The sequence below is a fragment of the Ferrovibrio xuzhouensis genome, assembly GCF_042648965.1.
In the GTDB taxonomy this organism is placed as follows: domain Bacteria; phylum Pseudomonadota; class Alphaproteobacteria; order Ferrovibrionales; family Ferrovibrionaceae; genus Ferrovibrio; species Ferrovibrio xuzhouensis.
The window spans coordinates 57,672-113,288 of the sequence record NZ_JBHRYJ010000007.1 but is presented as its reverse complement, the minus strand read 5'-3'; the positions used below and the strand labels follow the sequence as shown (position 1 = coordinate 113,288).

Annotated in this window: 54 protein-coding genes and 1 pseudogene (1 of these 55 cut by a window edge); 41 read left to right on the top strand and 14 right to left on the bottom strand. The window is 64.5% G+C overall.

Going from position 1 to position 55,617, the window contains the following annotated elements:
- Positions 1–39: 39 nt before the first annotated feature.
- Positions 40–366 (bottom strand): preprotein translocase subunit SecG, encoded by a 327-nt coding sequence (secG, locus tag ACFOOQ_RS21545; protein WP_379729753.1) that lies wholly within the window; start codon positions 364–366, stop codon positions 40–42.
- A gap of 218 nt (positions 367–584) precedes the next feature.
- Between secG and ACFOOQ_RS21540 the strand changes: the two genes are divergently transcribed.
- Positions 585–2,858, top strand: coding sequence for a methyl-accepting chemotaxis protein (locus ACFOOQ_RS21540; RefSeq protein ID WP_379729752.1), 2,274 nt, complete (start codon positions 585–587; stop codon positions 2,856–2,858).
- 19 nt (positions 2,859–2,877) lie between these two features.
- Here the strand turns inward: ACFOOQ_RS21540 and ACFOOQ_RS21535 are convergent, their stop codons facing one another.
- Positions 2,878–4,374 (bottom strand): DASS family sodium-coupled anion symporter, encoded by a 1,497-nt coding sequence (locus tag ACFOOQ_RS21535; protein ID WP_379729751.1) that lies wholly within the window; start codon positions 4,372–4,374, stop codon positions 2,878–2,880.
- A gap of 201 nt (positions 4,375–4,575) precedes the next feature.
- Here ACFOOQ_RS21535 and ACFOOQ_RS21530 point away from each other — a divergent pair, with 201 nt between their 5' ends.
- Complete coding sequence (locus ACFOOQ_RS21530; protein ID WP_379729750.1) at positions 4,576–5,529, top strand: 2-hydroxyacid dehydrogenase; 954 nt, start codon at positions 4,576–4,578, stop codon at positions 5,527–5,529.
- Here the strand turns inward: ACFOOQ_RS21530 and ACFOOQ_RS21525 are convergent.
- Positions 5,516–6,562 carry a lysine-2,3-aminomutase-like protein gene (locus ACFOOQ_RS21525; protein WP_379729749.1) on the bottom strand — a complete coding sequence of 349 codons (1,047 nt, stop codon included), beginning with the start codon at positions 6,560–6,562 and terminating at the stop codon, positions 5,516–5,518. The genes ACFOOQ_RS21530 and ACFOOQ_RS21525 overlap by 14 nt on opposite strands.
- A gap of 9 nt (positions 6,563–6,571) precedes the next feature.
- Positions 6,572–7,342, bottom strand: coding sequence for a triose-phosphate isomerase (gene tpiA / locus ACFOOQ_RS21520; protein ID WP_379729747.1), 771 nt, complete (start codon positions 7,340–7,342; stop codon positions 6,572–6,574).
- 198 nt (positions 7,343–7,540) lie between these two features.
- On the opposite strand from tpiA, the gene ACFOOQ_RS21515 reads away from it, so the two are divergent.
- The 3 genes from ACFOOQ_RS21515 to ACFOOQ_RS21505 are packed head-to-tail and all read left to right on the top strand — an operon-like array spanning position 7,541 to position 11,726.
- The gene (locus tag ACFOOQ_RS21515) at positions 7,541–9,442 is read left to right on the top strand and encodes a SurA N-terminal domain-containing protein (protein WP_379729746.1); all 1,902 of its coding nucleotides are present in this window, start codon (positions 7,541–7,543) and stop codon (positions 9,440–9,442) included.
- 21 nt (positions 9,443–9,463) lie between these two features.
- Complete coding sequence (trpE, locus tag ACFOOQ_RS21510; RefSeq protein WP_379729745.1) at positions 9,464–10,984, top strand: anthranilate synthase component I; 1,521 nt, start codon at positions 9,464–9,466, stop codon at positions 10,982–10,984.
- 16 nt (positions 10,985–11,000) lie between these two features.
- A complete protein-coding gene (locus tag ACFOOQ_RS21505) occupies positions 11,001–11,726 on the top strand; it encodes a DNA-3-methyladenine glycosylase I (RefSeq protein ID WP_379729744.1) in 726 nt (241 codons plus the stop codon).
- A 1-nt stretch (position 11,727) separates the two neighbouring features.
- Here the strand turns inward: ACFOOQ_RS21505 and ACFOOQ_RS21500 are convergent, their stop codons facing one another.
- Complete coding sequence (locus ACFOOQ_RS21500; RefSeq protein WP_379729743.1) at positions 11,728–12,243, bottom strand: winged helix-turn-helix transcriptional regulator; 516 nt, start codon at positions 12,241–12,243, stop codon at positions 11,728–11,730.
- 71 nt (positions 12,244–12,314) lie between these two features.
- Between ACFOOQ_RS21500 and ACFOOQ_RS21495 the strand changes: the two genes are divergently transcribed.
- The 3 genes from ACFOOQ_RS21495 (at position 12,315) to ACFOOQ_RS21485 (ending at position 14,666) form a co-directional block, all read left to right on the top strand.
- Complete coding sequence (locus ACFOOQ_RS21495; RefSeq protein WP_379729742.1) at positions 12,315–13,064, top strand: SDR family NAD(P)-dependent oxidoreductase; 750 nt, start codon at positions 12,315–12,317, stop codon at positions 13,062–13,064.
- 4 nt (positions 13,065–13,068) lie between these two features.
- Positions 13,069–13,683 (top strand): 2-hydroxychromene-2-carboxylate isomerase, encoded by a 615-nt coding sequence (locus ACFOOQ_RS21490; RefSeq protein ID WP_379729741.1) that lies wholly within the window; start codon positions 13,069–13,071, stop codon positions 13,681–13,683.
- A gap of 77 nt (positions 13,684–13,760) precedes the next feature.
- Positions 13,761–14,666 carry a class I SAM-dependent DNA methyltransferase gene (locus ACFOOQ_RS21485; RefSeq protein ID WP_379729740.1) on the top strand — a complete coding sequence of 302 codons (906 nt, stop codon included), beginning with the start codon at positions 13,761–13,763 and terminating at the stop codon, positions 14,664–14,666.
- A gap of 6 nt (positions 14,667–14,672) precedes the next feature.
- Here ACFOOQ_RS21485 and ACFOOQ_RS21480 read toward each other — a convergent pair whose 3' ends face one another.
- Positions 14,673–15,905 (bottom strand): divergent polysaccharide deacetylase family protein, encoded by a 1,233-nt coding sequence (locus tag ACFOOQ_RS21480; RefSeq protein WP_379729738.1) that lies wholly within the window; start codon positions 15,903–15,905, stop codon positions 14,673–14,675.
- A gap of 194 nt (positions 15,906–16,099) precedes the next feature.
- Between ACFOOQ_RS21480 and ACFOOQ_RS21475 the strand changes: the two genes are divergently transcribed.
- Together ACFOOQ_RS21475 and ACFOOQ_RS21470 are read left to right on the top strand one after the other, a co-directional pair.
- Positions 16,100–17,341 carry a tyrosine-type recombinase/integrase gene (locus ACFOOQ_RS21475; RefSeq protein WP_120216215.1) on the top strand — a complete coding sequence of 414 codons (1,242 nt, stop codon included), beginning with the start codon at positions 16,100–16,102 and terminating at the stop codon, positions 17,339–17,341.
- A 37-nt stretch (positions 17,342–17,378) separates the two neighbouring features.
- Positions 17,379–17,816 (top strand): thermonuclease family protein, encoded by a 438-nt coding sequence (locus ACFOOQ_RS21470; RefSeq protein ID WP_120216216.1) that lies wholly within the window; start codon positions 17,379–17,381, stop codon positions 17,814–17,816.
- 18 nt (positions 17,817–17,834) lie between these two features.
- Here ACFOOQ_RS21470 and ACFOOQ_RS21465 read toward each other — a convergent pair whose 3' ends face one another.
- Genes ACFOOQ_RS21465 through ACFOOQ_RS21445 form a run of 5 tightly spaced genes read right to left on the bottom strand, consistent with a single transcriptional unit; the run spans position 17,835 to position 23,704 of the window.
- Positions 17,835–18,725: a 3'-5' exonuclease gene (locus ACFOOQ_RS21465; protein WP_379729737.1), complete on the bottom strand. Its 891-nt coding sequence runs from the start codon at positions 18,723–18,725 to the stop codon at positions 17,835–17,837.
- Positions 18,715–20,760 carry an ATP-binding protein gene (locus tag ACFOOQ_RS21460; protein WP_379729736.1) on the bottom strand — a complete coding sequence of 682 codons (2,046 nt, stop codon included), beginning with the start codon at positions 20,758–20,760 and terminating at the stop codon, positions 18,715–18,717. The genes ACFOOQ_RS21465 and ACFOOQ_RS21460 overlap by 11 nt, the downstream gene beginning before the upstream one ends.
- On the bottom strand, positions 20,757–22,079 hold the full coding sequence (locus ACFOOQ_RS21455) for an SIR2 family protein (RefSeq protein WP_120216219.1): 1,323 nt from the start codon (positions 22,077–22,079) through the stop codon (positions 20,757–20,759). Before ACFOOQ_RS21455 ends, ACFOOQ_RS21460 begins: the two co-directional genes overlap by 4 nt.
- Positions 22,080–22,101: 22 nt before the next feature.
- Entirely contained in the window at positions 22,102–23,118 is a 1,017-nt protein-coding gene (locus ACFOOQ_RS21450) for a nucleotidyl transferase AbiEii/AbiGii toxin family protein (RefSeq protein WP_379729735.1), read from the bottom strand.
- Positions 23,111–23,704, bottom strand: a complete 594-nt coding sequence (locus tag ACFOOQ_RS21445; RefSeq protein ID WP_113480769.1) for a DUF6088 family protein — start codon at positions 23,702–23,704, stop codon at positions 23,111–23,113. The genes ACFOOQ_RS21450 and ACFOOQ_RS21445 overlap by 8 nt, the downstream gene beginning before the upstream one ends.
- 233 nt (positions 23,705–23,937) lie before the next feature.
- Here ACFOOQ_RS21445 and ACFOOQ_RS21440 point away from each other — a divergent pair, with 233 nt between their 5' ends.
- Positions 23,938–24,651, top strand: coding sequence for an ArdC family protein (locus ACFOOQ_RS21440; protein WP_449265832.1), 714 nt, complete (start codon positions 23,938–23,940; stop codon positions 24,649–24,651).
- A gap of 187 nt (positions 24,652–24,838) precedes the next feature.
- Here ACFOOQ_RS21440 and chrA read toward each other — a convergent pair whose 3' ends face one another.
- Positions 24,839–26,209 (bottom strand): chromate efflux transporter, encoded by a 1,371-nt coding sequence (gene chrA / locus ACFOOQ_RS21435; RefSeq protein ID WP_379729734.1) that lies wholly within the window; start codon positions 26,207–26,209, stop codon positions 24,839–24,841.
- Positions 26,206–27,027, bottom strand: a complete 822-nt coding sequence (locus ACFOOQ_RS21430; protein ID WP_036744223.1) for a chromate resistance protein ChrB domain-containing protein — start codon at positions 27,025–27,027, stop codon at positions 26,206–26,208. Before ACFOOQ_RS21430 ends, chrA begins: the two co-directional genes overlap by 4 nt.
- A 252-nt stretch (positions 27,028–27,279) precedes the next feature.
- On the opposite strand from ACFOOQ_RS21430, the gene ACFOOQ_RS21425 reads away from it, so the two are divergent.
- From ACFOOQ_RS21425 to ACFOOQ_RS21335, 19 genes and pseudogenes are all read left to right on the top strand, one after another.
- Positions 27,280–28,497, top strand: coding sequence for a tyrosine-type recombinase/integrase (locus tag ACFOOQ_RS21425; protein ID WP_036744225.1), 1,218 nt, complete (start codon positions 27,280–27,282; stop codon positions 28,495–28,497).
- A complete protein-coding gene (locus tag ACFOOQ_RS21420; RefSeq protein WP_036744226.1) occupies positions 28,494–29,435 on the top strand; it encodes a tyrosine-type recombinase/integrase in 942 nt (313 codons plus the stop codon). The genes ACFOOQ_RS21425 and ACFOOQ_RS21420 overlap by 4 nt, the downstream gene beginning before the upstream one ends.
- Positions 29,432–30,424, top strand: a complete 993-nt coding sequence (locus tag ACFOOQ_RS21415; RefSeq protein ID WP_036744228.1) for a tyrosine-type recombinase/integrase — start codon at positions 29,432–29,434, stop codon at positions 30,422–30,424. The genes ACFOOQ_RS21420 and ACFOOQ_RS21415 overlap by 4 nt, the downstream gene beginning before the upstream one ends.
- Before the next feature lie 119 nt (positions 30,425–30,543).
- Positions 30,544–30,849: pseudogene (locus tag ACFOOQ_RS21410) on the top strand (zincin-like metallopeptidase domain-containing protein); the annotation flags it as partial.
- A gap of 159 nt (positions 30,850–31,008) precedes the next feature.
- Positions 31,009–33,135 (top strand): ParB/RepB/Spo0J family partition protein, encoded by a 2,127-nt coding sequence (locus tag ACFOOQ_RS21405; protein WP_120216222.1) that lies wholly within the window; start codon positions 31,009–31,011, stop codon positions 33,133–33,135.
- 121 nt (positions 33,136–33,256) lie between these two features.
- Positions 33,257–33,673, top strand: coding sequence for a hypothetical protein (locus ACFOOQ_RS21400; protein WP_120216223.1), 417 nt, complete (start codon positions 33,257–33,259; stop codon positions 33,671–33,673).
- A complete protein-coding gene (locus ACFOOQ_RS21395; RefSeq protein WP_313519532.1) occupies positions 33,670–33,936 on the top strand; it encodes a DUF6117 family protein in 267 nt (88 codons plus the stop codon). The genes ACFOOQ_RS21400 and ACFOOQ_RS21395 overlap by 4 nt, the downstream gene beginning before the upstream one ends.
- Positions 33,933–34,229 carry a hypothetical protein gene (locus ACFOOQ_RS21390; RefSeq protein ID WP_120216225.1) on the top strand — a complete coding sequence of 99 codons (297 nt, stop codon included), beginning with the start codon at positions 33,933–33,935 and terminating at the stop codon, positions 34,227–34,229. The genes ACFOOQ_RS21395 and ACFOOQ_RS21390 overlap by 4 nt, the downstream gene beginning before the upstream one ends.
- 160 nt (positions 34,230–34,389) lie before the next feature.
- Entirely contained in the window at positions 34,390–38,697 is a 4,308-nt protein-coding gene (locus ACFOOQ_RS21385) for a strawberry notch-like NTP hydrolase domain-containing protein (protein ID WP_449265831.1), read from the top strand.
- Positions 38,697–39,734 (top strand): DUF7146 domain-containing protein, encoded by a 1,038-nt coding sequence (locus tag ACFOOQ_RS21380; protein WP_379729733.1) that lies wholly within the window; start codon positions 38,697–38,699, stop codon positions 39,732–39,734. Before ACFOOQ_RS21385 ends, ACFOOQ_RS21380 begins: the two co-directional genes overlap by 1 nt.
- Before the next feature lie 311 nt (positions 39,735–40,045).
- Positions 40,046–40,972 carry a DUF2493 domain-containing protein gene (locus ACFOOQ_RS21375; RefSeq protein ID WP_120218164.1) on the top strand — a complete coding sequence of 309 codons (927 nt, stop codon included), beginning with the start codon at positions 40,046–40,048 and terminating at the stop codon, positions 40,970–40,972.
- Between the two features lie 86 nt (positions 40,973–41,058).
- The gene (locus tag ACFOOQ_RS21370) at positions 41,059–41,313 is read left to right on the top strand and encodes a FitA-like ribbon-helix-helix domain-containing protein (RefSeq protein WP_120216228.1); all 255 of its coding nucleotides are present in this window, start codon (positions 41,059–41,061) and stop codon (positions 41,311–41,313) included.
- Complete coding sequence (locus ACFOOQ_RS21365; protein ID WP_120216229.1) at positions 41,310–41,732, top strand: type II toxin-antitoxin system VapC family toxin; 423 nt, start codon at positions 41,310–41,312, stop codon at positions 41,730–41,732. Before ACFOOQ_RS21370 ends, ACFOOQ_RS21365 begins: the two co-directional genes overlap by 4 nt.
- Positions 41,733–42,015: 283 nt before the next feature.
- Positions 42,016–42,756, top strand: a complete 741-nt coding sequence (locus ACFOOQ_RS23305; protein ID WP_449265830.1) for a hypothetical protein — start codon at positions 42,016–42,018, stop codon at positions 42,754–42,756.
- A 571-nt stretch (positions 42,757–43,327) separates the two neighbouring features.
- Positions 43,328–43,654, top strand: a complete 327-nt coding sequence (locus tag ACFOOQ_RS21355; protein ID WP_113480781.1) for a DUF736 domain-containing protein — start codon at positions 43,328–43,330, stop codon at positions 43,652–43,654.
- A gap of 290 nt (positions 43,655–43,944) precedes the next feature.
- Positions 43,945–44,205: a helix-turn-helix transcriptional regulator gene (locus ACFOOQ_RS21350; protein ID WP_120216231.1), complete on the top strand. Its 261-nt coding sequence runs from the start codon at positions 43,945–43,947 to the stop codon at positions 44,203–44,205.
- A gap of 102 nt (positions 44,206–44,307) precedes the next feature.
- A complete protein-coding gene (locus ACFOOQ_RS21345) occupies positions 44,308–44,571 on the top strand; it encodes a DNA -binding domain-containing protein (RefSeq protein ID WP_120216232.1) in 264 nt (87 codons plus the stop codon).
- A gap of 105 nt (positions 44,572–44,676) precedes the next feature.
- On the top strand, positions 44,677–45,018 hold the full coding sequence (locus tag ACFOOQ_RS21340; protein WP_379729732.1) for a transcriptional regulator domain-containing protein: 342 nt from the start codon (positions 44,677–44,679) through the stop codon (positions 45,016–45,018).
- On the top strand, positions 44,930–45,457 hold the full coding sequence (locus tag ACFOOQ_RS21335) for a DUF2285 domain-containing protein (protein WP_197715663.1): 528 nt from the start codon (positions 44,930–44,932) through the stop codon (positions 45,455–45,457). Before ACFOOQ_RS21340 ends, ACFOOQ_RS21335 begins: the two co-directional genes overlap by 89 nt.
- Positions 45,458–45,702: 245 nt before the next feature.
- On the opposite strand, the gene ACFOOQ_RS21330 is transcribed toward ACFOOQ_RS21335, so the two are convergent.
- Positions 45,703–46,683 carry a hypothetical protein gene (locus ACFOOQ_RS21330; protein ID WP_379729731.1) on the bottom strand — a complete coding sequence of 327 codons (981 nt, stop codon included), beginning with the start codon at positions 46,681–46,683 and terminating at the stop codon, positions 45,703–45,705.
- A 273-nt stretch (positions 46,684–46,956) separates the two neighbouring features.
- On the opposite strand from ACFOOQ_RS21330, the gene ACFOOQ_RS21325 reads away from it, so the two are divergent.
- The 11 genes from ACFOOQ_RS21325 to ACFOOQ_RS21275 form a co-directional block, all read left to right on the top strand.
- On the top strand, positions 46,957–47,631 hold the full coding sequence (locus ACFOOQ_RS21325) for a hypothetical protein (protein WP_379729730.1): 675 nt from the start codon (positions 46,957–46,959) through the stop codon (positions 47,629–47,631).
- Positions 47,632–48,201: 570 nt separating this feature from the next.
- Positions 48,202–48,483 (top strand): helix-turn-helix transcriptional regulator, encoded by a 282-nt coding sequence (locus ACFOOQ_RS21320; RefSeq protein WP_113480787.1) that lies wholly within the window; start codon positions 48,202–48,204, stop codon positions 48,481–48,483.
- A gap of 18 nt (positions 48,484–48,501) precedes the next feature.
- Positions 48,502–49,662 carry a replication initiator protein A gene (locus ACFOOQ_RS21315; protein ID WP_379729728.1) on the top strand — a complete coding sequence of 387 codons (1,161 nt, stop codon included), beginning with the start codon at positions 48,502–48,504 and terminating at the stop codon, positions 49,660–49,662.
- Positions 49,659–50,312 (top strand): ParA family partition ATPase, encoded by a 654-nt coding sequence (parA, locus tag ACFOOQ_RS21310; RefSeq protein WP_120216236.1) that lies wholly within the window; start codon positions 49,659–49,661, stop codon positions 50,310–50,312. The genes ACFOOQ_RS21315 and parA overlap by 4 nt, the downstream gene beginning before the upstream one ends.
- Complete coding sequence (locus tag ACFOOQ_RS21305; RefSeq protein WP_379729727.1) at positions 50,309–50,560, top strand: hypothetical protein; 252 nt, start codon at positions 50,309–50,311, stop codon at positions 50,558–50,560. The genes parA and ACFOOQ_RS21305 overlap by 4 nt, the downstream gene beginning before the upstream one ends.
- Positions 50,557–51,078: a DUF2840 domain-containing protein gene (locus tag ACFOOQ_RS21300; protein ID WP_449265829.1), complete on the top strand. Its 522-nt coding sequence runs from the start codon at positions 50,557–50,559 to the stop codon at positions 51,076–51,078. The genes ACFOOQ_RS21305 and ACFOOQ_RS21300 overlap by 4 nt, the downstream gene beginning before the upstream one ends.
- A complete protein-coding gene (locus ACFOOQ_RS21295; protein WP_120216238.1) occupies positions 51,075–51,620 on the top strand; it encodes a S26 family signal peptidase in 546 nt (181 codons plus the stop codon). The genes ACFOOQ_RS21300 and ACFOOQ_RS21295 overlap by 4 nt, the downstream gene beginning before the upstream one ends.
- 68 nt (positions 51,621–51,688) lie before the next feature.
- On the top strand, positions 51,689–52,024 hold the full coding sequence (locus ACFOOQ_RS21290) for a DUF736 domain-containing protein (protein ID WP_120218166.1): 336 nt from the start codon (positions 51,689–51,691) through the stop codon (positions 52,022–52,024).
- Positions 52,025–52,093: 69 nt separating this feature from the next.
- A complete protein-coding gene (locus tag ACFOOQ_RS21285; protein ID WP_379729726.1) occupies positions 52,094–52,807 on the top strand; it encodes a lytic transglycosylase domain-containing protein in 714 nt (237 codons plus the stop codon).
- Positions 52,808–53,050: 243 nt separating this feature from the next.
- On the top strand, positions 53,051–54,790 hold the full coding sequence (locus ACFOOQ_RS21280; RefSeq protein ID WP_379729724.1) for a relaxase/mobilization nuclease domain-containing protein: 1,740 nt from the start codon (positions 53,051–53,053) through the stop codon (positions 54,788–54,790).
- 26 nt (positions 54,791–54,816) lie between these two features.
- Positions 54,817–55,617: the 5' portion of a conjugal transfer protein TraG gene (locus ACFOOQ_RS21275; protein WP_379729723.1), read on the top strand. The gene runs 1,191 nt beyond the window's last position; the window shows 801 of its 1,992 coding nt (coding positions 1–801); its start codon is at positions 54,817–54,819; the stop codon falls past the right edge of the window.

Sequence of the window (55,617 nt, the reverse complement as noted above, 5' to 3'; positions counted from 1 at the left end):
GATTTCACAGGACTGAAATTATTCTTTCAGACCAGAGGGTTACTTGGAAAGCGGAACGCTCGGCTGGGCCGGGGCGGCCGGCTGGGCCGGCTGCTGCACCGGCGCGGACGTCGCCGGCAGGTCGAGAATCGAGCGCGGCTTGGAGTGGCTGCCGGCGATAAAGGCCAGCGCGATGCTGGTGCAGATGAATAGGGTGGCGAGGACCGCAGTCGCGCGGGTCAGCAGATTCGCCTGGCCGCGGGCCGACATGAAACCGCCGCCGCCGCCGCCGATGCCAAGCGCACCACCTTCCGAGCGCTGCATCAGGATCACGCCGATCAGCGCCAGCGCGAGCAGGATATGCACCACAAGAAGGAAGGTCATCATCGGTCCGGTCTCCGCGACATAAAGTCGGGGGGCTTTTACACCCTGTAGCCAATGAGGAAAAGCCCTTGGCGACTCAACTCCCCGGCACCTGTCCCGGTCCGGTGTCCGGAACGGCCGGTCTGCGGTTTTCCGCCCTTTCCGGCGTGGCCGGCCCGAGACTTCTCCCCTGCCCCGGTTTCGCCTATAGCTGAGGCATAAAACACAGGGAGGACAATGGGATGGGGATTCGCCAGAAGCTCAATGGCGCCGTTGCAGTGCTGGCCGCCATGGCGGTCCTGAGCAATGTGGTTGCCGGGCTGTTCTTCATCCGCGTCCAGCACACCTACGGCACCGTGGTCGACGTCAACCTGCCGGCCGTCAGCTCCGCCCTCAACCTGTCGGCCATCAGCGCCGAACTCGCCGCCGGCGCTCCTGCACTGGCCTCGGTCAACACCGATGCCGAGCGCGAGCAGGTTTTCACGGCGCTGACCGGCAAGCAGGAGCGCCTGGGGCAGACCGTCAATGTGCTAAAGCTCGGCGGGGCCGATCCGGCGAAGATCGAGGAGATCGAGAAGACCATCACGTTCCTGTCCGGCCGCATCGCCCAGGTCAACCGCTCGACCAAGGCGCGGCTCGACTGGGCCGGCCAGCGCCAGACCCTGGTGCACGCGCTGGGTAAGGATTTCGCCGCCTTCCAGACCCTGATCGGCCCGGCGACGGAAAAGGCCATGCAGGAACTGTCCGCCGGCCAGAGCCGCCCCGGCATGGTGGCGGCGGCCCGCGGCCTGATGGATACCGCGGCCTCGGTCAACGAAATGATCGGCGTGCTCAACGTCGCCGCCCAGGCCAATGGCTATGATGAACTCACCACGCTGGCCCAGAGCTTCACCAAGCTGAACAACGACATCCTGCACGACATTGACACGGCCGCCACCCAGATTTCGGTCGACCAGATCCGCCCGGCCGCCGCCAAGCTGACCGCCTATGGCAGCGGCGCCGACAGCATCTTCGACATGCGCCGCAGCGAGCTGCGCAGCGGCAACACCGTGCAGATCGCGCTGAAGCAGGCTCGCGATTCCGCCGCCGAACTGTCGGCCAAGGTCGAAGAGGTGGTCGGCGGCGCCAATGCCGATACCGACACCGCCTCGGCCTCGGCCAAGCGCCAGGTGATGATTGCCCAGGTCGCCCTGGTGGTGATCACCTTGTGCAGCCTGCTCGGCGCCGCGATCATCGGCTATGTCTTCGTCGGCCGGCAGATCAGCGCGCCGGTGATCCGGCTGACCGCGGCGATGCGCCGGCTGGCCGAACGTGACTGGTCGGTCGATCTGGCCGGCATGGAGCGCAGGGACGAGATCGGCGACATGGCCCGCGCGGTGGCCGTGTTCAAGTCGTCGGGTCTGGAAAACGAACGCCTGCAGGGCGAGGTCGAGACCGGCCGCAAGGCCTTCGAGCAGGAACGCGCGGCCCAGGAACAGGTGCTGCAGCAGGCGGTCGGCCAGATCGTCGCCGCGGCGGCGGCCGGCGACCTCACCCGCCGCATCGATGCCGATACCCTGCAGGGTGTGATGCACGACCTCGGTGTCGGGGTGAACAGCCTGCTCGACACCGTCGAACGCGCGCTGACCGATCTCGGCGCCATGCTCGGCACCATGGCCCAAGGCGACCTGAGCCACCGCATCGACGGCGACCACCAGGGCCTGTTCGCCCGGCTGGCGCAGGATGCCAACTCGCTGGCCGAGAAACTGTCGGAGATCGTCGGCCGGCTGGTCACCGCCGCCGGCACGGTGCGCGACGCCTCGTCGGAAATCTCCACCGGCAGCCACGACCTGGCCCAGCGTACCGAACAGCAGGCCGTCAGCCTGCGGCGCACGGCCGCATCGATGGAGGAAATCACCGCCACCGTGCGGCATAATGCCGACAATGCGCGGCAGGCCAGCCAGCTTGCCGGCGAAGCGCGCGAGACCGCCGGCCGCGGCGGCAAGGTAGCCGACGATGCCGTTGCAGCGATGCAGCAGATCGAGGGCAGCGCGCAGAAGATCGTCGACATCGTCTCGCTGATCGACGAGATCGCCTTCCAGACCAACCTGCTGGCCCTGAATGCCTCAGTCGAGGCCGCCCGCGCCGGCGAGGCCGGCAAGGGGTTCGCCGTGGTGGCGCAGGAAGTGCGCGGCCTGGCCCAGCGTTCGGCCAGCGCGTCGAAGGACATCAAGGCACTGATCACAGAATCGAACGCCCAGGTCAAGACCGGCGCGCAGCTGGTCAACCAGGCCGGCCAGTCGCTCGGCGAGATCGTCGATGCGGTGCGCCGCGTCGCCGGCATCATCGAGGAGATCGCGTCGGCCAGCCAGGAACAGGCGACCGGCCTCGACGAGATCAACGATGCCGTGACCCAGATGGACGAGATGACCCAGCGCAACGGCGCGCTGGTCGAGGAAACCACCGCCTCGGCCCAGTCGCTGAACGATCAGGCCCGCGCGCTGGCGGACTCGATCACCTTCTTCCGGCTCGGCTGAGGCGGAGGATGCGGCGGCCCTAGACGTAACCGAGCCAGCGCCACCAGGTGACGCCGAGCAGCAGCACCAGCGCGAAGGCGACCAAGGTGATGACAAGGCCGGTGCGGATAAAGTCCCGCACTTCGAAGGTTTCGGTGCCATAGCCGACCATGTTCTGCGGCGAGTTGACCACCAGGATGAAGCCGAAGCTGACCACATACTGCAGCAGCATGGTCATGCCGACGATGTTGATGCCCGGCGTCGACACATTCTGCAGCACGGCGATGACAATCGGGATCATCGCCGAGGCAAGCGCCGTGGCGCTGGCGAAACCGAGGTGGATCACGATCAGGAACAGGCCAAGAGCGAACAGGATGAAGAAGGCAGTCGCCTGCGCCAGGCCGAGCTGTGCGACCAGAATTTGGGCTAGCCAGCCGGCGCCTTTCGTCTGCAGCAGCGCTGTGCCGAGGCTGATGCCGATGCCGAACAGCACGATGGTGCCCCACGGAATCTTCGGCTGCGCCTCCTTCCAGGTCATGATGCCGATGCCCGGCAGGAACATCAGCGCCACGGCGACAATGGTGGTGGTGCTGGTATCGATCCTGTGCAGCACCCCTTCGGTGGCCCAGAACAGCAACAGGGTCAGCGAGATTGCCAGCAGCTTCTTCTCGGCCGGCTTCATCGGGCCAAGATCGGCCAGTGCCTTGCGGATCGCGTCGCGGCCGCCCGGCACGTTGCGTGCCTCCGGCGGCATCATGCGGGTCATGATGAAATAGAGCGCGACCGACATGATCACACCGAACGGTGCCGCGGCGATGAACCAGTCGAGCCAGGTCACGCTGGCATGCAGCATCTTTTCCATGAAGCCGATGGCGACCATATTCTGGGCGGCGGCGGTCTTGATGCCGACATTCCAGATGCTGGCCGTCTGCACCGTGGTGATCATCATCATGCCGGCGAAGCGGCTGCGCCGCTCGACCCCGAAGGCGGCGATGATGCCGAGCGTGATCGGCACCAGGCAGGCGACACGGGCGGTGGTCGATGGCACCAGGAAGGCGATGACGAAGCCGACCACGATCAGGCCGACCACCACATGGCGGGTATCCGTGCCGACACGAGAGAGGATCGTCAGTGCGATCCGTTTGTCGAGCCCGGTCGAGGTCATGGCCGCCGACAGGAACAGGGCGGCGGCAACCAGCGCGAGGCCGGTCGAGGCAAAGCCGCCGAAGGCCATGCCGAGCCCCCCGGACGTGCCAAGCAGGACATCGGGATGCGCCGGATTGGGCGCAAATCCCAGCAGCAGAGCCATCAGGGCGGCGATGACCACGGCGGAGACGGCGTAATCCAGCGCCTCGGTCATCCACACGATCACGGCGAAAACGAGGATGCCCAGCATGTGATGGCCGGCGACCGTCAGGCCCGCCGGTGTCGGCAGCAGGATCACGACGATCAGCGCGGCCACGGCCAGCAGGAGTTTCCAGTAGCGCCGGATCGGGCCGGGCGCGGCCGGCTGGGTGGCTTGTAGGGCTGTCGACATGGCTGCACCGTAATTTGCATGAACCTGCCGGCAGTTTCGGCGCCGCGATTGCCTGCCGCATTGAGAGAGATCAAGTCCGCGGTTACCGCCACACAACCGGCACAGGAACTATGCGACCCGGCGGAAAGCGGATAGCCTGCCGCCAGCCCCGGATCACACGGGACAGCCTCCACCATTCCTCCCCAGCTCCGAGGTCCCACTGTGCCTGCCGATATCCTGCTGCTGATGGTCAATCTGCCACCGGCCTTCCGCGAGCGTCTGTCCGCGCGCTTCGAAATCCTCGGCCCCTTTCCCCGGCACCCATCCGAGGCACTGTCGCCCGAACAGGCCGGCCGCGTGACAGCCGTTGTCACCTTCGGCTCGCAGGTCAGCGACGCGACGCTGTTCGATGCCCTGCCAAACCTGAAGCTGCTCTGCTGCTGGGGCACCGGCTTCGAGCGCGTCGATCTGGCCGCCGCGAAGGCCCGCGGCATCACCGCCACCCATAACCCCGGGGCCAATGCCACCGCAGTGGCCGACCACGCCATGGCGCTGATGCTGGCCAGCATCCGCCGCGTGGTGCCGACCGATCGCTACATCCGCACCGGCCAGTGGCAGGGCAATGCGGTGACCCGGCTGCCGGTGGTGCGCGGCCTGACCGGCCGCAGGGTCGGCATCTACGGGCTGGGCGCCATCGGCGAGAAGGTGGCGAAGCGCGCCGCCGCCTTCGAGATGGAGATCGGCTACTGCAACCGCCGTAAACGCGACGATGTCGCTTATGCGTATTTTCCTACCCTGCTGGAGCTGGCGACCTGGGCGGATGTTCTGGTGGTCGGCCCGCGCGCCGATGCCGTCACCCACCACAGCGTCAATGCCACGATCTTCCGGGCACTGGGGCCGGACGGCCATGTCATCAACATCGCGCGTGGCAGCATCATCGACGAGGCTGCCCTGATCGAGGCGCTGCAGAACAACGTGATCGCCGGAGCCGGCCTCGATGTCTTCGAACACGAGCCGCAGGTGCCGGAAGCCCTGCGCCAGCTGGAGAATGCGGTGCTGACGCCCCATACCGGCGCCGGCACACAGGAAGCCCGCGAGGCGATGCTGGAGATGACGGTGGCCAACATCGAAGGCTTTTTCGATACCGGCAAAGCACTGGCTCCTATTCCGGAGTGACTGCCGGGTCGTCGTACTGGTGTGAACAGCCCCAGGGATCGGTAACATCCCAGCCTTCGCCGTCGGCGCGGGGTTCGGCATAGACCGGGCCGACCGGCACCTTGCCGTGGCCACCGGGGATATCGAGGATATAGGTCGGCTGCATCAGGCCGGAATGCCGGCCGCGCAAGCCACGCATCAGCGCCTGGCCCTGCTCCAGTGACAGGCGGAAATGCCCGGTGCCGCGCGCAAGGTCGCCGTGATGCAGGTAATGCGGCTTGACCCGGTTGCGCACCATGGCCCGGAACAGGCCGGCCAGCGCGTCCGGCGTGTCGTTGACGCCTTTCAGCAGCACCGACTGGCCCAGCACCGGGATGCCGGCATCGACCAGCCTTGCTATGGCGTCACGGGCCTCGGCCACGAATTCCCGTTCGTGGTTGGCATGCAGCAGCAGCCAGACCGCCTTGTCCCGCCCCCCTGCCCCTTGGCCTGATTTCAGCGCCGCGACCATCTCCGGCGTGATGCGGTTCGGGTCGACCACCGGCACCCGGCTGTGCAGGCGGATCACGCCGAGATGCGGGATCGCCGCCAGCCGCTGCATCACGGCCTGCAACCGGCGCGGCGAGATGATGAGCGGATCGCCGCCGGTCAGGATCACTTCCCAGACGTCCGGGCGGCTTTCGATATAGGCGATCGCCGCATCGAGCTGTTCGGCGCTCAGGCCTTTCGACCCCGGCCCAACCATTTCGCGGCGGAAGCAGAAGCGGCAGTAGACCGGGCAGACGTTGACCAGCTTGAGCAGCAGCCGGTCGGGATAGCGGTGCACGATGCCGGGCAGCGGGCTGTGCGTTTCGTCGCCGATCGGATCGCCGGTCTCATGCGGATGGCTCACCAGTTCGGCCGCATCGGGCAGGAACTGGCGCGCGATGGGATCGGCCGGATCGGACGGGTCGATCTGCGCCTGCAGATGCGGCGTGACGGAGACGGCGAATTGCGCGGCCACCTGCTTCAGTGCCGCGATATGCCCGTCCCGATCCCGGTCCTCAGCGCCCATGCTGCTATCTTACTGCAGGCCCTTGGCGGCTACGATGGGCCAGAAATCGGCCGCCTTCAGGCTGGCGCCACCGACCAGCGCGCCGTCGACATCCGCCACCGCCATCAGCTCGGCGGCATTGTCGGGCTTGACCGAGCCGCCATAGAGGATGCGGAAACCGGCGCCCTCGTCGAAGCGCGCCAGCAGGTCCTTGCGGATTTCGCCATGCACCTCGGCGACCTGCGCCGTGGTCGGCGTGCGGCCGGTGCCGATCGCCCAGACCGGCTCGTAGGCGACCACCGTATTGGCCGCCGTGGCATCGTCAGGCAACGAGCCGCGGATCTGCGCGGTGACCACCTTCAGCGTGGCGCCGGCATCGCGCTCAGCCAGCGTCTCGCCGACGCAGACGATGGCGATGAGGCCGGCCCGATGGGCGGCGGCGGCCTTGGCGCGCACCATTTCGCTGGTCTCGCCATGATCGGCCCGGCGCTCGGAATGGCCGACGATCACATAGGCCGCGCCAGCCTCCTTCAGCATCTCGGCGGCAATATCGCCGGTATGGGCGCCGGACGCCCTGGCATGGCAGTCCTGGCCGCCCACCTTGATCACATCCGCGCCCACGGCCGAATCCTTCAGGGCGTTGGCCATGGCGGCCACCAGCGTGGCCGGCGGGCAGAGCCCCAGTTCGGCGACCGGCCGGCTGGCGGCGGCCTTCTCGGCCAGCGCCCGGGCTTCGCCCAGGCTGGCGGTCAGGCCGTTCATTTTCCAGTTGCCGACGATCAGGGGGCGCCGCGCCGCCATGGGCTCTGTCTCCTTGCGAAAAATCGCGCCTCTCTAGCAATTCTAGCCCGGAAAGGCAAAGCTGGCGGGTTAGCCCGCGGCCTTGCCGCCCGGTGCCTTGCCGGTCCGTCTCCCCGCCTTTAGTATGCCCGGCCATTCCGTCGCCGCCCAGTGACAACGGGCGGAGGCTTTGTTTCGCTTCACTTTTTTGGGTGTTTCATGCTGCAGCAGATGCGTTCCGGCGCGGCTTCCTGGATTGCCAAAGGCCTGATGGTCCTCCTCGTGCTCAGCTTCGGCGCCTGGGGTGTCGCGGACTATATCCGCAACTTCAACACCGGCGGCGACGTCGCCAAGGTCGGCGACCAGGCGATCACCCAGGCCGAATTCTCCGAGTCCTGGCGCCGCGAAGTGTCGACCATGCAGCGCCGCTTCGGCCCGAATTTCAATGCCGAACAGGCCCGCCAGCTCGGCCTCGACGAAACCGTGCTGAACCGCATGGTCGAGGACAAGCTGTACGAGCAGGCCGCCCGCGACATGGGCATCTCGATCAGCGAGAAGGACGTGCGCGACGCCATCATGAACGCGCCGGCCTTCCGGGATCCGTCCGGGCAGTTCAACCGGCTGGCGTTCGAATCCTATCTGCGCAACGAAGGCTATTCCGAAGGCATGCTGGTGGCCGTGCTGCGCGGCGATCTCGCCCGTACCCGCCTGCTCGGCAGCCTGTTCGGCACTGTCACCGGAGCGCCACAGCTGATGACCTATACCATGCTCGGCTACCGGCTGGAGCGCCGGCTGGCCGAATACGTCGTGATCGATGCCGCCAAGCTGCCGCCGCCGGCCGTACCGGCCGACGACAAGATCGAGGACTACTACAAGGCCAACCCGAAGGCCTTCACCGCACCGGAGCGGCGCGACCTGTCGTGGTTCACGCTGACGCCGGAGGACCTCGCCGCCAAGACGGAGGTCAGCGACGCCGAGCTGCATGACGAATACGAGGCCAACAAGCAGGCCTACGAGACGCCGGAAAAGCGCACCGTCGAGCAGGTGGTGTTCACCACCGAGGCCGAGGCCAAGGCCGCCTATGAAGCCGTGCAGAAGGGCGAGGATTTCCTCGCCATGGCCGCGCGCACCCAGAAGCTGAAACCTGCGGATGTCAGCCTCGGCAGCGTCACCAAGGCCGATCTGCCGGCCGCCATCGCCACCCCGATCTTCGCCTTGGCGCCCAATACGGTCAGCCAGCCGGTACGCTCGCCCTTCGGCTGGCATCTGGCCCGCGTCACCGCCGTGCAGCCGGGCAGCACCAAGACTTTCGACCAGGCCAAGGCTGAACTGCATGAACAGATCGCGCTGCGCAAGGCCGGCGATGCCATGGTCAAGCTGCGCGCCAAGATCGACGACCAGATCGCCGGCGGCGCCATGCTGGACGAGATCGCCAAGACCGATGGCGCTACCGTCAAGACGGTGGCTAACATCGATGCCGGCGGCAAGGACAAGGCCGGCAAGCCGACCGCCGACCTGCCGCAGAGCCGGGACTTCCTCACTCAGGCCTTCGACATGGCCGACAACAGCGAACCGCAGATCGTCGATCTCGCCGGTGGCGGCCTCGCCGTGGTCAAGGCGACCGGGATCACGCCTGCCGCCGTGCGGCCGCTGGCTGAAGTAAAGGATGACGTGGTCAAGGCGCTGCTGCAGCGTGCCCGTGCCACCGCCGCCCAGGACAAGGCCAAGGAAATCGCCGATGCCGTGCGCGGCGGCGGCGACCTTGCGCGGCTCGCCGCGGCAGCCGGCGCCGTCGTGCAGCTCAGCCCGCCGCTGCTGCGCAGCGGCCAGCCGGCCGACCGCAACGTCTCGCCGGTGCTGGTCTCGGCGCTGTTCGGCGCCAAGGCGGTGGGCGATGTCGTCACCGGCCCCGCCACGACACCCGGCGGTGCCGTCGTGGCGCGGCTCAGCGGCATCCAGCCCGCCGATCCGGCCGACCTTGCCAAGCAGACCGATGCGGTCTCGCAGCAGCTCGGCGGCGGCATGGCGCAGGACCTGGTGCAGGAATACCGCCAGGTGCTGCAGGCCGAATACGGCGTCAAGATCGACGCCACGGCCCGCGCCCGTGCCGCCGGGTTGTAACGCCTCAGCCATGACCGCCCGATGAAAATCACGCCCGATTATGCCAGCTTCGCCCAGCGCTACATGGCGGGCGAGGCGCAGGTGCTGTCGACCCAGCTGGTTGCCGATCTCGAGACTCCGGTCTCGGCTTTCCTCAAGCTGGCCGACAGCCGGCCGTGGTCCTGCCTGCTGGAATCGGTCGAGGGCGGCGCGGTGCGCGGCCGCTATTCGATCATTGGCCTGAAGCCCGACCTGCTGTGGCGCTGCCACGGCAGCAAGGCCGAGATCAACCGCAGCGCCCGCTTCGACCAGGACAGTTTCGAGCCCTGCCCCGAGCCGACGCTCGATAGCTTGCGCAAGCTGCTCGACGAGAACCATATCGACCTGCCCGCCAACCTGCCGCCGATGGCGGCGGGCCTCGTCGGCTTTATGGGCTACGATATGGTACGGTTGATCGAGCCGCGGGTGCCGGACACCAATCCGGACACGCTCGGCCTGCCCGACGGCCTGTTTATGCGGCCGACGGTGATGGCGATCTTCGATTCCGTGCTCGACATGATCACGCTGGTCACGCCGGTGCGGCCGAAGGCCGGCATGGATGCCCGCGCAGCCTATGCCATGGCCAGCGAGCGGCTGGCCGACGTGGTTTCCGACCTCGACCGGCCGCTCGGTGCGGTGCGCGAACAGATCGCCGATCTCGACGCCCTGCCCGAACCGGAATCGAACATGTCGCCGGCCGACTACATGGCGATGGTGCGCAAGGCGAAGGAGTACATCACGGCGGGCGACATCTTCCAGGTCGTGGTCGGCCAGCGCTTCAGCCTGCCCTTCCGCCTGCCGCCGTTTGCGCTCTACCGCGCGCTGCGCCGTACCAACCCCTCGCCCTTCCTGTTTTTCCTCAACATGGGCGGCCCCTGCATCGTCGGTTCCAGCCCGGAGATTCTGGTCCGCCTGCGCGACGACACGGTGACCGTGCGGCCGATCGCCGGCACCCGCAAGCGCGGTGCCACCCCGGCCGAGGACGAGGCGCTGGCGCAGGACCTGCTCAGCGATCCCAAGGAACTGGCCGAACACCTGATGCTGCTCGATCTCGGCCGCAACGACGTCGGCCGCGTGGCGCAGATCGGCACCGTCAAGGTGACCGAGCGCAACATCATCGAGCGCTACAGCCACGTCATGCACATTGTTTCCAACGTCGAGGGCAAGATCCGCCCCGAGCTGGATGCGCTGGATGCGCTCTGCGCCGGCTTCCCGGCCGGCACGGTGTCCGGTGCGCCGAAGGTTCGGGCCATGGAGATCATCGACGAGCTGGAACCGGTGAGGCGCAGCTTCTATGCCGGTGCGGTCGGCTACTTCTCGGCCAACGGCACCATGGATACCTGCATCACGCTGCGCACCGCGCTGGTGCAGGACGGCATGATGTATGTGCAGGCCGGCGCCGGCATCGTCGCCGACAGCGATCCGGAATCCGAACATATCGAATGCGTCAACAAGGCGAAGGCGCTGATCCGCGCCGCCGAGGAAGCCGAGCGCCACGCCAGCCGGGCCGGCCGCGGACAGTAATCGGGAGGGCATGCGAATGCCGACATCCTTCAAGACCATTCGCGCCCGCGCCGAGAAACGCAAGGGCGGTGCGGCTGCCCTGAAGAAGCTGCTGCCGCCGCCTCTCGACAATAAAAAGCTGGCAAAGCTGAAGGACGACCGCGTGCTGGCCGATATGGCCAAACGGGTTTTCTCGGCCGGCTTCGTCTGGAGCGTGATCGAGAACAAGTGGGACGGCTTCGAGGCCGCCTTCCTCGGCTTCGAGCCGCGCAAGCTGCTGCACAAGCCGGACGAGTTCTGGGAAAAACTGGCTGCCGACAAGCGCATCGTGCGCAACCCGCAGAAGATCCGCTCGGTGCGCGACAATGCCCAGTTCGTCATGGATATCGCCGCCGAACACGGCAGCTTCGGCAAATTCCTCAGCCAGTGGCCGACCGATGACCAGATCGGGCTGCTGGAGCTGCTGGCGAAACGCGGCAGCCGGCTCGGCGGCAATACCGGACAATACCTGATCCGCTTCCTCGGCCGCGACAGCTGGATTGCGTCCCGCGACGTGATTTTCTGCCTGCGCGATGCCGGCGTGGAGATCGCCGAGAACCCGACCTCGAAGCGCGACCGCCAGAAGATCCAGCAGCAGTTCAATGCCTGGGCGAAAGAGAGTGGCCTGCCCTTCGTCCACATCTCGCGCATCTGCGCCATGTCGATCGGCGAGAATTACGACGCCGCGACCCTGCAGCGCGTCATGGGCGGCGACGAGGACTAGCTCAGGCCGACCGCCGCGCCGGTTTCCGCGCCGGCTTTTCCAGTCCCGGCCCCGGATGCGGCTGCACATCCTGCGGCCTTAACTCTTCCCCGCATTCCGAACAGGTCAGCACCGAACGGAAATCGTGCCCGCAGGCGAGATGCCGGTGCAGCATCGGCGGCCCCCGGCCGTCGTCGTAATAGCGGTCGCCCCAGTGCACCAGGCTGAGGATCACCGGATAGAGATCGCGGCCCTTGTCGGTCAGGCGGTAGTCGTGGCGCAACGGCCGCTGCTGATAGGGCACGCGCGCCAGCACGCCCTCGCCCACCAGCTTGTCGAGCCGTTCGGTGAGCACGCGCCGGGCGATACCGAGGCTGGCCTGGAAATCCTCGAAGCGGCGGATGCGCAGAAAGCAGTCGCGCAGGATCAGCAGGGTCCAGCGGTCGCCGAGCACCGCCAGCGACCGCGCCATCGAACAGGGCTGCTCGGAAAGATCGTCCCAGCGCATCACGTCTCCTTGATGACCCGACGTTGCCATTGACTTAGTCTCTTTTCAAGACCTATAAGTCTTAAAATAAGATTTATAGATAACGCAGAGGGAGAATCGCAATGCCGGCATCCGCGAAGAAAGGCACCGTCGCCGTGGTTGGCGCCGGCGATTATATCGGCGCCGCCATCGCCCGGCGCTTCGCCGCCGGTGGCCATACCGTCTTTGCCGGCCGCCGCAACGGCGACAAGCTGGCACCGCTGAAGGCCGAGATCGAGGCGGCCGGCGGACGCTGCGAAACCGCCACGCTGGATGCCCGCAAGGAGGACGATGTTACCGCCTTCCTGCAGGCCGCCGATGCGGCAGGCCCGCTCGACGCCTGCATCTTCAATGTCGGCGGCAACGTCAACTTCCCGCTGCTCGAGACTACCGAACGGGTGTTCCGCAAGGTCTGGGAACTGAGCTGCTATGCCGGCTTTCTCACCGGCCGCGAGGCCGCCCGCCTGATGCTGCCGCGCGGACGCGGCACCATCATCTTCACCGGTGCCACCGCCTCGGTGCGCGGCGGCAGCGGCTATGCCGCCTTCGCCTCGGCCAAGGCCGGCCTGCGCGCGGTTGCCCAGTCGATGGCGCGCGAACTGGGACCGCAGAACATTCATGTCGCCCATCTGGTGATCGATGCCGGCGTCGACACGGCTTTTGTGCGCGAGCGCATTGCCACCCGCGGCGGCGCGGCGGCGCTCGATGCCCTGCAGCCCGACCAGCTGATGAACCCGGCCTCCATTGGTGAAACCTACTGGTACCTGCATCACCAGCCGCGCGATGCCTGGACCTTCGAGCTCGACCTGCGGCCCTATGGCGAGAAATGGTGACGCCATGACCACCGTGGAATTCCATTTCGACTTCGGCAGCCCGAACGCCTATTTCAGCCACCGGGTGATTCCTGCCATCGAACAGCGCACCGGCGCGCAGTTCGACTATGTGCCGGTGCTGCTCGGCGGCATCTTCAAGCTGACCAACAACCGCTCGCCGGCCGAGGCCTATCGCGACATCCGCAACAAGCTCGACTACATGGAGATCGAGAGCCAGCGCTTCATCCGGCGGCACGGCATCACCGGCTACCGCTTCAATCCGCATTTCCCGGTCAACACGCTGATGCTGATGCGCGGTGCCGTGGCGGCACAGATGGATGGCATCCTGATGCCCTATGTGGAGGCCATGATGCACCACATGTGGGAAGAGCCGAAGAAGATGGATGACCCGGCGGTGTTGGGCGCCGCGCTGGCGCAATCCGGCCTCGACGCGCAGCGGCTGTTCGAGCAGGCGCAGACGCCCGAAGTGAAACAGCGCCTGATGGATAATACCGCCCGCTCGGTCGAACGCGGCAGCTTCGGGGCACCCACCTTTTTCGTTGGCGCTGCGATCTTTTTCGGCAAGGACCGGCTGGACGAGGTCGAAGCCTGCATCCGCAATCCGGCCGGGTATGGTTAGCGGATGGTATACCGGGGGAAAAGAATCTGAAATATATGGGGTAGGCACGGCCCGGCACGCTTCCTAGCCTGCCGGGCATGCAACACGACACCACCCTTGATGCCCTCGGCTGGGAACAGCGCGGCATGCTGGCCCAGCAGGCCGGCCGCCACGACGAGGCCATGTCGTGCTTCGAACGCGCGCTGGACCAGTCCGAGCGCGCGGTGTCGTGGCTGGGCATGGCGCTCAGCCAGATCGACCTGAAACGGCCCGACGAAGCCGCCTCCAGCCTGCGCCGCGCCGCCACGCTGGCGCCGAAATCCGGCGTGATCTCGCACCTGCTGGCCATGCTGACCGGGCAGAACCCGGGCCGCGCGCCGGATGGCTATGTGACCTGGGTGTTCAACGGCTATGCCGCCGGCTTCGACAGCCATCTCGCATCGCTGGGCTACCGCGGCCCGGAGATGCTGGCCGGCCTGGCCGGCCGCTTCTGCCTGCCCGACCGCCGGCGCGACATCCTCGATCTCGGCTGCGGCACCGGCCTCAGCGGCCTGCCCTTCCGCCCCTATGCCCGCCGCCTGGACGGCATCGACCTCGCGCCGGCGATGATCGAACAGTCGCAGCGCCGCGGCATCTACGACAGCCTGCACCAGGGCGAAATCCATGCCGTGCTGGCCGCCCTGCCCGATGCCAGCTTCGATCTGGTGCTGGCGGCCGACACGCTGATCTATATTGGTGACATCGACGCGCTGACCGGCGCGGTCGCCCGCATCCTGAAGCCGGGCGGCAGCTTCCTGTTCACGGTCGAGACCGGCGCGCCCGGCAGCGGCTTCCGCCTGACCCGCACCGGCCGCTACAGCCATGCGGAAGATTACATTCACGCGATTGCCGGGGACCGCCTGACGGTGAAGGACCATGCCGACGGCATGATCCGCGTCGAAGCGGGGAAATTTACCGAAGGCCGCGCCTGGCGACTGGTCCGTCCGCAGCAGCCGGACGCCTGAGAGCGCTCAGCGCTCCATCTGCTGGCGGCGCAGCAGCACGGTGCTGATCGGCACCAGGCTGAAGCCGCGGTCCTTCGCCGTGGCGATCCACTTCTCCAGCGCCGCGAGCGTCGTCGGATGCGGATGGCCGATGGCAATCACGTCGCCGCGTGCCTTCGCGACCCGCTCCATCGCCGCCAGTTCGTAGGAAATCCCCGGCGAGCGGCTGTCATCGAGGAACAGGTCGCGCTCGACCGCATCGAGGCCGGCGCGACGCGCCTCCTCGGTGCCCACCGAACCCGGCCCGGACAGGCTGTCGAGCCAGAACACCTGCCGCTTGCGCAGCGCAGCCATCACCTCGGCCATGCGGTCCTTGTCGCGGGTGAAGCGGCTGCCCATGTGGTTGTTCACGCCGACATAGCCGTCGAAACGGGCGAGATCCCAGTCGAGCCGGCGCTGGATCTCGGCGCTGTCGAGCTTCATCAGCAGCGCATTCGGCCCCGGATCGTTGCGCGGCAGGTCGAGCGGCTCCATCGGCATATGCAGCATCAGCTCATGGCCGGCGGCGCGCGCCGCCTGGCTCTGTGCGGCCAGCTCGTTGGCATAGGTCATGAACGACAGGGTGATCGGCCCCGGCAGGGCGATGGCGCGCGCAGTATCCTTGCGATCGAGGCCGGCATCATCGATCAGGATGGCCACGAAGGGCGGTTTGGCGCCGGCCGGCGGTGGCACCGCGCGGGCCCGCCAGGCCTGCGGCGAGCCATGGTTCATCGCCGTGTTCTGTTCGCTATAGGCCGGCGGCGGCGCAACAGCCGCAACCTGCTGCGGCAGCGCGGCAGCAACGGGGGGCGCCACGGCTTTTTGCGGCGCAGGCTGTGGCTGGATCGGGAGTGGGGCTTCGTTCGATACGGCAGCGGCCTGAACGGGCGGTGGCGGCGGGGCCAGCGCCGGGCGGCGGGCCGCCTCCTCGCGCTGCCGCCACAGGGTGGCGCCCTCGATATGCGGTGCCGGCTGCTGCGTGCTGTCGCCGCCCGGCGCGGTCACTGGAGACGACGGCACCATCGGTGCCGGCAGTGGTGTGACGGCGGCAACCACGGTGGCCGGCTGCGCCTTCGGACCGGTGCTGCCCACCGCCATGCCCATGGCGATACCGCCGGCCATCAGCACGCCAGCCGCGGTCATCAGCGGCCAGTTGGCGGCCAGGAAGCCGCGCCTGGACTCTGTTGTGGCCGCCGCGGCGGCCGGCTGGGGCGCAACCATCCCACTCGGCCTTTTCGATCACGTTCAATCACGCCACATCACCTTGAAACACAACGTCTTTTAGGCTTGTCGTAGAGTCGGCCATTGTGGCATATTGGGGTCGGTTTTAAGGGGATCAAGGTCCCTTTTGACCCCAGTCGCCGACCCCACGAACCCGTCGAGCGACCCCAGTTGGAAGCCGACGGAGAACACCAGTGCCAAGCCTTACAGATGGAGAAATTCGCCGAGCCCTGAAGCAGGTGGAAACGACCGGCAAGCAGCTCAGCCTTGTCGATGGCGAAGGTCACGGAACGGGCCGACTGGTCCTGGTGATGAAGCCCATGCCTACCCGCGTGACCGCAGACTGGATGGCGCAGCAATGGCGCGACGAGAAGCGCCTCAAGAAGAAGCTCGGCTCGTATCCCTCGATGCCCCTCAGCAAGGCTCGCGAGATATTCAACCGCGACTTCGCGGAGCTGATCCAAAAAGGCCGTAGCATCAAGATCGCCGGCGACACCCGGCCGGGAACCGTAGCCGACCTCTTCGAGGCGTATGTCGCCTATCTCAAGGAGGGTGGGAAACCGTCTTGGAAGGAGGCGGAAAAGGGCCTCAACAAGATCGCCGATACGCTCGGGCGCAACCGTCCGGCCCGCGACGTCGAACCGGATGAGATCACAGCGATCATTCGCCCGATCTATGAGCGCGGCAAGCGTTCAATGGCCGATCATGTACGCAGCTACATTCGATCCGCCTTTAGCTGGGGCCTGAAATCCGAGCACGACTATCGCTCCACCGCCACGCGTCGCTTCCGGCTGACCTACAACCCCGCCGCCGGTATACCGACCGAACCCAAGACCATCGGAACACGCTGGTTGAGCGAAGAGGAGTTCGTTCGGCTCTATCGCTGGCTGGAATGCCCCGACACCCCGGTTCATCCCTCCTATCCCCGCGCCGTCCAGATCATCATGCTGACCGGCCAACGGGTTGAGGAAATCGCTCGTCTGCATGTCGATCAATGGGACGCCAGGGAACGGATCATCGACTGGACCAAAACTAAAAACCTCCAGCCGCACGCTGTTCCGGTGCCCTCGTTGGCTGCCGAACTGATCGAGTCGATTATCCCGAACGAACATGGCTGGTTCTTCCCCTCCGCCAAAGACCCGTCCAAGCCCGTCAGCCACGGCACGCTCTACAGCTTCGTCTGGCGCCAGCGAGATCGCGGCGTGATCCCCCATGCGACCAACCGTGACCTCCGTCGCACCTTCAAGACCCTGGCCGGCAAGGCGGGCATTCCGAAAGAGATCCGCGACCGCCTCCAGAACCACGCCTTGCAGGACGTCAGCTCCAAGCACTACGACCGCTGGAACTACATGGTGGAAAAGCGCGCAGGCATGGCGAAATGGGACAAGTTCGTCCGCGCCATGCTCGCCAAGAAGCGCCTGAAAGCGGCGGCATGAGCCTCCGGCGCACCATAAGGCGGAGGTGAGAACGATTATGCGCATCGTATTCGGGCTAGCGGTGCTGGCGGCGCTAACCACGGCGACAGCGGCCAAGGCCGATCCCTGCAAAGCCATTCCCGACCACGGCCCGATGCCGTCCTATCTCCACCGCGGCGCGCACTTCTCCGGTCCTGTGATCTATGTCGGTGACGGCGACTCCTTGTGCGTGGCCGTGGGTCAAGGGCCAGCCAACTGGGTAGAGATCCGACTGGAGGATTTCTACGCGCCCGAACTCCACTCACCCACCGGCCCTGCCGCCAAGGCCGCGCTGGAAAGACTTGCCATGGGCCGGAACACGGAGTGCATCGCCAACCATAGGTCCTACGACCGTGTGGTGGCCACCTGCCGGATCGGCAGACGCTCCATCGGGGATTTATTGAAGGCGGCCGGAAACACCGAGGGCGGCAACGGATACGATCAAAGCAAGCGTTAGCCCGCCTTTTGGCAGCGCTTAAATGCGATCTGAAAACCGATCATAGGCATCGATCCGCCGGATCGGTGGATCTGCCTCATACCGATAGATCTCCGTTCTCAAGAACCGCAGCTCGGCCTCGCGTTGAGCTTCGGGAACGTCGATGTACCAAGAGCGCGGCTCCGGGCCGGGATCGCCGTTCCAGCGGTATCCCCGCGCCTTGAGAACATCCTTGAGGTCGAAGGGCGAGTTCTCCGCCCAGATGCGCCAGGCGACAGTACGAGCGCCATCCAGAAGGCGACTAAGGCCCGTAACGCCAGATCGGGGCAGCCGCATCGCCAACAGCTCGATCGTCGCAAGACAGTCGTGCGTCGCGCGGTGGCGATCATAGAAGAAGCCGGCCGCCTGAGCGAGATAGGCGAGCTTCGCCCCCTCGAATCCTTCCGCCGCCCAGTCAACCTGGCTGAACGAGCAGGCCCAGGGCTTCGTCGAGAACACGTCGCTGAAGCGTTCGAGGAAGCGGCGATCGAACGCCGCGTTGTGCGCGATGATGAGCGAGGCCGGGGCCGCGAATTTGGCAACCTCGGCAGGATCGATGACCTGGCCGGCCACCATTTCATTCGTGATGCCGGTGATCGCGGTGATTTCCGGCGCGATCGGCTCGCTCGGCTGACGCAGCCCTTGGAAGCTGTCGCCCACGCTGAAAACGGTGCCATCCAGGCCGTAGTTGAATGGCGTCATGGCGAGTTCGATGATCTCGTCGCGCTGAGGATCGAGTCCCGTGGTCTCCACATCGACCACCAGGCCAAGGCGCAGCTGCATGCCGGGAGGCGGAATGGTGCGAGGGCGCGGCTTAAGACGCCGAATGACCCGGTAATCTCCCGTAGCCTCCAGTGTTTGCGCCAGGGTCTCCAGATTGTCAGAAGTCATCGTCCGCCGCTTCGTTTACCGCCATCGGCTCCACTTCATCCGCCGCAGCAGCGGCCTCGGCCCGGCGGAGCGCGAGGCGAATGTCAGCGGCTCGACCTTCCTCGTGGAACCACAAATCGACCACGGCGGTATCGTCGCTGCGCGGCCGCGGTGATGCCTCCCGCACTTTGAATGTCGTCGGGAGATTGACCGAGGTTCCGAACACCAGCGCGTGCTGCCGAGGCAATGATGGCAACCGTTTCAGGACCGATTCTGAAATGAACGGTGTCATCTGACGAATTTGGGAGAGATCGTCGGGATTCTGGATACGGTGAACCAGAAAGTTGGAGCACTGGCTGAGAACCGTCTTTGACAGCTCGCTCGGGCGCTGGGAGGCCAAGATCACGAACATGCCGTACTTGCGCCCTTCCTTTGCGATGCGCTCGAATATCTTTGTGGCGTCGATGGAAAAGCGGGATGGCGTAGAGGCGACATACCTGTGGGCCTCTTCGAGCAGCAGGTGTATCGGGAAGCGGTTTCTTGGTTCCGCATGGCGAAGGAACCGAAAAAGCATGCGTGCGATGACCGCACTGACCAGTTCAACGATTTCGTCTTCGACAGAATTCAGGTCAATAATAATGACCTGATTGCGTTTGGTGAACGCTTCACCAGCAGCCCTTTCCAGACCGACAATGTTGGTCAAGAACTCCAGATCGCTTACAGCCGCGCCAACGTCGGGGCCTTCGTGACGCAGAAAGGCATATTCCGTCCGCTCCTGGAGAGATCTGAGCCGAGTGACCATGGACGAGCAGTAGTCTCGGATTTGGCGGTTGCCGTGAGCCTCCTCATAGAGAATCGCGAAGTCGATACACTCGTGCAGCTCATCAAAAGAAAATGGCGTCCGACTGTAGGCTGGTAAGGGTGCATCCTCCCGGAGCTTCTTCCTCACTTCGTCCAGAAATGCCGATTGGTTGTTCCCCGAAAAATTTCCGTACTGAAAATTCGGATTAAAGCGGTTCAGCAGCGCCATATTCAGATCGTTCGTCGGATATTTCTGAAGAAGAGAAACGACGCGCTGAAATTTCGACACTGGGGAGTCACCATCTGCACCTCGAAAGCACTCGATGATGCAAGTGGCGACAAAGTGCTCGCGCAACGCCAGGGCGTCTGGCGTGTTGGCGTGGAGGAGACTTGTCAGACCCAACGCCGTCCGAAGGACAGGCAGTTGCGTTCGCTCGCTGGCCTGCAAAAGCAGTTCCCATTCTGCCATTTCCAGGAACCAGTGCGGCATCCGAAAGCCGGCTGTCGTCCCATCAAGGATTACGCGATGGACGCCGATGCCGCCGTCTTTTGCCAAAGGCGCAAGCGCTTCGTGATACTCGCCGTTCACGTCGAAGACGATAAACGTCGCGCCGCGGGCGTGATGTTCGTCCGGCTTGTCGAAAAGAGACTGCAAGACCGACGCAACCGTGCATGACTTCCCGCTGCCGGTGTTACCCAGGACGGCAACGTGGCCACCGAAGAACTCGTTCAGACGGACTTTGACGTCATAGTCCTCGAACACCACCGACTTGCCGATGGGCAGAACCCGATAGCGCGTGGCCCCCTCGGGTTGGCAGGCGCCGCCATCCGGGCCGACTGACGGCTCAACGGCAGCCTCTGTCTCGAAGATGCGGTCGAGCTCGCCGTCCAACGCATAGAGGGCGTCCGCATAGAGGGACGGGAAAACGGACACGCCGAAACGGAACGCGCCGCCACGCATCGGCAGCATGCCGACAGGCACCACATCCAGATATTTGGAAGAACCGGCCCGGTCGAAATCACCCCGCTCGGACGGCGTGCTTGCATCGCGTTCACGCAGGCCAACAACCTCGACCACGACATATTCCGACTGCGCCGGGATCATCAAAAATGACCCCAGCCGCGCCACATAATGCACGTCATCGAAGCCGACGACCGTGAAATTGTCGGTGCCGGCGTGCATCTCGACGACGAAGCGGTCGGCCGCGACCGAGACCACCTTGCCGATCGCGCGCTTGCGATCGTCGTGGCTCATGCCCCGTCATCCTTCTTCTCGTCATCCCTGTTCGGCGCCAGATCGGATAACACCTTGCGAACGGCCTCATCGATCCTGTCGCTGGGGCGCTGTGGCATGAAGTGCTCGACGATCATGTCGAAGTAGTGCGCCCTGCTTCCCTCAGCAGGGCCGTCACCTCCAATGATCCAAATGCGCGGATCGCGCAGCGCTCGCAGCTTGGCGATCTCTCCGGCGGTATCCGGCGACGCGAAGACCACCAGACGGAAAGTCGGAATCGTTAGCGCCTGGTAGATGATGTTATTCAGGTGCTCATCGCCGAATGCGTAGCCGGCTGTGATGAGAACGCTCTGCTCTCGCACGATCCGGGACTGAAATTCCCGGAACAGGTCGGCATAGGGCGAGCCAAGCGAAGAGTTCTGCTTCGCCGGCGTCGGATAGATCAGCATCTGGTTCGTGGACTCTGGCGGCCAGACTTCCTTGATCGGGAACAGCCCATGATCGTCCTCGGTCCAAGTGACCGAACCATGCAATTTGCAGAGATAGACGAAGGCATCGACAGCGGTCCATTTGCGGCTGGCAACGTCGAGCTGCTCGGCCAGGGCATAGCGGAAGATCGCCGGGTTGAAGCGGCGTTCAACCACGCCGGAAAAGCCGTTGGCATATGGAATGCCCAAGCGATCCATCGCCAATTCGTTGAAATGATCGTAGTTGGTCGTGAACACCCACGGCCGGGGCAAGGACCGATCTCTCAGGACTAGCTTCTTGTAAAACCGCTCATAGAGATCGCGCACCGTGGTGTCGCCCTCCGTGGCGAAGGCCCCTTGGGTGACACGGATCCACAGGAAATCCTGAACCTTCTTGATGATACCATCGAGAATATCGCGATAGGGGTGAAGATCAGGATTCTTGCTCTGACGCAGCACGAACCGCTGCGCAAATAACACCTCCATCAAGCGTTCCAGGTTACGGCTGTAATCCTTCGCTAGGTCGATCCCGAGCGCATCAAGATAGTCAAGCTCCACCTTGGTCAGCCGCCATGGTGCCGGTGCAGCGCCGGCTACCGGCGGATCAGCGTAGAATCCTGCCGCGCGCGCCTCGAGGGTTTCCCCGCAAAACTCCTTGGCCAAGGGCTCCATGGTTGCAATGCCGAGTTCCTTTTTGTCCCTCATCAGAGAGGAACATCCGGCGCCGAGCAAAAACGCGATATTCTTGGCGTTCATGGTCTCGGAAATCGCCTGGCGGGCGCTCTCGATCCCCTTGCTCCAGTCAAGTTCCGATGGATCGGCATCGCCGTTCCGTAGAAACTGGAATTTTCGCTCCTCTGCGACTTGGCTCATATCCCCCCGATCCCCCAACTTCCTATTTGGCTGCGTTGTTCGCGCGCGCGGCTATATCTGCGCATCGCGCCATGAGCGCCTCGAACGGCTCGGCGTCGTCGAAGAGCAGCCCATCCTCGACCATGCGGGCATAGTCGTCCTTTAGCGCCTTCGTGCCATCGCCGACCGGCACGAGCTGTAAGCCGCCGCTGACGGCCGCTGCATAGTCGATCGGCGTGCGGTCGGCGGCTTTCTCTGCGAAGAACATCGACTTGTGCCGGGAGACGGCGTTGGCCAGTTCGCGATCAGCGAAAGCTCCTTCCGCGAAGCCGGCTTCATCCAGCCGGACAACATCGTGCCAGTGGCGCGCAAAGCGGTCGCCGCGCAGCCGCTCCTGGAGGCAGAAGACATGGATAGCGGTCGCCTTCTCCCAGAAGGTCCGCTCCGCGTGCATGACACGCGGCCGCGCCGTCGGGAGTACCAGTCCGTCGATCAGGCCGGCGGCGTCACAGGAGACATCGCGCAGGCTCGCCGGTTCGCCCGTCGAGCGGGCGCCGAACTCCAGCATGACGCTGGGCGCGACATAGCCGGACCCGGCTGCGGTTGCCTCATAGTCGATGAAGAGCTTGTCATCCTCGACGCGGATGGCCCCCGCCAGACCTTCGGCGGCCAGTGCGTTCGCGATCACGGGCCGCACGGTTTCCGCGACCCATGCCGGCAACCGCCGACGGACCTCGCTCGACCAGCGTTTTTCCTCGCTTCGGGTTTTCGGCAACCCCTCGCCATTGTCCCCGACCAGATCGGGCGCAATCGCCCGAATGTCATAGGTCAGATCCACGTCCTCCGAAAACCTGCGGATGACGTGATAGGCCTTCGACAGCGACGTGCCGCCCTTGAACACCAGGTGCTCGCCGAGCGGCGCGGCGTATAGGGTCGCAAGCGCCCACACTACCCACACATCCTTTTCGAGAAGATGGGTGGGACGGCCCGAGCGGTCGGCCGCGACACCCAGCGCGTCGCGCCGGTCCTCGGCCGAAAGCTGGAGAAAGACGTCAGCCATATGCCGCCTTTCCGACGCTCTGGGCGAGCCATGTCGGAAGCTGCGGCGCGGCGGCGACCAGTTCTCCGAACACGCCGGGCGGCATCTTGCGCTTCAACGTCTTGAGCGCCGTTTCTGCTTTCTCTGGGCCGAGCCACGCCAGCGCTCGCACGACCTCCCCTGCCGGCCGGTTAGCCAGCGCCAATTGCCAGCGCGGCGCGTGCCGCAATTCCACGACCTGCTTGCCAAGGTGCATCTTTCGGCTGCGCCCGGAGGTCAGATAGACCGAACGGACAGGCACCTGCGTCGTCAAGCCAAGGGCGTTCGCTGCGGCGGCGCCGTTCGAGACGATGATCTCTCCCTTTTGGGTTGCAAGGGCCTCGACGGCCTGCTCGACCGAAGGCGTGCGGGTGCCGAACCGGCTGGCGATGGGGCGCAGATAGACGCCGCGACCGGCGCGGATGAGCTGCCCGCGCTCCGTCAGGCGCGACAACGCCTGATCCACCGCGGCTCGATTTCCAAGGTGGAGTAATCCTTTGGCGGACACAGGTGCGCCTTCGGGCAAGCCCGTCGCATGCGACAGAATCTGTTCGGTCAGCCGTGTCATCGTCTTTCTCCTGTTGGAAACATATGCGAGTTTCTGACAGTTTTCAAGGAAACCCATGAGAACAGGCCTGATAAGGGGGAAAGCCTTCCCCTGCGGCCGAGCCAGGGTCTCTGCCGACCCCTTCTGCGGGGAGATCCCCGCAACGCCCCATTAGAGTGAGAGTGCGGACGGGTTTCCCGTGACGGGTTGAGGGCTGGAGAAGAGGTTTCCGGCGCCCGTCGCGGAGAACCGCGATGTTCAGGAAAAGTCACAACGCACGCGCCGGCTCCTGCCGGGCGAGCCTCTACGACGACATCACCGGCAAGATCATCGTCGAGCTGCAAGCTGGCCGTGCGCCCTGGGTCCAGCCATGGGGTTCGGCCGCGGCCAAGGCGCCGCTCGCTATGCCGCGGAACGCCGCAACCGGGCGGCACTATTCAGGCATCAACGTGCTGATCCTGTGGGGCGCCGTGATACAGCACGGTTTTCCCGGCCAGAGCTGGCTCACCTTCCGCCAGGCGCTGTCGCTGGGCGGCAATGTCCGCAAGGGCGAGCATGGCACGACCGTCGTCTATGCGGATCGCTTCACGCCGGAAGACGAGAAGCGCCGCGCCCGCGAGACCGGCGAGGACGCCGCCGCGATTCCGTTCCTCAAGCGCTTCACCGTCTTCAATGCCGCGCAATGCGACGGCCTGCCGGAGGACATCACGGCCGTCGCTCCACCCCCTCCGCCCGGCCTCATCGAACCGCGCGTCGAGACCCTGATCCAGGCAACCGGCATCGACTTCCGCATCGGCGGCGACCGCGCCTTCTATGTGCCGGCACACGACTATGTGCAGGTGCCGCCGCAGCAGGCCTATTTCGAGCCGATCAACTGGCACCGCACGGCCCTGCACGAACTGGGGCATTATGCCGGAAGTGGGATTATGCCGACTTCGCAAGCGCTCTGCTGTAATTGCAGGCCATAGTCCTCTTTGCGCTCGGCATAAACCGACGCCCAAACGAAACTCAAGGGAGCTGAGGAATTCGGTTAGGGGTTAGCGTGCCCACGATCCGATTGTCCGGGTGGGGCTTTGACGAAATGCGGCGTTGTCCCCTTATCAATCTCGTCATGGGCCCTTTGGCTCTCACTTGGATCGCGAGAGCGGATCACCGTTATGCAATGTTGGCCACCCCAAGAACCAGACCAGCCGCTGCGCACCCGGCGAGAACCGTCACTGGGCCGAGCTTGAAGCGGAAAACCGCGACAAGCGCGGCAAGGACCAACGCCGCAGCAGACAGGTTCATTGTGGACCAGACGGGCACATCGAGATCGAGGCCGAAAGACGTGATCGTCTGCACCTCATCGAAAACAACATGCAGACCGAACCAGACCGCAAGATTCATGATCACCCCCACGACGGCGGCCGTGATCGCCGTCAGGGCTGCTGTCAGCACTTTGTTGTCGCGCAAGCGCTCGATGAACGGGGCACCTAGGAATATCCAGAGGAAGCAGGGTGTGAACGTAACCCATGTCGTCAGCAGCCCGCCCAGCGTTCCCGCCATCAACGGCGACAGTCCGCCCGCATCGCGGAAGGCTCCCATGAAGCCCACGAACTGCGTCACCATGATTAGGGGCCCGGGCGTAGTCTCGGCCATGCCGAGCCCGTCCAGCATCTCGCCGGGGGCGAGCCAGCCGTAGTTCTGAACTGCCTCCTGCGCGACATAGGCAAGGACCGCATAAGCGCCACCGAAGGTCACCACGGCCATGACGCTGAAAAAGCCTGCGATCTGGGCAAAAACGTTGGCCGGACCGAAGACGGCGAACAGCAGGGCGACCGGGACCAACCAGAGCACGAGGAACGCTGCCGAGACGCGAAACGCCCACCCTCGGTTGACCTGCGTGTGAGCCGGCGATTCTTCGCCGAGGAGGGTGTCGGCGTCATCGACCTGGACCTTGCCCACCTTGCCGTGTCCGCCGCCACCATGAAATGCAGGCAGACCCGCACGGGCGCCGAAGAACCCGATCAAGCCAGCAATCAGGATGATGAGCGGGAAAGGGATGGCGAAGCCAAAGATCGCTACGAAGGCGGCGGCGGCGATGGTGACCATCGCCCCGTTCTTCAGTGCACGCGAGCCGATCCGGATGACCGCCTGCACCACGATGGCCAGCACCGCGGCCTTGAGCCCGAAGAACAAAGCTTCGACTGGCCCGACATTGCCGTAAAGCGCATAGACCCAGCTGAGTGCCATGATCGCCACGACGCCCGGCAGCACGAAGAGGATGCCCGCGATGATGCCGCCGAGGGTGCGATGCATCAGCCAGCCGATATAGACGGCGAGTTGCATGGCTTCCGGCCCCGGCAGCAGCATGCAGTAGTTGAGCGCATGAAGGAACCGCTTCTCACCCAGCCAGCGCTGTTCTTCGACGAGGATGCGATGCATGAGCGCGATCTGTCCTGCGGGGCCGCCAAAGCTCAGCAGGCCAATGCGGGCCCAGATGCGGGTGGCCGCACCAAGGGTTGGATATGCGCGGTCCTGCATCATTCTGCCTTCGGCTTGTTAGTGGGCCAGTTATGGGTCTCGTCGGTCGCGTCCCGTGCCCATCGATAAAAGGCGTCATAGAGGAGCATCCCGGCCTCTAGTTGTTCCAGATCGTCGGAATACATCCGCGACAGGCCGAGCGAAGCGGCAAGCAGACCGGCGGCTTCGGGTGCGAGGTCCATCCGAGCGGTATCGGCTCCGCGAACGATGGCGGCCAGGCGGTCGAGGGCGGGAATGCCTAGGCCGAACTCGGCCAGCATCACATCGAAGGTGCAGAGCTCGCCCCGATGGCTCCAGAACACGCCCTCGATGTCGAAGGGCGCGGCATTGTAGCGCTCGGCGACGCCCACCACTTCGGCGGGGGCAACGAACAGGATGATCGCACGGGGATCGAGAAAGCGCCGGATCAACCAAGGACAGGCGATGCGGTCGATTTTGGGGCGGGAGCGGGTGACCCAAATGGTACGGCCCTGCGCATCGCGCGCCGGCAACTTGCCTGGATCGATCAACGGGAGTCCGGCCGCTCGCCAAGCATCGAACCCGCCCTCGAGATATTCCGAGGAGCAGCCTTCGGCGCGAAGCCAGGCAGCCGTGCCCTGGCTGCGCCGGTGGCCGGCCTGACAGACGGCAATGGACGGCTGCCCACCGAGTTGTGACGCGAGCGCGGCGAGCGCCTGGTCATCGATCCGGGCGGCGCCAGGGAGCAACCGTGGATCGGTCGCGAAATCCTCCTCGGACCGCACGTCGAGCAAGAGCGGCGCTCGAGGGGTTCCGATGATGCGGGTGAGTTTATCGAACGAAATGGCATTGGGCGCAGGCATGTGCGTTCCTCCGTGGCCGGGGTTGAACAGGAACGCGATCTTCGGCTGGCGCCTCGTGGGGAGCTCGCAATCCCCATAATTTTAGATACGAAAGTCCGGGCAGCCACGTCAAGAACTCTATATGCGGGTCAGCGTTGAAGAGGTGACGTCGAAATATTGTCTTGGCCGCACGTGCCCTCAGATGAAGATCGACTGGTCACAAAGCGGGGATTTGGCGCGAAGTTCATTGCTCCACCAACATGGAGCACAGAAATGGAAAAATCCGATCATACATGCCTTGATCAGTATCTCGCATCATTCGAAGAAAGCCTTGCGTCCAGAAACTACAAACCGGATACGCTGAAAAATTATCGTTATTTGCTTCGACGCTTCGGTCGCTTGCTCGATGACGAGGCCATTGCACCGTCGGCGTTGACGCCAGATCTTGCTGTTGAATTGGGATGTCGATTGCCAGCGACACCGCAGAGCCAGATCAAGGTTCCCAATCTTGCCAGGCTGTTCGTCGCGCATCTGATTGAAATCGGCGTGGCGACACGACCGCCGCTGACACCTGCGCAGGCCGAGCGCGCAGAGCTGCTGAGCAACTTCGAAACCTATCTTCTGCGGCAACGCGGTCTCAGCCCGCGTACGATCTATCACGTGCTCCGGTTCGCGGATCGCTTTCTCGACCATCGCTTCGGCGACAATGTGCTCGACCTGCCGGCGCTGAACGTGCGGGATGTCGTGGCGTTCATGGAGCACCTTCTCTCACGCAAGCGCCCGTTCCGCGACAAGACGCCGGCCACGCATCTGCGCAGCTTCTTCCAGTATCTGTTCGCCCAGGGCCTCACGACGACCAACCTCTCGCTCTGCGTCCCCAGAGTCCACAAACCTTGGGGCGCGAGGCTCCCTCGTTATCTGTCGCCTGATGAGGTGGAGGCCGTCGTCGCGTCGGTGCGCACCAATCCGCGGCGTGGTGCCCGCGACTACGCCATGCTGTTGCTGATGGCTCGTCTCGGCCTGCGTGCGCCGGAGATTATCGCGATCCAGTTGGATGACATCGACTGGCGCGCCGGCGAACTGATGGTTCGTGGAAAAGGGCAGCAACATGACCGGTTGCCAATCCCGCCGGACGTCGGCGAAGCCATCATTCGGTATTTACAGGAGGAGCGAACTTCAGCGACCACGCGCATGTTGTTCGTGACGCATCGAGCGCCCAACCGTCCGTTCAAGGACAGCCAGGTCATCAACACGATATTGAAGGAGGCGTTCGCGGCGACGGGCGTGAAGCCCCCGACACCCTATGTGGGATCGCATGTTCTGCGCCACAGCCTGGCGACGAACATGGTTCGCGCCGGTGCGTCATTGGAAGAGATCGGCGATCTGCTGCGGCATCGATCGCGGGCGACGACGATGATCTACGCCAAGCTCGATACGGACGGGCTGCGCTCCATTGCCCAGCCTTGGCCTGTTGCGGAGGTGGCACGATGAGCTTCCTTGCCGAAATGGACTGCTATCTGACCGTCAGACGACAGCTCGGCACTGCAATGACCACGGATGGACGGATATTACGCCGCTTCGTCACCTTCGCCGACAGCGACGGCGCGCTGCACGTCAGCGCCAACCTGATCATGCGCTGGCTCGAAAGCCTTCCCTCTGCAAGTCCCGGAACACGGGCAACACGCTTCAGGGTGGCCCGCCAGTTCGCCGAGTGGCTGCATGGACAGGATCCCAGGCACGAGGCCCCGCCCCGGGGATTGGTGCCCGGTCGCGTTCAACGTGTGCATCCATATATTTATAGTGACGCCGAAATCGTTGCGATCATCGAGCATGCGCGATCGCTGCCATCGACCTACGGGATGCGCGGCCTGACGTGCTCGACGCTGTTCGGTCTGATCGCCGTGACGGGGCTCCGCATCAGCGAAGCTCTCGGTCTCGATCCTGCCGATCTCGATGTCGAATCCGGTGTGCTTCATGTCCGGCAGGGCAAGCTCGGCAAGGAGCGGTTGCTGCCGCTGGACCCGAGCGTCGTGGAACGGCTGGAAAGCTATAGTCGCGAGCGGGACCGGCTGCTCGGGCGCAGGCCGGAAGCGTTCTTCGTGACCTGTGAGGGGCGTCGTCTTGGCGACTGCGGTGCGCGCTACAACTTCGCACATGTATGCCAGAAGATCGGGCTGCGAGAGCGGCAGCTTTATCTTCGGCACGGCCGTGGCCCGCGCATCCATGATCTTCGTCACACCTTCGCGGTGCAGACCATGCTGAGTTGGTATCGGTCGGGCAAAGACGTCGGTCGCGAGATGATCAAGCTTACGACATGGCTCGGTCATGCAAACACCGCCCACACATACTGGTATCTGGAAGCGGTCCCGGAACTGCTGGAACTGGCCTCCGCTCGAATAACAGGCGCGGCGGCGGAGGAAGGTCGATGAAGGCGACCAACTTCCCCACGCTGATCCAGCGCTTCTTCACTGACCGGCTCTGCACGCAAATGGAAGCGAGCCGCCACACCGTCGCTGGCTACCGGGACACATTCCGGCTGCTGGTCCGATATGCAAGTTCACGATGTGGAAAGCCGCCCACAAAGCTCACGATCGAAGATCTCGATGCCGATCTCGTCGCCGACTTCCTGACCCATATGGAAACGGCGCGCGGCAACACGGCCCGCACCCGCAATACGCGTCTTGCAGCCATCCGGTCATTCTTCCGATACGTCGCATTGACCGACCCGGGTTGGTTGCTTCATTGCCAGCGCATTCTCTCCATGCCGAACAAGCGATATGTGAAGCGCAGCGTCACATTCCTCGACGCTGATGAGATAGCGGCGCTGCTGGCCGCGCCGGATCGAACGACCTGGGTCGGGCGGCGAGATCACGTCCTGCTGGTGCTTGCACTCCAGACCGGGCTAAGGGCGTCCGAACTGGTCAACCTGCGCTGCAAAGACGTGGTTCTCGGCACCGGCGCTCACATCCGCTGCATCGGCAAGGGGCGAAAAGAACGAAGCACACCCCTTCGTCGCGATACGGCGAAACTGATCCAGGTCTGGGTAGGCGAACGCCGCGACAGCGACGGGCCATTGTTCCCGTCAATCCGAGGCGAGCAACTCAGCCGGGATGCTTTGGAGCATCTGGTGCGGAAGCATTGCCTGACGGCATCACGAGCTTGCCCGAGCCTCGCCGGCAAGCGAGTCACGCCACACACGCTGCGCCACAGCACTGCGATGGAACTGCTGCACCATGGCGTCGACCAGTCTGTAATCGCCCTCTGGCTCGGGCATGAATCCGTGGAGACCACTCAAATCTATATCCACGCCGACATGCGGCTGAAGGAAAAAGCGCTCGCTCAGGTCGCCAACCCGGAAACGCATCCGGGGCGGTATCGTCCTAACGACGAGTTGCTCGCCTTCCTGGAATCGCTCTGAATATGCCGAACCGCTGCATGGCCGAACCTCGGCAAACCAGCCACCGCACTCGGCCATGCGGCATAATCCCACTTCCGGCATAATGACCGTTATGCCGATATCGGCATAAGACCCACGCCACCGGCCACATGTCCCGGCTCGGCCGCGACCTGACCGGCGGTTTCGGCACGAGGAAATACGCCTTCGAAGAGTTGGTGGCCGAGATCAACGCAGCCTTCTGCTGTGCCTCCCTCGGCATCACGCCCACCGTCCGCCACGCCGACTATATCGGCTCCTGGCTGGAGGTGCTGCGCGAGGACAATCGCGCCATCGTTCGCGCCGCCTCCCAGGCGAGCAAGGCGGCCGATTGGCTGCTCGGCCTCCTGCCGGAGGCCGAGCTCGGCTCCGACGTCGGTTCGGCCGACGACGAACGGCAGGCGGCATGATCGACCTGAAAACCGGAAAGGCGGGGAATCGGGCTTACGGCTTCACGTCTTTCCGCTTCCGTGGCGCTGCCCTCCTTAGAGTGAGAGGGCGGCGCTTCGCTTCGTGACGGGTTGGAGGTCGAGAGAGAGGCTCTCGGCGCCCGTCGCGGAGTAAAGTCCATGGCAACTGCCGTTCAGAAGATCACCCTGTCGTCGGCGCGCGACATCCCCTTCAACAAGCTGGTGCTGAGCCAGTCCAACGTCCGCCGCGTCAAGGCCGGCGTCTCGATCGAGCAAATGGCCGAGTCCATCACCCGGCACGGCCTCATCCAGAGCCTGCATGTCCGCCCGGTCCTCGATGGCGATGGCAATGAGACCGGTATGTTCGAGGTGCCAGCTGGCGGCCGCCGCTATCGCGCGCTCGAATTGCTGGTGAAGCAGAAGCGCCTGGTCAAGAACGCTCCGGTCCCTTGCGTCATCGGCGACGCCAACAGCGACATCCTGATCGACGAAGTGTCGCTGGTCGAGAACATGGAACGCGCGCCGCTTCACCCACTCGACCAGTACCGCGCCTTTCAGGCCATGCGCGACAAGGGCATGACCGAGGAGGCCATCGCCGCCGCCTTCTTCGTCAGCGTCACCGTGGTGAAGCAGCGCTTGCGCCTCACCTCCGTCTCACCGACCCTGCTCGAGATCTATGCCGAAGACGGCATGACGCTCGAACAGCTCATGGCCTTCACCGTCAGCCCTGACCATGCCCGTCAGGAGCAGGTTTGGGACGCGATCAAGGATAGCTGGCAGAAGGAGCCCTACCACATCCGGCGGATGCTGACCGAGACCGCGGTTCGCGCCTCGGACAAACGGGCCGTCTTCGTCGGTGTCGACGCCTACGAGGCCGCCGGCGGCATCATGCTGCGTGATCTGTTCCAGTCCGACGATGGCGGCTGGCTGCAAGACCCGGTCCTGCTCGACCGCATGGTGGCCGAGAAGCTGAAGACAGCCGCCGACCAGGTCGCCGAGGAAGGCTGGAAGTGGATCGAGGTCGCGGTGAGCTTCCCCTATGGCCACGACCATGGTCTGCGTGAACTCTCCGGCAACACGGTCGATCTGACCGACGAGGAACGCGCGACCCGCGAGGCGTTACGCGAGGAATATGACCGGATCGAAGCGGAATATTCCGAAGCCGACGAACTGCCCGACGAGATCGATCAGCGCCTCGGTGAAATCGAACAGGCCCTGGAAGCCTTCGAGAACCGCCCGGTCAGCTACGATCCAGCCGTCATCGCGATCGCCGGCGCCTTCGTCAGCCTCGACGCCGACGGCTCACTGTCGATCGACCGCGGCTATGTCCGTGCCGAGGACGAGAGCCAGGCCGAGCCCGATGCCGAGGCGTCCGGCGGCGACCAGCCCGATACGCCGACCGTCCAGCGTGCAGTCATCACCATCGGCGGCAAGCCTGCCGAGCCCGAGGACGATGAGGAAGACGGCATCAAGCCGTTGCCTGAACGGCTCGTCATCGAGCTGACGGCCCATCGCACCCTGGCGCTGCGCAACGCGCTGGCGGAAAATCCGCACGTCGCGATGACCCTGTTGCTGCACAAGCTTCTCAGCGACACCTTCATCCACACCAACCCGACCGGCTGCCTCGAGGCCAATGTCCGCCACATCTTCTTCTCGGCCCAGTCCGAGGAATTGAAGGACAGCCCATCGGCGCAGGCGGTCAACGATCGCCACGAACGCTGGGGGGATCACGTCCCCGCTGACGATCGGGCGCTCTGGGAATGGCTGACCCATCTCGATGACGGCACGCGCATGGAGCTGCTGGCGCTTTGCGTCAGCTACGGCGTCAACGCGCTGTTCGAGCGTCCGAACCCCTATTCAGGCTCGGGCGTCAGCCAGCACGGTCTCGACGTGCGTCTGGCACAGGCAGATCGGCTCGCGCGGGCGACCGGGATGGACATGGTGGCCGCAGGCTGGAAGCCCACGGTCGGCAACTATCTCGGCCGCGTGACCAAACTCCGCATTCTCGAAGCCGTCCGTGAGGGCGCCGGCGAGCGGGCCGCCCAACTCATCGACCACATGAAGAAAGGCGACATGGCCAAGGAAGCCGAGCGCCTTCTGGCGGAAACCAACTGGCTACCCGAACCACTGCGCTTGGCGTCCCTCGATGGCGATCAGCTTGAGCCCGACGATCAGGCAGATACCGGCGAAGACACCGCCCTGCCGGACTTCCTCACCGAGGACGGCGAGGACGAAGACACCGCTGACGACGAGGATGAGTTCCAGCACGCCGTCGCCGCCGAATAGCGCGGGGCGGCTCCGTTCGCCCCGCGCATCCCACCCCAATCTTTCATCCGCCCGGTCCCGAGGTCGACAGCCTGAACGGCTGTGCCGAACGGGCCGGGCATTTTCGTTTCAGGAGCCTGTCATGGCCGACTATTTCACCCACTTCTCGTGCCTGCTCGATGTCGGCACGTCCGAGAACGCCGCCCGCGCGCTCGACCTCTACAACCGCCTGTCCGACGTTGGCGCCTCGGAGGAACCGCCCTCCGAGGGCTTCCTCCTCTCGATCCAGCCCGAACATGGCGGAACCCAGCTCTGGATGCGCGACGACATCACCGGTGATCCCGAGCGTCTGATCCAGTTCGTGAAGCACTGCGCCACGGAATTCGGTCTGACCGGCCGCTGGGGTTTCCAATATGCCAACACCTGCTCGAAGCCCCGGCTCGACGGCTTCGGCGGCGGCGCGCATGTCCTCGATCTCGCCTCAGGCGAGACCGTGGACTGGATCTACACCGATGGCTGGCTCGCCGAGACCATCGCCGACGCGGGAGACCGGATATGAGCATCCCCTCCTTCGCCCGAACCAATTTTCAGACCCTGCTGCGCGCCGCGGGCGACGGCAACCTCGCACTCATGGAATGCCTCGACGCCGTGACCGGCACTGCGCGTTACGTCATCTGTGCGGTGGGGCGGGATGATGGTGATTTCGTCTTCACACCCTTCGGCCATCTCGCCGACGGCAATCCTTATGACGTCTATCTGCCGCCCGATCCCGAAGACCCGAACGGCTTCGTACATCCCGATGCGCCGGGAGAGATGCCATGATGGACATCGACGCCATCTTCGCAGCCGATCACGAGCAGCCACCTTCCGAACGGTCGCTCCCCTGGCCAGAGACCAGAGACGGCATCACCGTCATCATAGAGCCCAAGCCCCATTGGGCCAGCGGCATGCGGGCATTCCGGGCCGAGACCCGTGAATATTGCTCCTATGCCGATTGGACCGCGAACGGTGCGCGCGCCAGGTTCTTCGGACACGTCGACACGAGCGGCGATGACCTGATCCGCAAAGCGCGCATGCTCGTCACCAGCGAGATCGTGGACGGATACTGGACCTGACACCTCAAAGCGCCCCGCCACTCGGCCGGGGCGCTTTTTTCGTGCCGGCAGCGAAGAGCATTTCGAGAGTGAGAGGGCTGCCGGGACGGGTTGAGTCCGGGCAGTCGAGAGAGAGCGCCGTTCGGACCCTCCCGTTCCTGCTCTCCCGAGATTCCAACCCATGAACATCATGTCACCCGTCGCCGTTCCGGCTGCGCCGATCGTCCGTGCGTCCGCCATCATCGCCGCCGCCCATCGGCTTCTCGCCTTGCTCGAACGTGGACAGCGGGTCGACAGCGCCAGTCTCCGCACGGCTATGGAGACCGCCTCCGAGGCTTCCGACGCGACTGGCGTCTGGGACTGGAAGACGGCCTATGAAGCCTGCGAATGCGCGACCGTACTGTTCCTCCGCAAATACGGACGTGCGCTTTTCCGTAAAGCCGACACTCCGGTTGCACGGCTTTCCGCCCTGTCGAAAATCACCGGCCTCCTGCCGACGCACACCCGTCGCTCCGAGGAAAGCCAGGCGCTACAGCAATTCTCGACGCCGGTCCCGCTCGGTCTCGCAGCCATTGCCGCCGCCGCGATCACGCCGCGCGACATCGTGCTGGAGCCTTCGGCCGGCACGGGCCTTCTCGCCATCCTTGCCGAGATCATCGGCGGCTCGCTGCTCCTCAACGAGCTGGCGGAAACCCGTACCGATCTGCTTTCCGCTCTCTTCCCGGCCCTTGCCGTAACGCGCGTCGACGCCGCCCAGATCGACGATCACCTCCCGGCGAGCGCCATTCCCTCCGTCGTCCTGATGAATCCGCCGTTCTCGGTGATGGCGAATGTCTCCGGCCGCGTGGCCGACGCCGCCTATCGTCATGTCGCCTCGGCCCTGGCGCGGCTCGCCGAGGGTGGGCGTCTTGTCGCGATCACCGGCGCGAACTTCGGTCCCGAGCAACCCGCATGGCGCGACGCCTTCATGCGGCTTCAGGAGCGCGGCCGCGTCGTGTTCACCGCGGCGATCGACGGCTCGGTCTTTGCCAAGCACGGCACGACCATCGAGACGCGGCTCACCGTCATCGACAAGCTGCCCGCCGAAGATCCGGCCCTGTTCCCGGGATCCGCTGGTATCGCACCCGACGTCGCCACGCTGCTCGCCTGGATCGAGGCGCAGGTTCCACCGCGCCTGCCGGTCACACTGCCCGAATCCGCGCAGCCCCTGTTCGGCTCAGCGCTCCGCACCGTGCGCGGCTATCTCGCGCGCACTACCACCGCACGCCCGGCCGCGCCGTCGTCCATCGACCCGGATGGCGTCGAACTCGCCTATGACACCGTGGACTGGACGCCGCCCGAGGGGGCACACCTCACAGATGCGATCTATGAAGAATACGGATTGCAGTCGATCCGCATTTCCGGCTCTCAGGCGCATCCCACCAAGCTCGTGCAATCGGCGGCCATGGCGAGCATCGCGCCGCCCAAGCCCGCCTATCGGCCGATGCTACCGACGGGCATCACCGATCTGCTGTCGGACGCCCAGCTCGAAACCGTCATCTATGCCGGCGAGGCCCATTCGGACTTTCTCGCCGGATCATGGACGGTCGATGCGACCTTCGATCTCGTCCAGGCCGCTCCGACCGACGCCGAGAAGAGCGTGCGTTTCCGGCGTGGCTTCATGCTCGGCGACGGCACCGGAGCGGGCAAAGGCCGCCAGTCTGCCGGCATCATCCTCGACAACTGGCTGCGCGGTCGCCGTAAGGCCGTCTGGATCTCCAAATCCGACAAGCTGATCGAGGACGCGCAACGCGACTGGTCCGCGCTCGGCATGGAACGCCTGCTGGTCACGCCGCTGTCGCGCTTTGCCCAGGGCAAGCCAATCACGCTGTCGGAAGGCGTCCTATTTGCAACCTACGCCACGCTGCGCTCCGACTACCGCGGCGAGAAGGTTTCGCGCGTCCGCCAGATCGTCGATTGGTTGGGCTCCGATTTCGACGGAGTGATCATTTTCGACGAGAGCCACGCCATGGCCAATGCCGCTGGCGGCAAGGGAGAACGCGGCGATGTCGCCGCTTCGCAGCAGGGACGCGCGGGTCTCCGGCTCCAGCACGCCCTGCCGAACGCACGCGTCGTCTATGTCTCCGCCACCGGCGCGACCACCGTTCACAATCTCGCCTATGCCCAGCGTCTCGGCCTGTGGGGCGGCGAGGATTTCCCCTTCGCCACCCGCGCCGAATTCGTCGAAGCCATCGAGGACGGCGGTGTTGCTGCCATGGAGGTGCTCGCCCGCGACCTTCGCTCGCTCGGCCTCTATACCGCGCGGTCGCTCTCTTATGATGGCGTCGAATATGAGCTGGTCGAGCACGCGCTGACCGACGAGCAACGCGGCATCTATGACGCCTATGCCGGGGCCTTCGCCGTCATCCATAACCATCTCGATGCCGCGATGCAGGCCGCCAACATCACCGGCGACGACGGCACGCTGAACCGGCAGGCCAAATCCGCCGCGCGCTCGGCCTTCGAATCCGCCAAGCAGCGCTTCTTCGGCCATCTGCTTACGTCGATGAAGACCCCGACGCTTATCCGCTCCATCAACCGCGATTTTGAGGATGGACACGTCGCCGTCGTGCAGATCGTCTCGACCGGCGAAGCGCTGATGGAACGCCGGCTGGCCGAGATCCCGACCGAGGAATGGAACGACGTTCGCGTCGACATTACGCCGCGCGAATATGTTCTGGACTATCTGGCCCACTCCTTTCCGGTCCAGCTCTACGAGCCGTTCACCGATGGCGAAGGCAATCTGTCCTCCCGCCCGGTCTATCGCGACGGCCAGCCCGTCGAGAGCCGCGAAGCCGTCGCGCGCCGTGACGAGCTGATCGAACGTCTCGCATCGCTCCCACCAGTCCCCGGCGCGCTCGACCAGATCGTGCAGCGCTTCGGCACCGATATAGTGGCCGAGGTGACGGGGCGCTCCCGGCGCATCGTCCGCAAGGGTGAGCGTCTGGCCGTGGAAAACCGGGCGCCATCGGCGAACCTCACCGAAACCGCCGCCTTCATGGACGACCTGAAACGCATCCTCGTGTTCAGCGAAGCGGGCGGCACAGGCCGCAGCTATCACGCAGAGCTGTCGGCGAAGAACCAACGCCTGCGGGTGCATTATCTGCTCGAGCCGGGATGGAAGGCCGATGCCGCCATTCAGGGCCTCGGTCGCACCAACCGCACCAACCAGGCACAGCCGCCGCTCTTCCGTCCTATCGCCACGAACGTCAAAGCCGAAAAGCGCTTCCTGTCCACGATCGCGCGCCGGCTCGATACGCTAGGCGCGATCACGCGCGGCCAGCGCCAGACCGGCGGCCAAGGCCTGTTCCGGCCCGAGGACAATCTGGAATCGAGCTACGCCCGCGCCGCGCTGCGCCAGCTCTATCTTCTGATCGTGCGCGGCAAGGTCGGTGGCTGCTCGCTGGGGCGTTTCGAGGCCGCGACTGGCCTGAAGCTGATGGACGCGGGCGGCATCAAGGACGAGTTGCCTCCGATCACCACGTTCCTGAACCGCCTCCTGGCGCTGACCATCGAGCTTCAGGGCATCCTCTTCACCGCGTTCGAGCAACTGCTCGACGCCAAGGTGGCCGGGGCCATCGCCAGCGGCGTCTATGACGTCGGCTTGGAAACGCTGACGGCGGAGAGCTTCGTCGTCACCGAGCGCACCACCATCTACACCCACCCGGCGACGTCTGCGCAAACGCGGTTGCTCGCCATAAGCGAGCGTCGCCGGAACCGGCCGACCACACTCGATACGGCGCTCGGTTGGCTCGACGATCCGCAGGCACGGCTGCTCGTCAACGCGCGTTCGGGACGAGCTGCTGTCCAGGTGCCAGCGCCATCCATCATGCTCGACGATGGCGAGATCGAACGCCGCGTCCGGCTGATCCGACCCATGGAACAACATCACGCAACCATCGCCATGATGGACGACAGCCATTGGCAGGAGGCGGATCGCGACACGTTCGCGTCCATCTGGCTGCGCGAAGTCGCCGAGGTGCCAGCTTACACCGAGGGCATGATCCACATGGTCAGCGGTTTGCTCCTGCCCGTGTGGAAGCGTCTGCCGAACGAGTCGACGCGGGTCTATCGGCTCCAGACCGACGATGGCGAGCGCATCATCGGGCGGCGGGTTTCGCCTGCCTGGGCCGCGAACGCCGCCTCTACCGGCACGAGCAATCTCACCAGCAACGAGGCTTACGCCGCTCTGGTGGACGGCCGCACCATCCTCGACCTTGCCGACGGGCTCCAGCTTCGTCGTGCACGCGTCATGGGCGCGAACCGGGTCGAATTGTCGGGCTTCACCGAGGCCATGCGGCATCGCCTGCGCGCCTATGGCCTCTTCAGCGAGATCATCTCATGGAAGCTGCGCTTCTTCGTTCCGGTCGACACCTCCGGTCCCGCCATCCTCGGCAAGCTGCTCGACACCTATCCAGTCGAGCGGATCAGCGAGCGCGAGGCAGCGTGATGGCACGGCAGAACGCTTCCGATTTGGCTCACCGTCTCGCCCATCAGGCCGAGGCGGTCTGCCGTCACTATCTCTCGAACGGCCAGCGCCAGGGCAATTATTGGCAGGTTGGCGACGTCCGCAACACCAAGGGCCGCTCAATGTTCGTCCGGCTCAAGGACAGCCCGAAGGGCCGCGCTGGGAAATGGACGGACGCCGCGACCGGGGAACATGGCGATCTTCTCGACGTGATCCGTGAATCGCTCGGCCTCATCGACTTCGCCGACGTAGCCGACGAGGCCCGCATCTTCCTCAGTCTGCCGCATACTAAGCCTGAGCCCGCAGCACCACGCCAAGGTGTTGCTCCAGCACCATCGGGATCGGCCGAAGCAGCACGGCGGCTATTTGCCATGTCGCAGTCCATCGCCGGCACCGTCGTAGAGACGTATTTGCGCCGACGCGGCATTACGCTTCTGCACGGAACCGGAAACCTGCGTTTCCACCCGCGCTGCTACTACAAGCCCGATGATGGCCCGACCGAGACGTGGCCCGCCATGATCGCCGCCGTCACCGACCTTACCGGCAAGATCACCGGCGCGCACCGCACCTGGCTCGCGCCAGACGGCTCGGACAAAGCCCCGATCGATACGCCGCGCAAGGCGATGGGCGATCTACTTGGGGCTGCCGTCCGCATCGGTGTGCCCGGCAGCGTGATGGCGGCAGGTGAAGGTGTCGAGACCATGCTGTCGCTCCGGCAAGTCCTGCCCGACATGGCGATGGCGCCGGCGCTCTCGGCGGCACATCTGGCCGCCATCCTGTTCCCGCCGAATTTGCGGCGGCTCTATATCGTCAGCGATGACGATCCGGCTGGTGACGGCGCGCGGGACATGCTGATCGAACGGGCGAAGGCTGAGGGAATCGAGGCCATTCCATTGTCGCCGGCATTCGGGGACTTCAACGAGGATCTGAGGCGGCTCGGCACCAATGCGCTCCGCGCAGGCGTTCGGGTGCAACTCGCCCCGGAGGACGTGGCGCGCTTCATGAGCCTGGCAGCGTAACCGGAAAGGGCTGAAGGGCGGCGCGCTGTCGCCATTCCCGCAAGGATGCGTCAGCTACGGCAAGAGGACCGCGCCTCGGCCTTCGAGAGGGCGATCGGCCGTCGGCCGGGCCGGATCTGCAATGGCTGCGGCCGACGATTTTCCGGCGGCGCATGCCGCGCCTTTCCATCGCGAAACAAAATCGCCGGCCTTCGCCATCCTCCGCTGGCGCTTCGGCCCTCTCGCTGCGCTCGGGGTGCAGGTCCGTCCCGTCCGACAGCTTCGTCGCCATGAAGGCCGCGACGGTCGCGGTCCAACCGATGGAGCATCCCATGAGCGAGCATGACGACTACGAGCCGCACCATGAATCATCCCCAACCGACCACCTGATCCAGGAATTGCAGCTTCACGGCTACCGCCCCTCCGAAGACGAACTCGACCAGCGCCCGCCACCGGAAGACCGCATCGTCGAAGGCGCCGTCGCCGACATCTTCGACGCCCTGGTCGCCACGATCACCGACACCAGCCTCGCTTACGACCTCCCCGATCTACTCTGGTCGACCGTCAATATGTTCCACCGTGCCGTGGACCGGATCGAACGGAATCTCGACGACAACGAACAGGCGCAAAAGCAGCTTCAGCGTGAACAGGATGGCTCGGAGGTGAAGTCCCTCCAGCTCGAGCGCCTGCTCGACATCGGCATGAACCTGATCGACCGGCGCGACGGCATGGAAACCTTCCGCGAAGCCGCTGCCGAACGCTACCGCATCGCCACCGGCTCACCCTGGTCACAGCGAGCCGGATCACGGGTCAACCATCGCCACCTCACCGCGGCGCTCATCGACAGTCGGGATTTCCTCGCCGCCAAGCGGCGCGCGGATACCGAGGTGCTCGTGCCCGCCGGCCCGAAGATCGCCTTTTCGGGTGGAGACACCGCCGACCACAAGCATATCTGGGCCAAGCTCGATCAGATTCACGCCAAGCATCCGGACATGGTGCTGCTGCACGGCGGCTCGCCGAAAGGCTCCGAAATGATCGCCTCCCGTTGGGCCGACAGCCGCAAGGTGCCGCAGGTTGCCTTCAAGCCAGATTGGACGAAGCATGCCAAGGCCGCACCGTTCAAACGCAACGACCAGATGCTCAGCGTCGTGCCGATCGGGGTCGTGATCTTCCCCGGCACGGGTATTCAGGACAATCTGGCCGACAAAGCCCGCAAGATGGGTATCCCGGTCTATCGGTTCGGCTCGGGCGGCGCATAAGCGCCGCCTAAACCCGCCAACTTGCACAATGATGGCACTTTCACTATATTGCTATCATTGCTATCAATCCCGAAGGAGGCGCTATCATGCCCGCAGTCACGATCCGGAACCTGCCCGACGCGACGCACCGCGCCCTCAAGGTGCGGGCGGCGCAGCACGGCCGCAGCGCGGAGGCCGAAATGCGCGACATCCTCGAGACGGCTGTCCGCCCCGATACGCGCCTCCGGCTCGGCAGCGCTCTCGCGGAACGTAGCCGCCGCCTCGGGCTGACCAATGAGGATGTCGATGCGCTCGGCCAAGCGCGCGACAAGACGCCGACCAAGCCGATGAGCTTCGAATGATCCTCCTCGACACCAACTTCGTGTCCGAGGCGATGAAGCCCGCACCCGACGATACCGTGCGCGTTTGGCTCGACGAACAGGCGGCGGAAACGCTCTATCTCTCCAGCGTCACGATCGCGGAGTTGATGTTCAAGATCGGTGCGCTTCCTGACGGCAAGCGCAAGGAAAAGCTCGCCGACGCTCTGGACGGCGTAATGGAGCTGTTCGCGGATCGCGTCCTGCCGTTCGACGTCGGTGCTGCTCGACATTATGCCGAGCTTGCCGTCAAAGCTCGCGCGGCTGGGAAGGGATTTCCTACACCCGACGGCTACATCGCAGCGATCGCGGCCTCCAAGGGCTTTGCCGTCGCCACACGCGACACCACCGCATTCGATGCCGCCGGCGTTGAGGTCATCGACCCCTGGAGAGCAGAGCGCTGACGACCTGCCACAGGCAACGCGGGTTGGGCCGGGCAAACCGGCAGAAACGGCCCTCGCGGCAAACAGACAACACGGCCTCCTGACCGGACGACCACCCCCGCTGCAAGACGCTGATCCTTGGGTCCAGCCGATGGCCTGACGCCATCAACCCGTAAAGGGTCGGACTACGCATGCGCGTGCCGCCGCTGCGGCTTCGCCTCACGCGGTGATTGCGGCCGTCGGCCGGACTCTTCGGGCGCCTGTCAGCGGGGGATGGACCTCCGCTCAAGCAGGAGCCAGGTCGATGTCCTTCCAAACCGCTCACGCCTTCGCCTTCAGCCTCGCCACCACCCTGATGGCCGCCATCGTCATCTTCCGCGCCGGCGACGGCACGCTCTCAGTCACACCATTGGCCGAGTACGATGGCGACGAAGCCGCCATCGTCAGCGAAATCGACCCTTTCGCCTCATGCGGCGAACAGGATCGCACACACGGCGGACGCTGCGCGTTTCGCTCCCGCGGCCACACGATTTCTGCTAATCTCGCTGTCGCGCCATGGTGGTGGTGGAGGCGCATCCGTCTGACATTGTTCGGAGACACCACCATGATCTTCATCAGTATTCTGCTCAGCATCGCCGCCATCGGCTTCCTCTGCTGGCTCCTCTTCACGCTTGCGGTGTTCGCGCTCCCATTCTTTGCGGGCGTGACCGTTGGCATGTGGGCCTATGGCACCGGCGCGGGATGGCTCGGCGCTATCCTTGTCGGATTTGTCACCGCCGGTTTGACTTTCGGCCTCGGCCAGATCCTGCTCGTCACGGTGCGCCCGACCTGGGCGCGTCTGCTCGTCGCTGCCGCGTTCGTCGCCCCGGCCGTGGTCGCAGGTTTCCATGCCACCCACGGCATCGTGAAGCACACCATGCCGTCGGAGACATGGCAGCTCGCGTTTTCGGTCATCGGAGCCGTCGCGGTCGGCATCGCCGCTTTCGCGCGCCTCACCAAAATGGCGGCACCCGGCCCATCGGCCGGGCAAATGTCCCAGGCCTAACCCCACATCATCCGTCCCGCGGACGAGAGCGCAAATTGCATCGCCGTCCGGATCATCGGGTTGCCCCGGTACGGAGCGGGGATATGGAGCACCGGCTGTGCCCTCTGGTCTCGGCAAGTTGGAGCGCGTGGGGGGACGGCAACTGAGTTGCGGCCGAGAGATTCCCGGTGTCGAGGCATCCCGTCAGGGCCGGCGGGACAGGGAAATGAGCCCCTTGGCCTGGTTAAGGGCATCGTCCGCCTGTGATTGCCGGTCAGGTCTCTGTGCCAGGTATGATGGTCGCCACTGTCTCCGTCATCCATCCTCCCAGTGCCCGCTCCAAAACGGCCTCTTCAATGGCCTGATCTGACCGAAGGACGGCTTCGCCTCGAGCGCCTATGCCACAACGGCTGGTCTCGACTTTCTTCCCCTGACGGCAGAGCCGCCATTCCTCGCGAAACAACAAAGCCGCGCCTGCGCCATCCTCCGCTGCGCTGCGGTCGCAAGCGATGTGTCGGCGCTCGCCTCCGGCCGGTCGATCGCCATCGAGGCCGCAATGGCGCGGGCTCGAAACGGAAAACGGAGACTTATCATGGCGACCATCGGCACCTTCAAGAAGACCGGCTCGAACGAGTTCACCGGCGAAATCGTCACCCTCAACCTCCAGTCCAAGGGCGTCCGCATCGTCCCCGACCTGCGTGCCAGCGGCGAGAACGCCCCCAGCCATCGGATCCTGGTAGGCCGCGCCGAAATCGGCGCCGCCTGGTCCAAGCGCTCCAACGAGGGCCGCGACTATCTGGGCCTCAAGCTCGACGATCCGAGCTTCACCGCTCCGATCTACGCCAACCTCTTCGATGACGAAGACGGCGAGGGTTACTCGCTGATCTGGTCCCGCCCCAACGGTCGCCGCGGCGACTGAGGCGGCGAAACAAGGCCCCGGCCGGACGGCCGGGGCCGCCTTCCCAGGTATTGGTGCCTGCCCCCATAGTCCCGACACGACCGAAGGCGCACTACCCGGTTTTACTACGAAATCGACCAGCCGAATCTTGGGCGCACCAACAACTTCAGATCGATCCGGCGAATCAGCCTGTTCGAACTGGCGTGACACAGACCTCCAGCAAGGTCTTTAGGCTGGCGGAAAAGGGCAAGGACGACTAAAATAGCCGTAGTTCTGGAACTCGCGTCGGTTGCGATGGGAGGTGATCATGCATGATCACCGCCCGACAATCCCGGGCCGCACGCGCGCTACTGGGTTGGACGCAGGAGACGCTCGCTGACAAGGCCCGCCTATCGCTGACAGCACTCAAACGCCTCGAATCCGAAAGCGGGCTCGATGTGTACGAGACGACACGCGATCAAGCACGCAGGGCGTTGGAAGCCGCTGGCATCGTTTTCCTGTCGACCGACCGAGGGCAAGGAGTGCTGCTGGTCGATGATCGCGGAAACAGGCCAAACAGATCTACTGGTTAACGCTGACCTGTGGATAGCAAAGCCTGCTGGCGCTCAAAGTGCCTCCGCTTCGGACCAAACATGGTTAAGTGACAGACGTCGTGTATCCACCGAGTCTTCACCATGATCGAACCGTTCGAGGAAATCGCGCCGTCCGGGCAGGAGCTCACCGACTACGACAAATCGCATGCCAAACTCTACATGCGTTTGCTGGATGCGGCCGCTGACGGCGCCCATTGGGAGGAAGCTGTACAAGTGCTGTTCGGCCTCGATCCCGCTCACGAGCCGGAACGCTGCCGACGCCTCCATGACAGCCATCTGACACGCGCCCGCTGGATGACTCACACCGGTTATCGACACCTTCTTCGTCGGGCCGACGGCGGATAGGTTCGTAAACCGCGTGATGCCCTTTCGACATCACGCGATGCCATCCCTCAAACTTCCAACACCCCCTCGGTGCAGCAAAAAATATGCGCCCGACTTACGCGGACCATGCGGGGAGTTGATACGATGAGGCCCGATACATCAGACTGGCGAAACGACCGCTGCTACGATTTCTTCGATACACTGCCGATCGAAGGCCTCGCGTGGGAATGCCTTCGCAGACACATTCCCTATCAGAAACAATACGCCAGCCTGGTCGATGCCAGCGCCGAAACCTTGCCGCTGCCTCGCGAAGTGCAGCAGCATTGGGGGTTACGATTTCGCAGCAAGGCCAGGTCTTTCCGCAGCGGAGCAGCAGGTGATGTGGTCGCCATCAGTCGACCCAGCCATCATCTTCCTGACGCGCCGGCCAGGCTTTCTGCCCTCCGTCCAGACCGCACTCGCGGATAGGTACGCCGCGGAGCGTAACGGTCCCGAAGGATCATACACCAATCTTCCCGATTGCGGCCTCCAGGTCCTTTTTCTTCCCGACACATCCCCGAACGATCAACTCGCAGCAGTCATTCCGATTGATGACGATCTCCTTGATCGCATCGACGCAATCGCACGGTTTTCGCGTGCCTGGCTCAAACGTCCGTTGTCGCGTGACACCCGCATGACCGTCGATCAGCGTCGCCGCTTTCGATTGAGGCTGCGCGCCGCCGATGGTCGTATGAACGGCGCCACCTATCGCGAGATCGCCATTGCTATCTACGGCGCGGCGCGCGTTGATAGCGAACCTTGGAAGACATCGTCGCTGCGTGACGCCGCCATCGCCTTTGTCGAAGCCGGAATTGCGCTCATCGACGGCGGCTATCTGCGGCTGCTCCGACATCGCCGCCGTAGCTGACAGCCGGCAGGTATGCATGTTGCACATCTTTGACGGCAGGCTGACTGGTTTCCGCATCTCTGGAAGGGCGTCAAAAGGCGAATTGTGAGTGGATATCCGTCAGGCGCCTTCTGGAGCGGGGAACGCGAAAGCCGTTCTTCGCCAATGCCGCTTCGCGAATGACAGCTCACGCCAGAACACCCGCCATTCGCGGATTAAAAAGCTGCCCTGCGGCTCTGCGCCCCATTGCCGTGTCAGTTCGAGGTTCAGCCACACTTTGCTTCGGCACGGTCTGCAAGGTCGGTGACGACGTCGATTACGTCCAGAAGACGGACATAGACGTACTCCAAGAACAACCGCATTTCGGTGAGTTCGAGATTTTTGGAAGTCGTATAAAAGCTCGTCGGAGTCGCGTGGAGCAGGCGCGAGGTATACCGGTATATGTACTGATACTCCGGTTCCATACCGACGGCCTTCGCGGAATCGAACCAATTCCACTTCGATACGCCGCCAGCCTCGTCGATAAGCGACTGACTAAAACGATCGACGAAGTCCAGGCGTACCTGTCGCTTGGTCTCGAGATTCGCCTGAGCTGCTATCACCGCCTTCTTCCTGATCAGATGAGCTTGGAATCCATAGCCGTTGACCTTGGCGTCGGCCGCGTAGGCGATAAAATGCCGCCGAGCCTCGAAATCGATTACGTCCATCCGAGCCTTCTCAGCGTTGCGGACGATTTCAGCCGTCAGGTTCTCGCCATGCTCTTCTTGGAGCGCCATCATTCCCGGTATCGGATCGTCGCGCTCCGCGATGACGTCGAGGAACTGAGCTTCGGCTTCTAGGTGGGCGATATGTTGCGAGGTGTGATCCTCTCCGTCCTTCAGCGAAAGAATAAGAAAACGAAGAGATTTCAGGGGCGTCGCCTGGATAGTCCTGAGCCATACTAGCAACTCGAAGACGTACCGAGTCAGAGAGATGACACCGAGCGTTTCCAAGACAACGACGTTGTTCGCCACTAGGATCTGACAGCGACCAAGGGCTTCCGCTCCAATTTCGCAGGGCAATAGCGTCTCTGCCCGCTCCCGTCCTTCTAGGGTGGTGATCTGCGGTTCGGCCATGATCGCCCTGACCCGCTGCGTCAGTTCCGCGATGGTCGGTGCGAGATCCTGAATCTCAGCGGCGATCGTTGCCACCCTGCTTTCGGCGTTTTCCATCACTTCTCCAGATTCCGCTGCGGCTGCTTCCGTCATGCCAGCGCAATCGTGAGGGGCCGCAATCTTGCCTTGCTATTAGAAACCGCCAGTCGCCTCCCGCTCGTCGGAGCCTACCCGCTGGGAATCCCCAATCGGACTCTTTCGTTCCGGTCAATCTAGCGGGGCCTTGGCACAAGAATTAGGCTGTTAACGCATAAAGCCGAAACGAAATCGCTCCTCTGATGCACGGCCATATGCGCAGTAGGGAATCGACGAATATTCGAACGAACCCTAAACGGGATCGACTGGATACCAAACACGGGAAACATCATGGATGCGTACGCCGACAAACCGATCATCCGCGACATGCGCGTGCGTCAGGGAGAAACCATCAAGCTACCGAATGATGGGCCTACCATGCAGGAGATCACGTGCGACGACATAGCCAGATTGGCACTGGCCATGCATGATCACAGCTATTTCTTCTCACTTTGCCGAGGTCTTAGCATAAGATTCAGCCGGGACTTGAACGGCAGCGGGACGCAGGGCCTCTACATCACAAAGAAAAGCGACGAGACGAATCCTCCACATCTGATTCAAGTCTTTTTCGACTACACCTACGAGAAGGATGGCGAGTTCCTCTACGAAGCCGACCTCATTATGGATAAAGGCAAGGACTACGAGCCTACTGTAAACAGGGGCAAGCACCGGTTCGTGGCCAACTCGGCCGCCATCCAGATCGACTGGAACAGTGACGAAACCCAGCAGTGGCGATCGGATATCGAACGCCTTTCGAGGTCGCCCGACACTCTGAGCGGCTGGATAGAAGACGACTTGGAGATGCTAGTAAGATGCGGCTCCGGATACTTCTGTCGTAAGCCCGCGATCCTCACCAAAAATGACCTTAAACGGTACGTCGCAGCGGGATTGAGCCTGGAAGGCCTAAAGACTCGGCTCAAGTGCACGAAATGCGGCAAGCGCGGAGCCCGCGTCACGGTGTTCTGATGCCATATCTTGGCTGAGTTGGCCATTCAGATTTCGGGGAGGCCCAGCAAACACACGTTTCTAACCATCAGCGTGTAGATCGGCGCAACCTAGCTTTGTCTGGAATGACCGCTCTCTGTTGAATCTGCCGTTCGGCAAAATTTCTTTCGATGGCGGTTTTGTCCCAGCCCCGGTCAGTTGCATCAAATTGTGGTCGCCCGGGGAATGCCCGCCTCCAAGCACACGAAAAATTCAATTGAACGGCGAGAAGTGGCGCTCTGCCGCCGAGAGGGTTGCACGGCGAACGACCGGTTTCAGGATTAGCAGAGCTGCTCCCGAAGTGCGTGCATTGGCCGTTCCGGTGACCACTGACAATACCGGAGCCTCCAACGCCGGGCCATTTTTGTCCGGTCGGCTATCCCGGCGGTGACCAACATGCGTGCCGCTGACACCTAGCCGTCAGAATGGCAGGGGTGGGAAATTTAGCCACCCCAAGCTCCCCATCCCTCCCGCCGACGGTTCTCCGCCACCGTGGTCGTTGTCAGCCGCTGATCGCCAGCGGCCCCCAGCAACCCCACGGAGGCCCGCACCATGCGACCCGATATCGCCGCGATCCCGCCACGCTACCTGCGGACCAAGGAAGCCGCCGAGTTTCTCAGCCTGTCCGCCCGCACGCTCGAAAAGCATCGCACCTACGGGACCGGCCCCGCGTACCGCAAACTCGGCGGACGTGTCGTCTATTCGGTCGACGATCTCGAAACCTGGGCAGCACGCGGTGCTGTTACCTCGACCTCCGATCCGCGCGGCTCCGTTCTGCCTGCGAAGCGTCAGGCGCTACCGACCGGTCAGATCGCCGGCCGATACGCACGCTGATCGCGGTCGGCCCCTTTCATGGTGGTGCAGCGTCGCGGCCCTTCGGAGCGTGGGCAACTCGATCTGTTTCGCGCGCTGCCTGGCGACTTCGCGCCACGAGATGCGCAGGATCTCATGGCCTATCCCTTCTTCTCCCTCTCCAAATCGCACCGTATCGCGCCGATCGACTTCGCCGCAGGCGGCATCTCGATCCGCGTCGAGGCAGTTCCCGATCATGGCATGGCCACGATCTGGGATGCCGACATCCTGATCTGGGCCGCCAGCCAGATCGTCGAAGCTCGCGATACAGGTCTGCGCACCTCTCGTCTCATGGCGGCGACGCCATACGAAATCCTCACCTATGTCGGACGCGGCACGTCCGTGCGCGATTATCAGCGCCTCAAAGCCGCATTGGACCGCCTGCAATCGACAACAATCTCGACCTCGATCCGTCAGCCTGCCGAGGGACGGCGACACCGCTTCTCGTGGATCAACGAATGGCAGGAACGCACCGACCGATACGGGCGGCCAGACGGCATTGAGCTGATCGTCCCCGACTGGTTCTACAAAGCCGTTCTCGACGACGCGCTCATCCTCACCATCGATCCGGCCTATTTCCAACTCACCGGCGGTCTCGACCGCTGGCTCTACCGCATCGTGCGCAAGCATGGCGGCCGCCAGCGCGACGGCTGGCGTTTCGAGCTGCGCCATCTCCACCTCAAATCCGGTAGCCTGTCCCCGTTCAAACGCTTCGCGTTCGAGCTGCGCGACATCGTGCGGCGTCAGCCGCTGCCCGGCTACGTCCTGTCGCTCGAGGTGGAGATCGGCGGTCGCACGCTTCTCGCCTTCGAGCCGCAGGCGGCCTGTGGAAAACCTGTGGATGGCCTCGTGCTATCGGGAACCAGGACTATCGTGCCATCGGGAACCCGATGCTCGTGCTATCAGGAACCCAAATCGGGCCTAAGCTCCAGAAATCACGGTCAAAATTGCGCCCCTAACTTAGAGTCTAACCAAGAATCTAACTCTGAAGAACGCGCGCGCAATGTGGAAAACCTCATTCGCGCCGCCGCGAGGAACCTCCGCGCCACCGGCAAAGCACCCGCTCTCGGCGCTTCTTCGGCCCAGGCAGGCCGGAAGGGAAGCGAGCCGCTCGCCACCGATCAGCTTCCGCTCTGTGCCCGGCCTGGAGGTGCGCGATGATCGTGGCGTTCCTCAATCAGAAAGGCGGCGTCGGTAAGACGACGTTGGCGCTCAACCTCGCCGGTGAACTCGCCGAACGCGGCAAGCGTGTCACCCTGATCGACGCGGACCCGCAGGGCTCGGCACTCGACTGGTCTGAGCAGCGCAGCCGTGAGGGCCTGCCGCGCCTCTTCGGTGTCATCGGCCTGGCGCGCGACACGCTCCACCGCGAAGCGCCCGAACTGGCCCGAGACGTCGATCACGTTGTCATAGACGGACCACCGCGCGTCGCCGGGCTCATGCGCTCCGCGTTGCTCGCCGCCGATCTCGTGCTGATCCCCGTGCAGCCATCGCCGCTCGACGGCTGGGCGTCGGCTGAGATGCTGGCACTGCTTTCGGAAGCGCGCATCTATCGCCCCGAGCTTGCCGCCCGCTTCGTCCTCAATCGCTGCGGCGCGCGTACCATCCTTGCGCGGGAGACGGCCGAGACCCTGGCCGATCACGACCCGCCGCTTCTTGCCGCCACCATCGGCCAGCGCATCGTCTTCGCCGCTGCGGCGCAGACCGGTCGCTTGGCCTTCGAACTCGACGACGCGACATCGGCCGCCCGCGAAATCGCGGCACTCGCCGACGAACTCCTCCGTCTTCGTCTCGACGGGAGCGCACCATGAACGATCGATCCCCCCGTCGCGGTTTCGCCTCGCGGCCGGCCGATGCCGATCAATGGATCAAGGCCGCTGAAAGCACGCCGCGCGCACCCGACGCCACAAGGTTCACCGCCAGACTCACCATCGACGTGACGCCCGAGTTGCGCGGCCGGATCAAGATCACCGCCTTCGGCCGCGGCGTCACCGTCGCCGACATGCTGCGCGAACTCCTCGCGCGCGAATTCTCACCGACCCAAGGAGACCCCTCGTGACCAGCGTCGCGCCCCTCCGCGAGCGCCGCGGCACGATGCCGTCAGCGCTCTCCCACGACGACATGACCGATGTCGAACTGACGTGGATCGAAAAGAAGATCGAATACTGGATCAGGTTCGGCCACGAGGCGCACGAGCAGGTCCTCGACCGCCGCCGGCGTGTCGTTTCCTTCCGGCCCAACACCGTCTTTGCCTTCGTGCGATGGGCAGGCAACGACTTCGGCACCATCATCTCGCGCATCGACATCGTGCGCGCAGTCGAACCGGGTGAGCCGCACCAGACGCTGCCCTTCGTGCGGCCGGGCGGCGAGATACTGCTCAAGATCGAGGGCTGGCCAAAGGTCGAAGACGTGCTGCGCCATGTCGACGCCATTGAAGCCATCGGCATCGATGCGGACGCCGTTTCGCCGGACCACTGGCGGCACGTCCATAACCAGATGGCGGTCGGACATCAGCCCCGCGCCTATACGCCAGAACAGCACCGCGCCTTCCTCCTACGCGGGAAGGTCCAACCGTGACGCGCCCCGGCCTCTTCCTCGTCACGGCGCTCGCCACGATGGGCGTCGGCTATCCGGCGCTCACGCCGATGCCGATCAAGCTCATGTGGAACGCATCAGCCAGCGCGCCGATCGGCTTCTACACGATCGACTTCGACGGGCCGTTCGAAGCCACCGATCTCGTCGCTGTCGATGTTCCCGAGCCACTCGCGACCTTTCTCGCGACACGCGGCTATCTGCCCAAGGGCGTGCCGCTCCTCAAGCGCGTCCTCGGCACCTCCGGGCAGACAGTTTGCCGCTCGAACCTCACCATCACCATCGATGGCATCGAGGTCGGCGCGGCGCTGGAGCAGGATCGCATCGGACGCGATCTGCCTGTCTGGCAGGGCTGCCGCCGCATCCACTCCGGCGAAGTCTTCCTCATGAACTGGGAGGTCCGCGACAGTCTCGACGGTCGCTACTTCGGCCAGACCTCCACTGACCAGATCATCGGCCGCGCGGTCCCGCTTTGGACCGACGAAGAAGGAAACGGCCGCTTCGAATGGCGCGCGCCGACGCGGTGAGCGCGCGACCAGCGGCGCTTGCACCGCCGCCGATCTCATCACCGCAGCACAATCGACAGGAGATCCGCATGACACAGATTGGAGAATTCACGAAGCTGAAGACCGGCTATTCCGGGCGCATACGCACGCTCAGCCTCGACATTGCCGTCGCTATCGTGACGGCGGAGGCGAGCGAAACCGAGAACGCGCCGGACTACCGCGTTCACGCCGAGAGCGAGGAAGGCCCAGAGATCGGCGCGGGCTGGAAACGCTCCAGCGACAAGGCCGGCGACTTCGTCTCGATCCAGCTCGACGATCCTACATTCCCGCAGCCGATCCGCGCCAATCTCTTCCAGAACGGCGACGACAAGACCTCCTGGTCGCTGCACTGGTCGCGTCCGCGCGACCGCGCCGAGAAGGACTGACCGATGCCCGCTCGCCGTCCATCGACGAGCCATCGGAGTGCGCATGGGCGGCATCACGCCGCCCGGCGCATGGCTCTCCTTCTCCTTTCCGGCCTGGCCCTCGCGGCCGGCGCGACCGGCACGGCTCTCGCGCAGTCAGCACCGGCGGCACGCACTGTCTCCCTCGATCCGCACGCAGCCTTCGTGGTCGAAGCCTCCCAGCGCTTCGGCATTCCCGAGCACTGGATCATCGCCGTCAAGCGCGCCGAAAGCGCGCGCGATGTGCGGGCGATATCGTCGGCCGGCGCACAGGGGCTGATGCAAGTCATGCCCGCCACATGGACCGAGCTTCGTGCGCGCTATGGCTTCGGCCGCGATCCTTATGACCCGCGCGATAACATTCACGCGGGCACGGCTTACCTGCGCGAAATGTACGACCGCTACGGCAACATCCCGGCGATGCTGGCCGCCTACAATGCAGGTCCGGCGCGCTACGACGACTACATTCAAAGGGGCCGTAAACTTCCGGCCGAAACGCGCGCTTACGTCGCGCTGCTCGCTCCGCAGCTTGACGCGACGTCGCCATCGAGCGCTCCGTCCATTGCGCCGCCACCGCCACCCGATTGGCGCGAGGCGCCGCTTTTCGTCGTGCGTTCCACCGCCGCCGGTTCAGTCGTTTCACCGCCGGGCAACACGCATCCGGACGATAGCCGCGCCTCCGTCGCGGCGGGTTCGCCCGATGCCATCGACAGGTCGAATGCGCCCCTCGTCGTCGCTCGTTCCGACCAGGGAGCGCCACAATGAGCCCCGCAAGCGTCTTTCGCGCTCTATCGTGGCCCAGCGCAACATGGAGAGCGCAACGGAGGGAGGCAGGCAGAACAACCGTACGATGGCAGGATAAAAGGCCGCACATTGTGCGTCGGTCGGGCGGTTGTTTTTGCTCAGGTTTCCGGCGCGCTCCGCACGTTGCCACGCGCTGGCGCAATGTGCGCTGGACGCCCAACATCCTGTATCAGCGCGGATTTTCGCACATTGCGGGCTCGCGTCATGGCCGATGACCACGAGTTTCGCGTTCGGCCTGGGCGCATCCGCTCGAGACGCGCGCAATCGGCCCGCCCATTCATCGCGCAGGCGCTCGCCGCGGCGAAAAAGGCCGGCGGCGGCGTCTCGCGTTCCGGGCGCATCACCTCCGCCAGTCGCTCGCGCTTTGGCCGAGGACAGCGCGCCAGCATCCAGGCGAACCGCCTGATCACGGCGCGCACACGCGGCGCGGTCATCAAGGCCCGTGTCGTCCGGCACTCCGGCCGTGTTGCACCGCTCGGCACGCATCTCGATTATCTGCGCCGCGATGGCGTGACCCGGGATGGAGAAAAGGCGCGGCTGTTCGGGCCGGGCACGGAGGAAGCGGACGGGCGCAGTTTCGCCCAGCGGTGTGAGGACGACCGTCATCATTTCCGCTTCATCGTCTCGCCGGACGACGCCGTGGAGATGTCGGACCTGAAGTCCTTCACCCGCGATCTGATCGGCCAGATCGAGAAGGACCTCGATACGCGGCTCGATTGGGTCGCGGTCGATCACTGGAACACCGAGCATCCTCACATCCACCTGATCGTGCGCGGCGTCCGCGACGACAGCCAGGACCTCGTGATTTCCCGCGACTACATCAAGGAAGGCATGCGCGACCGAGCGCGCGACTTCATCACCCAGGAACTGGGGCCACGCACCGATCTCGACATCCGCCGCGCTCTCGAGCGCCAGATCGAGGCGGAGCGCTGGACGCAGCTCGACCGGCAGCTCGTCCGCGACGCCGGCAAATCCGGCATCATCGATCTTGCTCCGCATGCCGACCGCCAGCCCGACGAATTCCATACCCTGAAAGTCGGGCGGCTGCGCAGGCTGGAAGTGTTTGGCATCGCCGGACAGGCCGGTCCTGGGCAATGGTTCATCAAACCCGAAGCCGAAACGGTCCTGCGCGAACTTGGCGAGCGCGGCGACATCATCAAGCGGCTGCACCGCGCGCTCACGGAACGCGGCATCGAACGCGGCTCGGCAAACTACGTCCTGGCTGGCGAAAGCCTCGATACTCCCGTCATCGGCCGCCTGGTCGAACGCGGCCTCGACGACGAGCTGAAGGGGACTGCCTATGCCGTGGTCGATGGCGTCGATGGCCGGACCCATCATATTCGCCTGCCGCATCTCGACGCGGCGGGCGACAGCGCGCCGGGTTCGATCGTCGAGTTGCGCACCTTCGAGGATGCGCGCGACGAACGCCGCGTGGCGCTCGCCGTCCGTTCAGATCTCGATCTCCAGCATCAAGTGAGCGCCACCGGCGCGACCTGGCTCGACCGACAATCCATCGCCCGCGAGCCCATCGCCATGGCGGATGGCGGCTTCGGCGCCGAGGTGCGGCAGGCGATGCAGCAACGCGCGGACCATCTGGTCGGCGAAGGTCTCGCCGAGCGACAGGGCCGGCGCGTCATCTTCACCCGCAACCTGATCGATACGCTTCGCCGCCGCGAGGTCGGTGCCGTGGCCGATAAGCTGGCGAAGGAAACGGGCCAACCGTTCAAGCCGGCCGGCAATGGCGAATACGTCGCCGGCGCCTATCGCCAGCGCCTGACCCTCGCATCCGGCCGCTTCGCCATGATCGATGACGGTCTTGGGTTCCAGCTCGTGCCCTGGTCGCCGTCCCTCGAAAGCCAGCTTGGCAAGCACGTCTCCGGCGTCGCCCGCGGCGACGGCGGCGTCGACTGGAGTTTCGGCCGCAAGCGGGGGCTCGGCCTCTAATCACCTGACAAGAAAGGACCGCTGCAATGTCCGCGACCAAAATCCTCTGGGGGCAGATCGCCGTCGTCTTCCTGATCGTGCTGCTCACCACCTGGGCGGCAACGCAATATGTGGCATGGAGCCTCGGCTTCCAGGCTCAGCTCGGTGCGCCTTGGTTCGTCCTCCTGGGCGTGCCGATCTACTATCCGCCGGCCTTCTTCTGGTGGTGGTATTTCTATGACGCCTATGCGCCGGAAGTTTTCGCCAAGGGCGGGATGATCGCGGCGTCGGGCGGCTTCATCGCCGTCGCCGTCGCCATCGGCATGTCAGTCTGGCGCGCACGCGAAGCGAAGAACGCCGCGACCTACGGCTCCGCGCGATGGGCTGAAAAGGAGGAAGTGAAGTCGGCGGGCTTGCTCAATCCCGATGGCGTCGTGCTCGGCCGCTATGACCGCGACTATCTGCGCCATGACGGACCCGAGCATGTCCTGTGTTTCGCGCCGACGCGGTCGGGCAAGGGCGTCGGCCTGGTCGTACCGTCACTGCTAACCTGGCCGGGCTCGGCCATCGTCCACGACATCAAAGGGGAAAACTGGCAGCTCACCGCAGGCTTTCGCGCCCGACATGGCCGCGTGCTGCTGTTCGATCCGACCAACCCGAAATCGTCAGCCTATAATCCGCTGCTCGAGGTGCGGCGCGGCGAGTGGGAAGTCCGCGACGTCCAGAACATCGCCGACATCCTCGTCGATCCCGAAGGGTCGCTCGAAAAGCGAAACCACTGGGAAAAGACCAGTCACGCCCTGCTGGTCGGCGCGATCCTGCACGTCCTCTATGCCGATGACGACAAG

What these genes read in the sequence shown, in the direction of transcription:
- secG (WP_379729753.1), bottom strand. Translation starts at nt 366, where the DNA reads ATGATGACCTTCCTTCTTGTGGTGCATATCCTGCTCGCGCTGGCGCTG.
- ACFOOQ_RS21540 (WP_379729752.1), top strand. Translation starts at nt 585, where the DNA reads ATGGGGATTCGCCAGAAGCTCAATGGCGCCGTTGCAGTGCTGGCCGCC.
- ACFOOQ_RS21535 (WP_379729751.1), bottom strand. Translation starts at nt 4,374, where the DNA reads ATGTCGACAGCCCTACAAGCCACCCAGCCGGCCGCGCCCGGCCCGATC.
- ACFOOQ_RS21525 (WP_379729749.1), bottom strand. Translation starts at nt 6,562, where the DNA reads ATGGGCGCTGAGGACCGGGATCGGGACGGGCATATCGCGGCACTGAAG.
- tpiA (WP_379729747.1), bottom strand. Translation starts at nt 7,342, where the DNA reads ATGGCGGCGCGGCGCCCCCTGATCGTCGGCAACTGGAAAATGAACGGC.
- ACFOOQ_RS21515 (WP_379729746.1), top strand. Translation starts at nt 7,541, where the DNA reads ATGCTGCAGCAGATGCGTTCCGGCGCGGCTTCCTGGATTGCCAAAGGC.
- trpE (WP_379729745.1), top strand. Translation starts at nt 9,464, where the DNA reads ATGAAAATCACGCCCGATTATGCCAGCTTCGCCCAGCGCTACATGGCG.
- ACFOOQ_RS21505 (WP_379729744.1), top strand. Translation starts at nt 11,001, where the DNA reads ATGCCGACATCCTTCAAGACCATTCGCGCCCGCGCCGAGAAACGCAAG.
- ACFOOQ_RS21500 (WP_379729743.1), bottom strand. Translation starts at nt 12,243, where the DNA reads ATGGCAACGTCGGGTCATCAAGGAGACGTGATGCGCTGGGACGATCTT.
- ACFOOQ_RS21495 (WP_379729742.1), top strand. Translation starts at nt 12,315, where the DNA reads ATGCCGGCATCCGCGAAGAAAGGCACCGTCGCCGTGGTTGGCGCCGGC.
- ACFOOQ_RS21490 (WP_379729741.1), top strand. Translation starts at nt 13,069, where the DNA reads ATGACCACCGTGGAATTCCATTTCGACTTCGGCAGCCCGAACGCCTAT.
- ACFOOQ_RS21485 (WP_379729740.1), top strand. Translation starts at nt 13,761, where the DNA reads ATGCAACACGACACCACCCTTGATGCCCTCGGCTGGGAACAGCGCGGC.
- ACFOOQ_RS21480 (WP_379729738.1), bottom strand. Translation starts at nt 15,905, where the DNA reads ATGGTTGCGCCCCAGCCGGCCGCCGCGGCGGCCACAACAGAGTCCAGG.
- ACFOOQ_RS21470 (WP_120216216.1), top strand. Translation starts at nt 17,379, where the DNA reads ATGCGCATCGTATTCGGGCTAGCGGTGCTGGCGGCGCTAACCACGGCG.
- ACFOOQ_RS21465 (WP_379729737.1), bottom strand. Translation starts at nt 18,725, where the DNA reads ATGACTTCTGACAATCTGGAGACCCTGGCGCAAACACTGGAGGCTACG.
- ACFOOQ_RS21460 (WP_379729736.1), bottom strand. Translation starts at nt 20,760, where the DNA reads ATGAGCCACGACGATCGCAAGCGCGCGATCGGCAAGGTGGTCTCGGTC.
- ACFOOQ_RS21455 (WP_120216219.1), bottom strand. Translation starts at nt 22,079, where the DNA reads ATGAGCCAAGTCGCAGAGGAGCGAAAATTCCAGTTTCTACGGAACGGC.
- ACFOOQ_RS21450 (WP_379729735.1), bottom strand. Translation starts at nt 23,118, where the DNA reads ATGGCTGACGTCTTTCTCCAGCTTTCGGCCGAGGACCGGCGCGACGCG.
- ACFOOQ_RS21445 (WP_113480769.1), bottom strand. Translation starts at nt 23,704, where the DNA reads ATGACACGGCTGACCGAACAGATTCTGTCGCATGCGACGGGCTTGCCC.
- ACFOOQ_RS21440 (WP_449265832.1), top strand. Translation starts at nt 23,938, where the DNA reads ATGTTCAGGAAAAGTCACAACGCACGCGCCGGCTCCTGCCGGGCGAGC.
- chrA (WP_379729734.1), bottom strand. Translation starts at nt 26,209, where the DNA reads ATGATGCAGGACCGCGCATATCCAACCCTTGGTGCGGCCACCCGCATC.
- ACFOOQ_RS21430 (WP_036744223.1), bottom strand. Translation starts at nt 27,027, where the DNA reads ATGCCTGCGCCCAATGCCATTTCGTTCGATAAACTCACCCGCATCATC.
- ACFOOQ_RS21425 (WP_036744225.1), top strand. Translation starts at nt 27,280, where the DNA reads ATGGAAAAATCCGATCATACATGCCTTGATCAGTATCTCGCATCATTC.
- ACFOOQ_RS21420 (WP_036744226.1), top strand. Translation starts at nt 28,494, where the DNA reads ATGAGCTTCCTTGCCGAAATGGACTGCTATCTGACCGTCAGACGACAG.
- ACFOOQ_RS21415 (WP_036744228.1), top strand. Translation starts at nt 29,432, where the DNA reads ATGAAGGCGACCAACTTCCCCACGCTGATCCAGCGCTTCTTCACTGAC.
- ACFOOQ_RS21405 (WP_120216222.1), top strand. Translation starts at nt 31,009, where the DNA reads ATGGCAACTGCCGTTCAGAAGATCACCCTGTCGTCGGCGCGCGACATC.
- ACFOOQ_RS21400 (WP_120216223.1), top strand. Translation starts at nt 33,257, where the DNA reads ATGGCCGACTATTTCACCCACTTCTCGTGCCTGCTCGATGTCGGCACG.
- ACFOOQ_RS21395 (WP_313519532.1), top strand. Translation starts at nt 33,670, where the DNA reads ATGAGCATCCCCTCCTTCGCCCGAACCAATTTTCAGACCCTGCTGCGC.
- ACFOOQ_RS21390 (WP_120216225.1), top strand. Translation starts at nt 33,933, where the DNA reads ATGATGGACATCGACGCCATCTTCGCAGCCGATCACGAGCAGCCACCT.
- ACFOOQ_RS21385 (WP_449265831.1), top strand. Translation starts at nt 34,390, where the DNA reads ATGAACATCATGTCACCCGTCGCCGTTCCGGCTGCGCCGATCGTCCGT.
- ACFOOQ_RS21380 (WP_379729733.1), top strand. Translation starts at nt 38,697, where the DNA reads ATGGCACGGCAGAACGCTTCCGATTTGGCTCACCGTCTCGCCCATCAG.
- ACFOOQ_RS21375 (WP_120218164.1), top strand. Translation starts at nt 40,046, where the DNA reads ATGAGCGAGCATGACGACTACGAGCCGCACCATGAATCATCCCCAACC.
- ACFOOQ_RS21370 (WP_120216228.1), top strand. Translation starts at nt 41,059, where the DNA reads ATGCCCGCAGTCACGATCCGGAACCTGCCCGACGCGACGCACCGCGCC.
- ACFOOQ_RS21365 (WP_120216229.1), top strand. Translation starts at nt 41,310, where the DNA reads ATGATCCTCCTCGACACCAACTTCGTGTCCGAGGCGATGAAGCCCGCA.
- ACFOOQ_RS23305 (WP_449265830.1), top strand. Translation starts at nt 42,016, where the DNA reads ATGTCCTTCCAAACCGCTCACGCCTTCGCCTTCAGCCTCGCCACCACC.
- ACFOOQ_RS21355 (WP_113480781.1), top strand. Translation starts at nt 43,328, where the DNA reads ATGGCGACCATCGGCACCTTCAAGAAGACCGGCTCGAACGAGTTCACC.
- ACFOOQ_RS21350 (WP_120216231.1), top strand. Translation starts at nt 43,945, where the DNA reads ATGATCACCGCCCGACAATCCCGGGCCGCACGCGCGCTACTGGGTTGG.
- ACFOOQ_RS21345 (WP_120216232.1), top strand. Translation starts at nt 44,308, where the DNA reads ATGATCGAACCGTTCGAGGAAATCGCGCCGTCCGGGCAGGAGCTCACC.
- ACFOOQ_RS21340 (WP_379729732.1), top strand. Translation starts at nt 44,677, where the DNA reads ATGCGGGGAGTTGATACGATGAGGCCCGATACATCAGACTGGCGAAAC.
- ACFOOQ_RS21335 (WP_197715663.1), top strand. Translation starts at nt 44,930, where the DNA reads ATGTGGTCGCCATCAGTCGACCCAGCCATCATCTTCCTGACGCGCCGG.
- ACFOOQ_RS21330 (WP_379729731.1), bottom strand. Translation starts at nt 46,683, where the DNA reads ATGACGGAAGCAGCCGCAGCGGAATCTGGAGAAGTGATGGAAAACGCC.
- ACFOOQ_RS21325 (WP_379729730.1), top strand. Translation starts at nt 46,957, where the DNA reads ATGGATGCGTACGCCGACAAACCGATCATCCGCGACATGCGCGTGCGT.
- ACFOOQ_RS21320 (WP_113480787.1), top strand. Translation starts at nt 48,202, where the DNA reads ATGCGACCCGATATCGCCGCGATCCCGCCACGCTACCTGCGGACCAAG.
- ACFOOQ_RS21315 (WP_379729728.1), top strand. Translation starts at nt 48,502, where the DNA reads ATGGTGGTGCAGCGTCGCGGCCCTTCGGAGCGTGGGCAACTCGATCTG.
- parA (WP_120216236.1), top strand. Translation starts at nt 49,659, where the DNA reads ATGATCGTGGCGTTCCTCAATCAGAAAGGCGGCGTCGGTAAGACGACG.
- ACFOOQ_RS21305 (WP_379729727.1), top strand. Translation starts at nt 50,309, where the DNA reads ATGAACGATCGATCCCCCCGTCGCGGTTTCGCCTCGCGGCCGGCCGAT.
- ACFOOQ_RS21290 (WP_120218166.1), top strand. Translation starts at nt 51,689, where the DNA reads ATGACACAGATTGGAGAATTCACGAAGCTGAAGACCGGCTATTCCGGG.
- ACFOOQ_RS21285 (WP_379729726.1), top strand. Translation starts at nt 52,094, where the DNA reads ATGGCTCTCCTTCTCCTTTCCGGCCTGGCCCTCGCGGCCGGCGCGACC.
- ACFOOQ_RS21280 (WP_379729724.1), top strand. Translation starts at nt 53,051, where the DNA reads ATGGCCGATGACCACGAGTTTCGCGTTCGGCCTGGGCGCATCCGCTCG.